The sequence below is a fragment of the Achromobacter sp. DH1f genome (assembly GCF_000633435.1).
In the GTDB taxonomy this organism is placed as follows: Bacteria; Pseudomonadota; Gammaproteobacteria; order Burkholderiales; family Burkholderiaceae_B; genus Achromobacter; species Achromobacter deleyi.
The window spans coordinates 280592-321800 of record NZ_AYMF01000024.1 but is presented as its reverse complement, the minus strand read 5'-3'; the positions used below and the strand labels follow the sequence as shown (position 1 = coordinate 321800).

Annotated in this window: 35 protein-coding genes (1 of these 35 only partly in view); 21 read left to right on the top strand and 14 right to left on the bottom strand. The window is 69.6% G+C overall.

Annotation, left to right across the window (positions count from 1 at the left end):
• Positions 1-215: 215 nt before the first annotated feature.
• The gene (locus U858_RS0120800; RefSeq protein WP_025139090.1) at positions 216-3878 is read right to left on the bottom strand and encodes an ABC transporter ATP-binding protein; all 3663 of its coding nucleotides are present in this window, start codon (positions 3876-3878) and stop codon (positions 216-218) included.
• 94 nt (positions 3879-3972) lie between these two features.
• Between U858_RS0120800 and U858_RS0120795 the strand changes: the two genes are divergently transcribed.
• Positions 3973-4941 (top strand): LysR substrate-binding domain-containing protein, encoded by a 969-nt coding sequence (locus U858_RS0120795; protein ID WP_025139089.1) that lies wholly within the window; start codon positions 3973-3975, stop codon positions 4939-4941.
• 67 nt (positions 4942-5008) lie between these two features.
• The gene (locus U858_RS0120790; protein WP_157838832.1) at positions 5009-5464 is read left to right on the top strand and encodes a DUF4952 domain-containing protein; all 456 of its coding nucleotides are present in this window, start codon (positions 5009-5011) and stop codon (positions 5462-5464) included.
• A gap of 42 nt (positions 5465-5506) precedes the next feature.
• Here the strand turns inward: U858_RS0120790 and U858_RS0120785 are convergent, their stop codons facing one another.
• From U858_RS0120785 to U858_RS0120775, 3 genes are read right to left on the bottom strand one after another with little or no spacing between them, the layout of a single operon-like run.
• The gene (locus U858_RS0120785) at positions 5507-6298 is read right to left on the bottom strand and encodes an ABC transporter ATP-binding protein (protein ID WP_025139087.1); all 792 of its coding nucleotides are present in this window, start codon (positions 6296-6298) and stop codon (positions 5507-5509) included.
• Positions 6286-7056, bottom strand: a complete 771-nt coding sequence (locus U858_RS0120780) for an ABC transporter permease (RefSeq protein WP_025139086.1) — start codon at positions 7054-7056, stop codon at positions 6286-6288. Before U858_RS0120780 ends, U858_RS0120785 begins: the two co-directional genes overlap by 13 nt.
• A gap of 18 nt (positions 7057-7074) precedes the next feature.
• Entirely contained in the window at positions 7075-8073 is a 999-nt protein-coding gene (locus U858_RS0120775; protein ID WP_025139085.1) for an aliphatic sulfonate ABC transporter substrate-binding protein, read from the bottom strand.
• 203 nt (positions 8074-8276) lie between these two features.
• Between U858_RS0120775 and U858_RS0120770 the strand changes: the two genes are divergently transcribed.
• The 4 genes from U858_RS0120770 to U858_RS0120755 are packed head-to-tail and all read left to right on the top strand — an operon-like array spanning position 8277 to position 11912.
• Entirely contained in the window at positions 8277-9464 is a 1188-nt protein-coding gene (locus U858_RS0120770) for an FAD-binding oxidoreductase (RefSeq protein WP_025139084.1), read from the top strand.
• Positions 9448-10221 (top strand): HutD family protein, encoded by a 774-nt coding sequence (locus U858_RS34340; protein ID WP_025139083.1) that lies wholly within the window; start codon positions 9448-9450, stop codon positions 10219-10221. Before U858_RS0120770 ends, U858_RS34340 begins: the two co-directional genes overlap by 17 nt.
• A 15-nt stretch (positions 10222-10236) precedes the next feature.
• The gene (locus U858_RS0120760; protein ID WP_025139082.1) at positions 10237-10986 is read left to right on the top strand and encodes an electron transfer flavoprotein subunit beta/FixA family protein; all 750 of its coding nucleotides are present in this window, start codon (positions 10237-10239) and stop codon (positions 10984-10986) included.
• Positions 10986-11912 (top strand): electron transfer flavoprotein subunit alpha/FixB family protein, encoded by a 927-nt coding sequence (locus tag U858_RS0120755; RefSeq protein ID WP_025139081.1) that lies wholly within the window; start codon positions 10986-10988, stop codon positions 11910-11912. Before U858_RS0120760 ends, U858_RS0120755 begins: the two co-directional genes overlap by 1 nt.
• Positions 11913-12031: 119 nt before the next feature.
• Here the strand turns inward: U858_RS0120755 and U858_RS0120750 are convergent, their stop codons facing one another.
• The 4 genes from U858_RS0120750 to U858_RS0120735 all read right to left on the bottom strand — a co-directional run bounded on the left by U858_RS0120750 (position 12032) and on the right by U858_RS0120735 (position 19386).
• The gene (locus U858_RS0120750) at positions 12032-13045 is read right to left on the bottom strand and encodes a LysR family transcriptional regulator (RefSeq protein WP_025139080.1); all 1014 of its coding nucleotides are present in this window, start codon (positions 13043-13045) and stop codon (positions 12032-12034) included.
• Positions 13046-13076: 31 nt separating this feature from the next.
• Complete coding sequence (gene hutG / locus U858_RS0120745; protein WP_025139079.1) at positions 13077-13877, bottom strand: N-formylglutamate deformylase; 801 nt, start codon at positions 13875-13877, stop codon at positions 13077-13079.
• 141 nt (positions 13878-14018) lie between these two features.
• Positions 14019-18338 carry an autotransporter outer membrane beta-barrel domain-containing protein gene (locus U858_RS36400; protein ID WP_025139078.1) on the bottom strand — a complete coding sequence of 1440 codons (4320 nt, stop codon included), beginning with the start codon at positions 18336-18338 and terminating at the stop codon, positions 14019-14021.
• Positions 18339-18459: 121 nt separating this feature from the next.
• On the bottom strand, positions 18460-19386 hold the full coding sequence (locus U858_RS0120735; protein WP_025139077.1) for a LysR family transcriptional regulator: 927 nt from the start codon (positions 19384-19386) through the stop codon (positions 18460-18462).
• 124 nt (positions 19387-19510) lie between these two features.
• Here U858_RS0120735 and U858_RS0120730 point away from each other — a divergent pair, with 124 nt between their 5' ends.
• Positions 19511-20743: an MFS transporter gene (locus U858_RS0120730; RefSeq protein WP_025139076.1), complete on the top strand. Its 1233-nt coding sequence runs from the start codon at positions 19511-19513 to the stop codon at positions 20741-20743.
• Positions 20744-20797: 54 nt separating this feature from the next.
• Here U858_RS0120730 and U858_RS0120725 read toward each other — a convergent pair whose 3' ends face one another.
• Positions 20798-22015 (bottom strand): MFS transporter, encoded by a 1218-nt coding sequence (locus U858_RS0120725; RefSeq protein ID WP_025139075.1) that lies wholly within the window; start codon positions 22013-22015, stop codon positions 20798-20800.
• 103 nt (positions 22016-22118) lie between these two features.
• Positions 22119-22700, bottom strand: coding sequence for a TetR/AcrR family transcriptional regulator (locus U858_RS0120720; RefSeq protein WP_025139074.1), 582 nt, complete (start codon positions 22698-22700; stop codon positions 22119-22121).
• A 336-nt stretch (positions 22701-23036) separates the two neighbouring features.
• Between U858_RS0120720 and U858_RS0120715 the strand changes: the two genes are divergently transcribed.
• On the top strand, positions 23037-24602 hold the full coding sequence (locus U858_RS0120715) for an ABC transporter substrate-binding protein (RefSeq protein WP_025139073.1): 1566 nt from the start codon (positions 23037-23039) through the stop codon (positions 24600-24602).
• 57 nt (positions 24603-24659) lie between these two features.
• Here the strand turns inward: U858_RS0120715 and U858_RS0120710 are convergent, their stop codons facing one another.
• Positions 24660-25577: a LysR family transcriptional regulator gene (locus U858_RS0120710; protein ID WP_025139072.1), complete on the bottom strand. Its 918-nt coding sequence runs from the start codon at positions 25575-25577 to the stop codon at positions 24660-24662.
• A 115-nt stretch (positions 25578-25692) separates the two neighbouring features.
• Between U858_RS0120710 and U858_RS0120705 the strand changes: the two genes are divergently transcribed.
• The 8 genes from U858_RS0120705 to U858_RS0120670 are packed head-to-tail and all read left to right on the top strand — an operon-like array spanning position 25693 to position 33409.
• Complete coding sequence (locus tag U858_RS0120705) at positions 25693-26820, top strand: FAD-binding oxidoreductase (RefSeq protein WP_025139071.1); 1128 nt, start codon at positions 25693-25695, stop codon at positions 26818-26820.
• Positions 26801-27097, top strand: coding sequence for a (2Fe-2S)-binding protein (locus U858_RS0120700; protein WP_025139070.1), 297 nt, complete (start codon positions 26801-26803; stop codon positions 27095-27097). Before U858_RS0120705 ends, U858_RS0120700 begins: the two co-directional genes overlap by 20 nt.
• On the top strand, positions 27094-28494 hold the full coding sequence (locus U858_RS0120695) for an NAD(P)/FAD-dependent oxidoreductase (RefSeq protein WP_025139069.1): 1401 nt from the start codon (positions 27094-27096) through the stop codon (positions 28492-28494). Before U858_RS0120700 ends, U858_RS0120695 begins: the two co-directional genes overlap by 4 nt.
• Positions 28491-29630 carry an FAD-binding oxidoreductase gene (locus tag U858_RS0120690; protein ID WP_025139068.1) on the top strand — a complete coding sequence of 380 codons (1140 nt, stop codon included), beginning with the start codon at positions 28491-28493 and terminating at the stop codon, positions 29628-29630. The genes U858_RS0120695 and U858_RS0120690 overlap by 4 nt, the downstream gene beginning before the upstream one ends.
• The gene (locus U858_RS0120685) at positions 29627-30568 is read left to right on the top strand and encodes an ABC transporter permease (RefSeq protein WP_025139067.1); all 942 of its coding nucleotides are present in this window, start codon (positions 29627-29629) and stop codon (positions 30566-30568) included. The genes U858_RS0120690 and U858_RS0120685 overlap by 4 nt, the downstream gene beginning before the upstream one ends.
• Complete coding sequence (locus U858_RS0120680) at positions 30565-31437, top strand: ABC transporter permease (RefSeq protein WP_025139066.1); 873 nt, start codon at positions 30565-30567, stop codon at positions 31435-31437. The genes U858_RS0120685 and U858_RS0120680 overlap by 4 nt, the downstream gene beginning before the upstream one ends.
• On the top strand, positions 31434-32429 hold the full coding sequence (locus U858_RS0120675) for an ABC transporter ATP-binding protein (RefSeq protein ID WP_025139065.1): 996 nt from the start codon (positions 31434-31436) through the stop codon (positions 32427-32429). Before U858_RS0120680 ends, U858_RS0120675 begins: the two co-directional genes overlap by 4 nt.
• A complete protein-coding gene (locus U858_RS0120670; protein WP_025139064.1) occupies positions 32426-33409 on the top strand; it encodes an ABC transporter ATP-binding protein in 984 nt (327 codons plus the stop codon). Before U858_RS0120675 ends, U858_RS0120670 begins: the two co-directional genes overlap by 4 nt.
• Positions 33410-33463: 54 nt before the next feature.
• Here the strand turns inward: U858_RS0120670 and U858_RS0120665 are convergent, their stop codons facing one another.
• Complete coding sequence (locus U858_RS0120665) at positions 33464-33853, bottom strand: DUF4180 domain-containing protein (RefSeq protein ID WP_029954140.1); 390 nt, start codon at positions 33851-33853, stop codon at positions 33464-33466.
• Between the two features lie 120 nt (positions 33854-33973).
• Between U858_RS0120665 and U858_RS0120660 the strand changes: the two genes are divergently transcribed.
• Positions 33974-34786: a class I SAM-dependent methyltransferase gene (locus tag U858_RS0120660; protein WP_025139062.1), complete on the top strand. Its 813-nt coding sequence runs from the start codon at positions 33974-33976 to the stop codon at positions 34784-34786.
• A 73-nt stretch (positions 34787-34859) separates the two neighbouring features.
• Here U858_RS0120660 and U858_RS0120655 read toward each other — a convergent pair whose 3' ends face one another.
• Positions 34860-35900: a LacI family DNA-binding transcriptional regulator gene (locus tag U858_RS0120655; RefSeq protein ID WP_025139061.1), complete on the bottom strand. Its 1041-nt coding sequence runs from the start codon at positions 35898-35900 to the stop codon at positions 34860-34862.
• A gap of 141 nt (positions 35901-36041) precedes the next feature.
• On the opposite strand from U858_RS0120655, the gene U858_RS0120650 reads away from it, so the two are divergent.
• Positions 36042-37382, top strand: a complete 1341-nt coding sequence (locus U858_RS0120650) for an MFS transporter (protein ID WP_025139060.1) — start codon at positions 36042-36044, stop codon at positions 37380-37382.
• The gene (locus U858_RS0120645; protein ID WP_025139059.1) at positions 37379-38779 is read left to right on the top strand and encodes an amidase; all 1401 of its coding nucleotides are present in this window, start codon (positions 37379-37381) and stop codon (positions 38777-38779) included. Before U858_RS0120650 ends, U858_RS0120645 begins: the two co-directional genes overlap by 4 nt.
• 20 nt (positions 38780-38799) lie before the next feature.
• Here the strand turns inward: U858_RS0120645 and U858_RS0120640 are convergent, their stop codons facing one another.
• Positions 38800-40191 carry a lysozyme inhibitor LprI family protein gene (locus U858_RS0120640; protein WP_029954139.1) on the bottom strand — a complete coding sequence of 464 codons (1392 nt, stop codon included), beginning with the start codon at positions 40189-40191 and terminating at the stop codon, positions 38800-38802.
• A 214-nt stretch (positions 40192-40405) separates the two neighbouring features.
• Here U858_RS0120640 and U858_RS0120635 point away from each other — a divergent pair, with 214 nt between their 5' ends.
• Positions 40406-41098, top strand: a complete 693-nt coding sequence (locus U858_RS0120635; protein WP_029954138.1) for a MarC family NAAT transporter — start codon at positions 40406-40408, stop codon at positions 41096-41098.
• A protein-coding gene (locus tag U858_RS0120630; protein ID WP_025139056.1) for a DUF4105 domain-containing protein crosses the window boundary here: on the top strand, positions 41082-41209 show its beginning. It continues 931 nt past the right edge of the window; the window shows 128 of its 1059 coding nt (coding positions 1-128); its start codon is at positions 41082-41084; the stop codon falls past the right edge of the window. The genes U858_RS0120635 and U858_RS0120630 overlap by 17 nt, the downstream gene beginning before the upstream one ends.

The following is a 41209-nucleotide window of genomic DNA, read 5'->3' as shown; positions in this document are numbered from 1 at the left end:
CCCCGTCGTCATCGTCGTCCGCCTTCGGCTCCCTTCCGATTCCCTCGGGCGCATCTACACGCCCCGCGCTCCCCCTTCCCCGCCACGACGGGCTCGCGTTGTGCCTGGTTGGAAGAGGGTGTGCGGGGGTGTTTCTTTACGGAGTTGCTTCCCCCGGAGGGGGGCTTGGCGGTGCCCAAGTGGGCCGCTGCGCGGCCTGCTTGGGCGTGGGGGAGCTACGTGGGTATGGCGGCGGTGCCGGTGTTGCGGTCTTGGGTGTACGCGCCCTGGTGGCTGGCGAGTTTGGCGTAGGCGCCTTGTTTGCGCAGCAGTTGGTCGTGGGTGCCGGATTCGGCGAGGGTGCCGTTTTCCAGGACCAGGATCAGGTCGGCGTCGCGGATGGTGGAGAGGCGGTGGGCGATGACCAGGGTGGTGCGGTGGCGCATCAGGATGTCCAGGGCGCCGCGCACCTGCAGTTCGGACAGGGTGTCCAGGTGCGAGGTGGCTTCGTCCAGGATCAGGACGGGGGCGTTTTTCAGGAAGGCGCGGGCGATGGAGATGCGTTGGCGTTGGCCGCCGGAGAGTTGCATGCCGCGTTCGCCGACGCGGGTGGCCAGGCCGTCGGGCAGGGTCTGGACGAAGGACGTGAGGGCGGCCTGGTCCAGGGCGCGGGCCAGGTCTTCGCGGCTGGCGTCGGGGCGGGCCAGGCGGATGTTGCCTTCGAGGGTGTCGTTGAAGAGGTAGGTGTCTTGCGTGACGAGGGCGACGCGTTCGCGCAGGCCGTCGAGGTTGAGCTGGCGGACGTCGACGCCGTCGAGTTTGACGGCGCCCTGGCGCGGGTCCCAGAAGCGCAGGAGCAGGCTGGCGACGGTGCTCTTGCCGGCGCCGGAGGCGCCGACGATGGCGACGGTGGCGCCAGCGGGGGCGGTGAAGGTCAGGTCGCGCAGGGTGTCCTGTTGCTTGCCGGGGTAGGCGAAGTGGACGTGGTCGAAGGCCAGGGACAGGCCGTGCGCGGCGACGGGTGGGGGCAGGGGGCCGTCGGTGACGGGTTCGGGTTCGTTGTTGACGACGTGCAGGCGGCGGGTGGCGGCGATGGTGTCGGCCAATTGGCGGCTGACCTGCGAGATTTCGGAGACGGGCAGGAAGGTGGCCAGGGCGATGAGCACGAGCAGGGGCAGCATGCTGGCGGACAGGGCGCCGGCGGACACTTGCAGGGCGCCGACGACGGCCACGGCCAGGCCGCCCAGGCCCATGGCGACTTCGAACCAGGCGGTCTGGCGCGAGAGGTCGCGCAGGATGTCCAGGCGGCGGCCGCGGTATTGGTGGGCGACCTTGAGGAATTCGTCGCGGCGGCGGCCGGTGGCCTGGAAGGCGGTGAGGTCGGCCAGGCCCTGGATGGTGTCGGTGGTGTGGGCGCTCATTTCGCCCAGGGCGTGGCGGGCGCGATCGCCCAGGGCGTCGACCTTGCGGCGGCCGCTGATGGGTGAGACCAGGGCATAGGCCAGGAAGGGCAGCAGGGCCAGGGCGACGGGCCAGCTGTAGACGGCCAGGAAGCCCAGCACCGACAGGGGCACCAGCACCGAGACGATGGCGGGCGCGATGGTGTGGGCGTAGAAGTATTCGACCATTTCGACGTCTTGCGTGGCCAGGGCGACCAGGTCGCCGGAGCGCCGTTGCAGCAGGTAGGCGGGGGCCAGCCGTTCAAGCTTGTCGTAGAGCTTGACGCGCATGTCGGCCAGCAACTGGTAGGCCATGGCGTGGGCCAGCCAGGATTCCAGCCAGTGGAACAGGGCGGCGAGCGGCGCGGCGATGAGCAGGCCGGTGATGAGAGCGCCGGTGTCGCGGCCGTCGCGGATGGCGGCGACGACCAGGGCGCTCAGTACGCCCACGCCGATGAAGGCGGCGACGCGCGCTACGCCCAGCAGGATGGTGGCGACGAGGGTGCCGCGCCACGGGCGCACGACGGACAGCAGGGTGCCGAGCGTGGCGCGCCAGCCGACTTGTTCGGCGTCGGCGTCCAGCGGGCGCAGGGCGGGGCCCTGGCCGCCGCCGCTGTCGCTGCCGCTGTCGCTGCCGGTGTTGTTGCTGCGGCTGTCGCCGGCATCGGCGGGCGATTGGGCGGTGTCGGTGGCCGTGCGCACGGCGTCGCTGGCGGCGGCCGGCGGGGCGGCCAGGGCCACGGCCTGTTCGTGCATCAGGCGGTAGTACAGGCCGTGCTGCTGCATCAGTTCGGTATGGGGGCCTTGTTCGACGACCCGGCCCTGGTCGAGCACCAGGCAGCGGTCGGCGCCGATGACGCTGGCCAGGCGGTGGGCCAGGATGAGGGTGGTGCGGCCGGCCATCAGGCGGTCCAGCGCCTGCTGGATCAGGGCTTCGTTTTCGGTGTCGACGGACGACAGCGCTTCGTCCAGGATCAGGATGGGTGCGTCGCGCAGGAGGGCGCGGGCGATGGCCACGCGCTGGCGCTGGCCGCCCGACAGTTGCAGGCCGCGTTCGCCGATGCGGGTGGCGTAGCCTTGCGGCAGCGCCATGATGAAGTCGTCGATGTTGGCGGCGCGGGCAGCGGCGCGCACCTGTTCGTGGGTGGCGTCGGGCCGGCCCAGGCGCAGGTTGTCGTCGATGGTGCCGTGAAACAGCGTGATGTCCTGGCTGACCAGGGCCATGTGGCTGAGCAGCGTCTGGGTATCGATCTGGTTGACGTCGTGGCCGCCGATGCGGATGGCGCCGGCCTGGGGCACGCATTCGCGCAGCAACAGGCGCACGATGGTGGACTTGCCGGCGCCGCTGGGGCCGACGATGCCGACGCGTTCTCCGGCCGCAATGCGGAAGGACAGGCCCTGGTGGGCGTGGCGTTCCGGGGTGTACGAGAAGGCGACGTTGTCGAATTCGATGGTGGGGTCCAGCCGCGCGGGGGCGGTGGCCGCGTGAACCTCGGGCGCGGCGGTCTGGGGGCGGGCGTCCATCAATGCATGGATGCTGAGCGCGGCGGACTGGCCGAGCATGCCGCGGTGCAGGACCGAACGCAGGTCGCGCAGCGGGCGGAAGATCTCGGTGCCGGCCATCAGCACGATCAGCAGGGCTTCGACGCTCATGTCGCCGGCGGCCACGCGCCAGGCGCCGACGGTCAGCGCCAGCGCGGCGCCCAGGGCCACGCCCAGGTCGCTGATGCCGCGGGTGAGCAGGCTGACGGACAGCACCCAGAAGGTGTTGTCCGACAGTTTGCGGGCGCGGGCGGCCAGGCGTTCGCCCCAGGCCTTGCCCTGGCCGTAGGATTTCAGCGTGGGCAGGCCTTGCACGGCGTCCAGGAATTCTTCGCCGAATTCATTGAGCGAACGGGTGCGCGCCAGGCTGGCGCGGCGGTCCAGCATGTGCACGGCCATCGGGCCGAACAGCGCGAACAGCGCGGCCACCAGGAACACCAGCGCGGTGGGCACGTCCCAGAAGGCGATGACGGCGAAGATGGCGAACGGCGCGGCCGCGGCGATGGCGACCTGCGGCAGGTATTGGCCGAAGAAGGTCTGCAACTGCTCGACGCCGTCCACGACGGTGAGCATGACGCCGCCGGTGCGCTGGTTGGCGAACCAGGCCGGGCCCAGCGCCACGATGCGGTCGTACAGCCGCGCGCGCAGCGCCTGCTGCACGTCGGCCGAGCAGCGATTGGCCTGCACGGTGCGCAGGTGGTCGAAGAGGGCGCGCAGCAGCACCATGGCGCCGGCGCAGATTGCGGGCGTGAGCCACTGCTGCCATGGGGCGCCGTCGAATACACGCGCCAGCAACTGGCCCAGGAAGACGTAGCGGGCGATGCCTGCGGCCAGCGCCAAGAGGCCCAGGAAAATGCCGCCTGCCATGGCGGCGCGCAAACCCTCGGTCAAGCGCCAAAGCCTGGAATCGAAATACATATCAATGCTCCCTCTGAAGCCTGAATGGTCACGCATCCGGCAGCGGCGCGAAAGCGATAGTTATTCAATCATGGGTTGAGATAAACTCAACCCTATGTCCGATCTGCCCACCCATACGCCGCCCTTGGCGGCCCTGCGCGCCTTTGAAGCCGTTGCCCGCCTGGGCAGCCTGAGCCGCGCCGCGGTTGAACTGCACGTGACCAAAAGCGCCGTCAGCCACCAGCTGCGGGCGCTGGAAGCCGACCTGGGCGTGAGCCTGCTGCGGCGCGGGGGCACGGTGCGGCGCGCGGAAACCACCGAGGCGGGCGCCGCGCTGCTGGCGTCGGTACAACAGGCCTTGACCCTGCTGGAGACCGCCTGCCGCAACGCGCGGGCCAGCGCCCGGGGCAAGCGCCGCTATAACCTGAACGTGTCGGCCAACCCGTCGCTGGCGGCGCTGTGGCTGGCCCCGCGCATCGGCCGGTTCATCGAATTGCACCCGGACATCGACATCCAGGTGTTCCTGCACGCCAGCCAGGACCCGGCCTGGAAAGCGCAGGACATCGACCTGGCGTTCCTGCACGTGCGCGCCCTGGGGCCGCACCTGGCCGCGCCGGGCGACATTCCGCTGATGACCGAGACCGTGGTGCCGGTATGCAGCCCGGCGCTGGTGGCGCCGCAGGATCGCGACGACCCCAACGTCTTCGCGCGCCATCGCTGGCTGGAAGAAAAGCACATCGACAGCCCGGAAACCGACTGGCGCACCTGGCGCCCGCGCCTGGGCCTGGCGGAAAGCGCCGGCCAGGACCCGCTGGTGCTGTCGGGCCTGAGCACGGTGGTGGCCGCCGCCGCGGCCGGTGTGGGCATCGCGCTGGGCCGCGCGCCGCTGATCGATGAAGAACTGGCCAGCGGCCGGCTGGTGGCGCTGACGCCTGGCCTGCGCATGCCGGGCTCGTGGGGCTACGTGATGCGCATCCATGCCAACCGGCCGATGGACGCGTCGTTGCCGGCGCTGGTGGAATTCCTGGCCGAAGAGGGCCGCGCCGCCGCGGCATGGCAGAATCCGGTTGCGGCGCGCAGGTAGCGCGCCGGCCCGCGTCGCCATCTGGCGAACGGGCAAGTGTCCGCGGTCCCTTCCTGTCGAGGCGTCCTTGAATACCTTGGTTCAATTGCTGTTGCGCCCGCTGCGCGCCTGGCTGTTGCTGCCGGTCTTGCTGTTGCCGCTGTCCGCCCAGGCGCAGGCCGCGCCCACGCCGGGTTGCGACGATTTTCTGGCGGCCCTGACGAACAAGCCCGATTTCATCGAATACCAGGGTTGCCGCCTGGAAATGCGCACGCACGGCAAGCCGCTGGTGGCGCGCTACCGGGTGGATGGCGCAGCCGCTGCGCTGGCCGAAAGCTATCTGCGGCGTCAATTTGGTATCGCGCCGCTGCAATACCAGTGCTGCGGTTGGCAGACGCCGCCGCAGTTCTGGCGCGATCCCCGCGCGGGGGAGGGCTACACGATCGGCTTCGGTTCCGAAGAAACCCTGCTGTCGTCCCGTTCGCAGTGGGACAAGATTCCCAGCTTTCACCTCCGCATCGAGCGGTACACCGAAGAGCCCTGACGGGCGGGCGCGGCCCGGGCCACGCCTGCTGGCGTGGCCGTCCTAGCCGTCGGCCAGCTCCATGCTGCGCGTCACTTCTTCCTGCACCCGTTCCCAGATGGCGCGCTTCAGTTCGACGAAGCGCGGCGACAGCTGCACGTCCGCGCTGCGCGGGTGGGGCAGGTCGTTCTGGATGTCCTGCACGATGCGACCGGGCTTGGACCCCATGACCGCCATGCGGGTGGACAGCGTCAGCGCCTCGTCGATGGAATGGGTGATGAAGACAATGGTCTTGCCGCTCTGCTCGTAGATCGACAGCAGCTGTTCCTGCAGCACCTGCCGCGTCATGGCGTCCAGCGCGGCAAACGGCTCGTCGAACAGCATCACGTCCGGGTCGTTGGCCAGCACCCGCGCGATCGACACGCGCTGCTTCATGCCGCCGGACAGCGCGTGCGGGTACTTGTCGGCCGCCTGCTTCAGGCCCACCATCTCGATGTATTTGCGGGCGATGGGCGCGCGTTCCGCGCGCGACAGGCCGCGCATCTTCAGGCCGAATTCCACGTTTTCCTGCACCGTGCGCCAGGGAAACAGCGCGTATTGCTGGAACACCATGCCGCAGGCGGCGGTGACGTCGGTGACCGGCTTGCCGTTCACCGTCACCGTGCCCGTGTTGGGGGTGATGAAGCCGGCCATCAGGTTCAGCAAGGTGGACTTGCCGCAGCCCGAGGCGCCCAGCAGCACCAGGAATTCGCCGCGCTTGACCGACAGGTCCACCTTGTCCAGCACGGTGATGTCGCCATACGCCTTGGACACGTCCTGCAGGCGGATCATCGTGTCGTTGCTTATCGTTGCCATGCCAGTACCCATCGTTCAAGTAGACGCAGACAGAGGTCGGTGACCAGCACGGTGAAGCTGATCAGCACCATGCCCAGCACCACGGTGTCGGTCTGGAAGAATTCCTTGCCGTTCATGATCATGAAGCCCAGGCCTTCCTTGGACGCGACCAGTTCGGCCGAGATGACGCAGGTCCAGGACAGGCCCAGGATGATCTTCATGCCCGACAGGATTTGCGGCAGGCAGCCGGGAAACAGCACTTCGCGCATCACCTGCCAGCGGTTGGCGCCCAGGTTGCGCGCGGCCCGCACCAGCACGGGGTCGATGCTGCGCGAGGCCTCCATCACGTAGAGCAGGGCGGGCACGAACGAGCCCATGAAGACGATGCTGTACTTCTGCGTCTCGGTGATGCCGAACCACAGCAGCGACAGCGGAATCCAGCTCATGGACGGCAGCGGGCGCAGGAATGAGATGATGGGGTCGAACACGGCGCGCGCCACTTTGGACGTGCCCAGCAGGATGCCCAGCGGAATGGCCACCGCCACGGCCGCCAGAAAGCCCACCATCACGCGCCGGGTCGAGGCCAGCACGTTGTAGAGCAAGGTGCCCTGGTCGGACATCGACAGGGCGCGGGCCAGCACCTGCGACGGCGCGGGCAGGAAGATCGGGTCGACCGCGCCGGCGCGGCACAGGCCTTCCCACAACAGCAGGAAACACAGCAGGGACACCACGCTGACCCAGATCAGCGTGGTATCGCGGGGAGCGGTACGCGTGGACATGAGGCGACGGCTCCGGGCTTACAGGTACGAGGCCTGGACCCAGTCCTTGACCGTCGGGGCGCGGTCGATCTGCTTCAGGGACACCAGCATCTCGGCCAGCTTCTGCATGCCGCTGACGAAATTGCCCGGGTCGACCATCAGCGCCTTCTGGTCGGCTGCGCTGTACCACTGGGTCTGCTTGATGACGCCCAGCTGGTCGTCGCGCGACAGGCCGGTCAGTTCCAGCAGCACGCCGGCCGCTTCCTGCGGCTGCTCGGTCAGCATCGTGTTGGCCTGGAACACGGCCGCCAGGAACTTGCGCACGGCCTCGGGGTTGTCCTGGCCCAGCTTGGCGCGGGTCAGCAGCACGTCCGGGCCGGGCGTGATGGCGTATTGCTTGTAGAGCGAGAAGGCGGTGTCGTCCAGCAGCACACGGGTGCCGGGCACGGCCTTGATGCGGTCGAAGGCCGGCGTCCAGGCCACGGCGGCATCGATCTGCTTGCCCTGGTAGGCCGACAGGATGTTGGTGGCGGGCAGGTTGATGATGGACACGTCGCGGTCCGGGTCCAGCCCGGCCTGGCGCAAGACGTCCAGCAGCAGCACGTGGGCGCTGGACGCGTAGGTCACGCCGATCTTCTTGCCCTTCAGGTCGGCGACCGACTTGACGTCGTCGCGCACCAGCACGCCTTCGGCGCGGCCGAAGTTGTTGGGCGTGGCGATCACCTGGAACTGGCGGGCGCCCGCCGCCATCAGGGCCAGCGAAGAGACCACGCCGGTGCCGGCCAGGTCGATGTTGCCGGCCATCACGGCGCTCATCCGGTCGGACGAGGTGGCAAAGCTCTGCCACTTGATATCCAGGCCCTGCTTGGCGAACAGGCCCGTCTTCAGGGCGATGTAGGCCGAGTAATGGCCCAGCCAGGCCGAGCCGCCGTAGGTGTAGGACGCCCCGGCGGCGCGGCCGATCATCGGAAAGCCCAAGGCGCTGGCCCCGGCCAGCGCGGCGGTGCGGACCAGCATGGCGCGGCGATTCATGTTCATGCGATTTCCCCTGCTTGAATGGTGATGGACTGAACGACTGATGTCGCCGGCACTCTGCGGTGCGGCTGCCCAGACTTTCGCCCGCCGCCGGGGCGCCGGCCTGTATATAAGCAATGCCGATGCTCTACATCCAACACGCTTATATTTCGATGGCCCGGGAAACGCGGGTTCACACTCCGGCCACTTGTTCTTGGAGCCAAGTCGTGAAAAGTTATGACGTGATCGTGATCGGGGCGGGCGTGATCGGCAGTTCGGTGGCCTTCCACCTGGCCGCGTTGGGGGCGAAGAATGTGCTGGTGCTGGATCGCGCGACGATCGGCGCGGGCACCACCTCGCAATCGTCCGGTATTCTGCGCACCCACTATTCGGTGCGCGAGAACGTGGAACTGGCCCAGCGCTCATGGGGCGTGTTCAACGATTTCGCCAACTACCTGGGCGACGACGAAGCCTCGTGCGGCCTGGTCAAGTGCGGCTACCTGATCAGCGCGGCCGACAACGACAAGCTGGAACCGCTGCGCAGCGCGCTGGCGCAGCAGCAGGCCCAGGGCATCGCGCTGGAATTGCTCAATGCCGCACAGGCCCGTGAACTGCTGCCGATCGCCACCTTCGATGACGCCGCATTGATCGGCTTCGAACCTGACGCCGGCTTTGCCGATGCCTACCTGGTGGCCACCAGTTTTGCGCGCGGCGCCCGCCGCCGCGGCGTCACCATCCGCGAAAACGTCGACGTGCAGCGCCTGCGGGTCGAGAACGGTCGGGTCATCGGCGTGTCCACGTCCGAAGGCGATTTCGCCAGCCCGCTCGTCATCAGCACGCAGAACATCTGGACGTCGGAACTGGCCGCGTGGACGGGCGTGGCCATGCCCGTCCTGCCCGAACGCCACGCGGTGCTGGCGTTGGAATGCGAGGCCGCGCCCTATACCTATTCGATGCCGGTCTACAAGGACCTGGCCTCGCCCGGCATGCTGTATTGCCGCAGCTACGGCGGCAACCAGATGCTGGTGAGCGAGGGCGTGGTGGGCGAAACCCTGCAGCACAGCGATGCCGAGCAAGGCGATATTCCGCTGGATTACGTGGCCGAGGTCGGCGCGCAGGTGGCCGAACGCTTTCCGGCCTATGAAACCGCCGGCCTGGCGTCGTCGTGGACGGGCGTGTACGACGTGACGCCGGACTGGAACCCGGTGCTGGGCCGGGTGCCTGGCGTCCAGGGGTTGGTGGTGGGGTTCGGCTTTTCGGGCCATGGCTTCAAGCTGTCGCCCACCGTGGGCCGGGTGCTGGCGCAGGAAGCGCTGGGCCTGGCGACCGATGTGTCGCTGGCGCCGTACGCGCTGAGCCGCTTTCAGCGCGGCGCGTTGCTGACCGGGAAGTACGGCCTTGGCGCAGTCTCCTGAAACCGGCGGCGCGCGGCGCGGCTTTTGGCAAGTGCTGCCGCCCGAGCCGTGGAAGAACGGCGGTGGCGTGACGCGCACGCTGGCCGCGGACAAGGATGCGGCCGAGAGCGCGGCGGCGCGGTGGCGCGTCAGCGTCGCGGACATCACGCGGGACGGTCCATATTCCCGTTTCGCGGGCGATGACCGCGTGTCGGTGGTGCTGTCCGGTGCGGGGGTGGTCTTGCGTGATACCCGTGCGGGGTTGCGCAATGAATGTCTCCCGCGGGGCAATGCAGGAGTGCCACTGCGAGACGCAGGAGCGCAGGTTTGGCTGGCGCCCGGCCAGCCCGTCGCCTTCGTGGGCGACGCGGCCTGGCACGGCACGCTGGTCGACGGCCCGGTGCAGGTGCTGAACCTGTTCGTGCGGCGCGGGTCGGCGCGGGCGCGGGTGCGCGGCGTGAACCTGGCGTCGCCAGCCGGGCCGGCAGATGCGCCGGCTGGCGTGTCAGCCGGCGCGCTGGCCTTGGCAGACGGCGCCGCACGGCATCTGCAGCTGTGCGTGGCGCTCGTCGCGGGCCGCTGGCAGACGCCGGATGGCGCGACGGAGCTGGCCGCGGGCGAATTCCTGCTGCGGCGGGCGGCCTGTCCCGGCAGCCCGGCGAATCCCGGCGATCCCGGCGCGGCCGCAGGCCAGGCCGTAGACGCCTTCACGCCCAGCCCCGGCGTGTCACGGAAAGCCCCCAGCCTGGCCGCCGTATTGCTGGACATTTTCTACTGACCCAGGAGTCTTTTCATGAAGGTAATTGCCGCGGTCAAGCGCGTGGTGGACTACAACGTCAACGTACGCGTCAAGGCCGACCAGACGGGTGTCGACATCGGCAACGTCAAGATGTCGATGAACCCGTTCGACGAGATCGCCGTCGAGGCCGCCGTGCGCCTGAAAGAGCAGGGCGTCGCGACCGAGGTGGTGGCCGTGACCTGCGGCGTCGCGGCCGCGCAGGAAACGCTGCGCACCGCGCTGGCCATCGGTGCGGACCGGGGCGTGCTGGTGCAGACCGACGTCGCCTTGCAGCCCCTGGCGGTGGCCAGGCTGCTGCGCGCCGTGGTGGCGGCCGAGCAGCCGGCGCTGGTGATCCTGGGCAAGCAGGCCATCGACGACGATGCCTGCCAGACGGGCCAGATGCTGGCCGCGCTGCTGGGCTGGCCGCAGGCCACGCAGGCCAGCGCCATCCAGATCGAAGACGGCCGCGCCCGCATCACCCGCGAGGTCGACGGAGGCCTGGAAGTGGTGGACCTGGCGCTGCCGGCCGTCTTCACAGCCGACCTGCGCCTGAACGAACCGCGCTACGTCACGCTGCCCAACATCATGAAGGCCAAGAAAAAGCCGGTGGACGTGACCTCGCCCGATGCCCTGGGGGTGGACCCGGCTTCGCGCCTGGAAACCCTGCGGGTGGAATCGCCCGCCGCGCGCGCACCCGGCATCAAGGTGGCCGACGTGGCCGCGCTGGTCGACAAACTCAAGCATGAAGCAAAGGTGATCTGATGACCGTCCTGGTAATTGCCGAACACGATGGGCGCACGCTGCACGGCGCCACCCTCAATGCCATCGCCGCCGCCGCCCGGCTGGCGCGGCCCATCCACGTGCTGGTGGCCGGCGACGGCGTGCAGGCGGTAGCCGACGCCGCCGCGCACGTGGCGGGCGTGGATCAGGTGCTGCTGGCGCAGGCCCCACACTTGGCCGATGGCCTGCCCGAGAACCTGGCCGCGCAGGCGGTGGCGCTGGCCGGCGGATACACGCACGTCTTGCTGGCCGCCACCGCGCAGGGCAAGAGCGTGGCGCCGCGCATCGCCGCGCTGCTGGACGTGGCGCAAGTCTCGGATGTGATTGACGTGCTGGCCGCCGACACCTTCAAGCGCCCCATCTACGCGGGCAACGCCATCGCCACGGTGCGCAGCGCCTATCCGGTGGTGGTGGCCACCATCCGCCCCACGGCGTTCGATGCCGCCGCGGGCGGCGGCAATGCCTCTGTGCAAGACGTGGCCGCCGTGGCCGATACGGGGCTGGCCCGCGTCGTCAGCCGCGAAATCGTCACGTCCGAACGCCCCGAACTGGGCGGCGCACGCACCGTCGTGTCGGGCGGACGGGGCCTGGGCAGCGCGCAGCACTTCAAGCTGCTCGATCCGTTGGCGGAAAAGCTGGGGGCGGCGCTGGGCGCTTCCCGTGCGGCAGTGGACGCGGGCTATGCGCCCAATGACTGGCAGGTGGGGCAGACGGGCAAGATCGTCGCGCCTGAACTGTACGTGGCGGTGGGCATCTCGGGCGCTATCCAGCACTTGGCCGGCATGAAGGATTCCAAGACCATCGTCGCCATCAACAAGGACGGCGATGCGCCGATCTTCGGCGTGGCCGATTACGGCCTGGTGGCGGATCTGTTCGAGGCCGTGCCGGCACTGACCGCGGCGCTGTGAGGGGCGCGCGCCCGTCGCCGAGGGTGGGGCCGGTTCGTCAGCGGCTCAGGCCAGCGGATCGGCGCGCCGCCGGGCCGGCTGGTGCGCAGAGGGGCCGGCCTGCACAGGGCCTGGCGGGATCAACGCCGCAGGCTGCGCCACAGCGTGGCCGGCGGCAGGCCGAGCGCGGGGGCGATGTCTTTGTGCACCAGCCGTTCCATCGCCACCAGGATGACGTCGCGCGCCTCGGTCGGCAGCTTGCCGACCTCTTGCGGGCGGGCCGCCAGGTAGAAGCTGCGTGACAGGCTGGCGTCGTCGCTGCGCGCCATGCCCAGAAAGGGCGCCAGCGGCAGCACGCGCAACTGGTCGACGAAATGGCGCGACTGCCAGACGCACAGCGGCGTGCTGATGCCGAACCCCAGTCCGGCCGTGACCAGGCTGAGCAGGGGATCGGTGTTGTCGAATTCAAAGGTGCGCTCGATCATCACGTCGTGCGCCTCGACCAGGCGGTCGATCTCGGCGCCGATGAACGAGCGGGCGCTGTAGCGGATGAACTGGGCGCGCTTGCCCAGTTCTTTCAGTGTGGTGATGCGGTCCATGTCCATGGTGCGCGGCACCACCAGCACGTAGGGCTCGCTGAACAGGCTGGTCTTGCGGATGCCGGGCTTGCCGGTGGCGGCGCTGGTGGTCACCACCAGGTCCAGTTGCCGATCTTCCAGTTGCTTGTCCAGCACGGGCGTGATGCCCGACCACAGGCGGATCTGGCGTGACGCGCCCGACAGCCCGTGGATCAGCGTCGGCCCCAAGGTGCCGGCAAACGAGTCCACGCAGCCAAAGCGCACGATGTTGCGCTTGGCGCGGCTGAGATTGCGCACGCTTTCCGCCATGTCGCCCGCCTGCGCCAGCAGCCGGGCGGCGTGCTCGAACAGCAGTTCACCCGCCGGCGTGGGGCGCGCCGGCCGCGTGCTGCGGTCCAGCAGTTCGGTGGACATGGCCGCTTCCAGCTGCTTGATGCGCTGCGATACGGCCGCCTGCGATAGCCCCAGCAAGCGCGCCGCGCCCGAGACGGACGCCGCTTCCACCACCGCCACCCAGGTCAGCAGCAGGCTCCACTCGGGGTAGTGCTCGGTGGCGCTGACCGAAAAGCGGTTCATGGGCGGCGGGATTCCGGGGCGCGGGGCCGGCTCAGCGCTTGCGGGCCAGCGTCTGCGCCAGCGCGGCGCGCACCAGGCCTTCCACCACGGGAATGACCTTGTTCGCGGCCTGCGCCTGGTAGCCGTAGGGGTAGGCCTCGTCCATGTAGGTGGACTGGCACATCTCGAGCTGCACGGCGTGGATGTCTTCGGCCGGCGAGCCATAGTGGCGCGTGATGTAGCCGCCCTTGAAGCGGCCGTTCAGGGCCGAGCTGTAGCCGCAGCCGGGCAGCCGTTCGCCGATGGCGGCCAGGATGTCGGGGGCGCAGCTGGCGCCGTCGGCGGTGCCCAGGTTCAGGTCGGGCAGCTTGCCCTCGAACAGGCGCGGCAGCACGCTGGCGATGGAATGGGCTTCCCACAGCAGCACCGTGCCGTGCTCGGCGCGGATGCGGTCGAGTTCTTCGCGCAGCTTGGCGTGGTAGGGCTGCCAGTAGTTCTGCACGCGGTGCGCGCGTTCGTCGTCGGTCAGGGCGGCGTCGCTCAGGTACAGCGGTTCGCCGCGGAAGGTATGGGTCGGGCACAGGCCGGTCTTGGTCTGGCCGGGGTACAGGCTTTCGTCGTCGGGCGAGCGGTTCAGGTCCACCACGTAGCGCGAATAGCGTGCGCCCAGCACCGAGGCGCCCAGTGCGTCGGCGAACTGGTACAGCGTGTCCAGGTGCCAGTCGGTGTCCCCGGACTGCTGGCCGACAGGCGTCATCCGGGCGCGCTGCGCGTCGGGAATCTGGCTGCCGAGATGGGGAATGGAGATCAGCAGCGGCGCGGAGCCGCGGCTGAAGTGATAGATGTCGCTCAAGGGAAAACTCCGGGTGGCAAAGGCAATGCACCGCGGACGGGCGCGGTGCGCCTGTATGCTAGGCAGCGCCGCCCGCCGCGGTTATTGCATCAGTTTAGTGGATATTGATGATCGACATCGCTGATGCAAAAGCGCATTGCGTTACCACTGCCAGCGCATTCCCACCTTGCCGTTCCAGGCGCTGGCCTTGGCGCCCGAGAAGGTTTCCTGGTAGCCGCCGCTGGCGTACAGCACCATGTTGTCGCTGACCGAGCCGCTGACGCCCAGCAGGATTTCGGTCCAGCTGCCGCTGACGTCGCTGCGGAACGGGATGTAGCCCGTCTCGGACGAGAACTCGGTCTTGGGGTTGCCCATCGCTTCGTGCAGCACGCTCAGGCGGCCCCACGCGGTGATGGTGCGCGGCTTGCTGCTGTTGTCCAGCGCCCAGGTGCGCGCCAGCCGCACGCCCAGCCGGCCGACCAGCGATTCCACGTTCTTGAAGCGCACGTTGGCCGCGCCGTCGTGGGCCGAGTCGATGTTGACCCATTGGTAGGTCAACTGCGCCTGCGGTTCCAGCACCCATTCCGGATTCAGGCGGAAGGGGTAGCCACCTTCGACGTTGGCGGCCAGGCCCAGGCCGTCGGTCTTCAGTTCGGGCAGGTCGCGGTAGCCGTTGGCGCGGATACGGTACCAGGTGGCCATCACGCCGGTGTCCACATACCAGTCGGTGGGACCGTAGTGGGTCCAGTAGGCGCCCAGCGAATAGCCGTTCAGGCGGCCTTCGCCGGCCTTGTTGCCGTCGTAGTTGTCGACCTTGGTCTTGGCGTAGCCGATGGCCCCGGTCAGGCCGGCCATGTCGCGATGGCCGTCATCGCGCTGGCGCCGCCAGAGGTCGGCGCCCATCTGCACGCCGTTGAACTCGTAGTCGTAGCGCGGCCCTTGGTTGCCGTAGATGCCGTCGGCCGAGCCTTCGCGCTTGCCGCTCATGCCGATGTAGCGGCCCCACACGCGGTTGTTGCTCAGCGCCAGGGGGTCGCCGTTGGCGTTGCTGCGGCGTTCCTGCTCGCCCACGCGTTCGTGCAGGCTGTCGATCAGCGTGTGCCCGTATTGCAGCGCGGTCGGCGCCAGCGAGCCGTAGATCGACACCTCGGGGCGATAGTCCGGCACGCCGGTGGGCGGCTCGGTGGTGCCGGGGGGCACCTGGCATAGCGAGGCCGGCACGCCCGGCTTGGCGCAATCCACCGTGGACCGCAGGAACCAGCTGTTGGGATCGCTGCCATCGCGGCTGCCGCGATACAGCGAATACTCATACGGACCGGCTACGGCCGGCGCGCCCAGCGAGAAATTGCCGGCCGAGGTGGTGCCGCCCGCGCCGGCCTGCACCACCTGGATGCCGTTGCCCGGCGTCACCGAGCCCAGCCCGCCCACATTGGTGATGCGCAGGCCCGTGGCGCCGCTGGTCGCGCCGTTCTGGATGATCAGCTTGTCGGACGGCGCGCCATCGCCGGCCAGGCGGGTGTTCAGCGCCATGGTGGCGTTGTTGCCCTGGTAGTTGCCCGACACCGTCAGCGTGTTGCCGATGCCCGCGCCGGCCACTTGCAGCAGCGCATTGTTAGTGACGTTGCCGGTCAGCGTGAAGTTGCCCTTGGCGCCGTCGGCCAGCCCCGGCGTGGCGTCCGCCACGGCAAGGGTGCCGTTGTTGGTGACGTTGCCGGTCACGCTGCCGTAGCCGCCCAGCGTCGCACCCGATGCCACGGTGACCGCGCCGCCGCCGGATAGGGCGCCCGCGCTGGCGGCGCTGCTGCCCACCACCAGTGTGCCGGCGTTGACGTTGGTGCCGCCGCTGTAGGTGTTGTTGCCGTTGAAGGTCAGGATGCCCGCGCCGGCCTTGGTCATGCTGCCGGTGCCGGTGATGCCTTGCGACACCGTGCTGTTGAAGCCGTTGGTGTCGATGGTGCCGCCGCCCGCGTCCGCGACGATGGCGCGGCTGGCCGCCAGGTCGAAGGCCGAGCCCAGCTGCAGCGTGCCGCCATTGAAGGTCAGGCTGCCGCTGGTGGCGCCGAAGTTGCTGTCCTGGCTGGCCGACAGCGTGCCGCCGTACAGCGTCCATGGCGTGACGGCCGTGGTGGCGTTGGTCAGTGTCCAGGTGCTGGTGCCCGTCTTGTGAAAGGCGATGAAGCCCTGGTACTGCTGGCCGGGGCCCACGTCCGACACGCTGAAGCTGCCCGACGCGGTGCCGCCCAGGATCAGCGTGTTGTTGCCGGTATTGGCATCGACGATGCCCGAGATGCTGGAACCCGCATGGATCTCCAGCGAATTGGTGCCGGCCGTGAACTGGATGGCGCGCGCCTGGGTGCCGGTGCCGGACAGGCCGCCCGTGATGACGCCTTCGTTGACGATGGCGATGTTCTGGCCCTGGATGCCGACGCCGCCCGCGCCTGCCGCACCCGCGGCGCCGCCGGCGCCCGCCGTGCCGCCTTCGCCGCCGACCCCGCCGGTGATGGTGCCGCGGTTGAGCACGCTGCCGCCATTGTTGGTGACCAGCACGCCGTTGCCGCCTGCGCCGCCGGCAGCGCCGCCGCCACCACCGCCGCGGTTGCCGTTGCCGCCCAGGATATCGCCGGTGTTGACCATGGAGCCGCCGTTGGCGATTTCAACGCCCGCGCCGCCGGCCCCGCCGGTGCCGCCCAGGGCGCCCGCACCGGTGCCGGTGCCGCCGCCGCCCGTGCCGCCGTTGCCGCCCGTGATCTTGCCGCCGGCCACGTTGGTGACCCGGCCCGCACCCACGATCTGCACGCCCGCGCCGCCGCTGTTGCCCGCGCCGCCCGAGCCGTTGACCCCGTTGGCGCCGTTGCCGCCGCCACCGCCCGTGATCTGGCCGCTGTTGGTGACCGTGCCGCTGCCGGAGATCGATACGCCATCGCCGCCGATGCCGCCGCTGCCGCCGCCGCCCGCGCTGTCGTCGCCGCCTTCGCCGCCGATGATGACGCCGCCGGCCAGGTTGGTCACCCCGGCGTCGCCGATCACCGACACGCCATGGCCGCCGCGCGCGGCTTCGCCGCCGACGCCGACGCCGGTGACCTGGCCCGCGCCGCCGCCGCGGTTGCCGTTGCCGCCGCGGATGGTACCCAGGTTCAGGACCGAGCCGCCCAGGTTCAAGAGGACGCCGTTGCCGCCCGTGCCGCCGTCGGCCCCGGCGCCACCGTTGATGGTGCCGCCCGCGCTCTGGGCGTTGCCACCGCCGCCGGTGCCGCCATTGCCGCCCGCGATGGTGGCGTTGGCGTTGTTGATGACGGTGCCGCTGCCATTGACCAGCACGCCGTTGCCGCCATTGCCGCCCACGCCGCCGCTGCCGGCGGTGACGGTGGTGCCGGGCAGGGCGCCCAGAAAGTTGGCTTGCGCGCCGTTTTCCCCATTGCCGCCGGTACCGCCCAGGATGGTGCCGGCGTTGAGCACCGTGCTGCCGCCTGTCAGGAAGACGCCGCTGCCGCCCGCCGCGGCCGCGCCGCCGTTGCCGGCCACGGCCGTCACGGCAGTGGTGGTGGTGCTGGAACTGCCCGAGCCGCCGCCGTTGCCGCCATTGCCGCCGGTGATGGTGCCGACGGTGGCGTTGACGATGGTGCCGCCCGAGGTGGCCAGGATGCCGTCGCCGCCCGTGCCGCCGCCACCGCCAGAGCCGGCGACCGCGGCGGTGCCGTTGCCGATGCCGTTGTTGACTGCGCCGCCGCCGCCGCCAAAGCCGCCCGCGCCACCGGTGATCGAGCCCGAGTTGTTGATGGTGCCGGGTGCGGTCAGCAGAATGCCGCCTGCGCCCGCGCCGCCGCCGCCGCCGTTGCCGCCGCCGCCATTGCCGCCGGCGCCGTTGCCCGCGCCGCCCGCACCGCCACCGGCGCCGCCTGCGCCGCCGACCAGCGTGCCTGAATTGTTGTAGTCGCCCGACAGCAGCGCACCCACGCCGCCGCCGCCGCCACCGCCGCCGCCCGCGCCGTTGATGGCCGTGCTGCCGCCATTGCCGGCGCCGCCGATGCCACCGGCCCCGCCCGCGATGCCGCCGGCCCCGGCCTGGCCCGTGCCGCCGGGGGCGCCACCGCCACCGGTGCCGCCGGCTCCGCCCGCGCCGCCGCTGCCACCCACGCCCGTGGTCAGGCTGACGTCGCCGCCGCCGCCACCCGTGCCGCCGATGCTGTTGGCTTCATCGGCGAGGGTGCCGTCCGAGCCGTTGGGGTTGGTCGCTGTGCCTCCCGTGCCGCCGACGCAGGTGCCGGTCGCCACCGAGCAGGCGCCATTGCCGCCTGCGGCGCGCGCGGGGCCTGCGGGCCAGGCAAACAGCACCGATGCGCCCAGGGCCATGGCCAGGGCGGTGCGCAGGAAGGGGGGAGAGGAAATGATCGCGGCGCTGCCGCGGTCAGGGGCGTCTGCCGGTTGCCGGGCCGGGGCCGACAAAGAAGAAAAGGGGGCGTGCGCGCTGCGGTTTTTATTCATTCTGCTACTTCTCCAGGATGGACTTGATCGCTATCTTTCGCTTGCGGGAAAAATCCTACCCGCAGGTAGGGCGTCTGTCCAACAGCTGGATGTCAGCTAGGGGGCGATTGTGGTTATGTGGTCAATCGCCCCAGGGCGCGCCGTCCCGCCATGCCGCCGCGATGTCGTCGATCAGGCGCCGTACCTTCGGCGCCAGGTGCCGCCGATGCGGATACACGGCGCAGACCGGGGCGCCCGGCGGGGCCCAGGTTTCCAGCAGCGGTGCGAGGCGGCCCAGGCGCAGGTCATCGCCGATCAGGAAGGCGCCCAGTTGGACGATGCCTGCGCCCGCCAGCGCGGCATCGCGCAAGGCTTCGGTGTTGCCCAGCCGCACGCGGCCGGCGATCTGCACGAGGCGGTCCTGGCCGGCTTGGGCAAAGCGCCACGGCACCTGCACGCCCATGTGGGTGTAGGCCAGCGTCTGGTGGCGCGGCAGGTCGTCGGGGTGGGCCGGCGCACCGTGGCGGTCCAGGTAGGCGGGCGCGGCGCAGGTGATCAGGCGATGCGGCGCCAGCACGCGGCGCACCAGGCGGCTGTCGACTTCGCCGCCGATGCGGATGGCCACGTCGATGCCATCGCGTACCAGGTCGGTGTAGTCGTCAGAGAAGCTCACGTCGGCGTCAACGTCTGGCCATTGCCGCAGGAAGTCATGCAGCAGCGGCATCAGGTGCAGGCGGCCCAGGGCCACCGGCAGGTCGATGCGCAGGCGGCCGCGCGGCGCCTCCTGGCGGCTGGCCATGGCGTCGGCGGCGTTGTCGACTTCGGCCAGGATGCGCTGGGCATGTTCGTAGAACACCCGGCCTTCGTCGCTGAGGCTGACGCTGCGGGTACTGCGATGCAGCAGCCGTGCGCCCAGGTCCTGCTCGAGCCGTGCGATGCACTTGCCGATGGCCGAGCGCGACAGGCCCAGTTTTTCCGCTGCCAGCGTGAAGCTCTGCGCATCGGCCACGCGCACGAAGGCGAGCACGTCGCCGAAATGGTCGATGCCGAAGGGCGTGATGGCAGTCATGGTGGTGAAACCCCTGGTCGATTGATTGGCTACATATTGTCCCTTGTGTGGGTCAATTCTGCCTATTTATCTGGAAATTGGAATCAGTAGACTGCGGGGGATTGTTCAACGAGACCTTCCGCGCATGACCCGCTGCCTGCCTGTGAATCCTGCATCGCCCACCCGTTCGTCTGCACAGGGCGATGACGCTGCCCTGCATTCAGAACGTCACGGCCCACCGGCCGCCTGGACCGGCGTGGCCGCGGCCGGCCTCGCGACGTTCTGCGTCGTCACGACAGAGATGCTGCCCGTGGGCCTCTTGCTGCCCATCGCCGACACCCTGGGCGTGTCCGTCGGCAGCGGCGGCTTGCTGATGTTCGTGCCCGGCATCCTGGCCGCCCTGTGTGCGCCGCTGGTGGTGGTGGGTGCGCGCGGCATCGACCGCCGCCGCATCCTGTGCGGCCTGTTGCTGCTGCTGGCGGGCGCCAATCTGGCCAGCGCACTGGCGCCGTCGATGCCCTGGTTGCTGGCCGCGCGGGTGCTGGTGGGCGGGTGCATCGGCGGCGTCTGGGCGGTGGCCGGCGGCCTGGCCGGCCGGCTGGTGCCGCCCGCCTCGGTGGGCCTGGCGACGGCGGTGATCTTCGGCGGCGTGGCCGTGGCGTCCGTGCTGGGGGTGCCGCTGGGCGCGCTGATCGGTGAACTGGCCGGATGGCGCAGCGCGTTCGGCGCAATGGCGGCGTTGAGCGCAGCGGTGCTGCTGTTTGCCGCGTGGGCGCTGCCGCCGTTGCCGGTGGCCCAATCGGTCTCTTCCCGTCAATTGCTGGGCCAACTGCGCAATCCGGCGCTGCGGCGCGGGCTGTTCATCACGCTGTTTCTGGTGGCAGGGCACTTCATGGCCTACACCTTCGTTCGGCCCGTGCTGCAATCCCTGGCGGGGTTTGACCAGGCATGGATCGGGCCGCTGCTGTTTGCCTACGGCGTGGCCGGTATCGCAGGCAATTTCCTCGCTGGCGGCGCGGCGGCACGGCGTTTGCGGGCGACCTTGATGGCGATCGTGCTGGGGTTGCTGGCCACGCTGTCGCTGCTGCCGTGGCTGGGGGTGTTGCGGCCTGGCGCCGCGGGGCTGTTGCTGTTGTGGGGGCTGTCTTATGGCGGCGTGTCGGTGGCCTTGCAGACATGGGTGATGCAGGCCGCGCGCGATGCGGTCGAAGCGGCCACGTCGCTGTTCGTCGGCGTGTTCAACCTGGCGATCGCGCTGGGCGCGCTGGCAGGCGGCGCCAGCGTGGACGCCTGGGGGTTGCCCGCCGCCTTGCTGATCGCCGCGGCGTGCATGCTGGCGCCGCTGGCGGCAGTCGGACTGCGCGGCGACCGGCCTTAGCCGCGCGCCGTCACGTCGTGAGGGCGTGGCGTGCGAGGCGCGTGTCGCCCTGCATCAAGCCCGATGGCCCGCCCGAAAGCCATGCGTGCGCGCCTGCCACGCGGCCAGCAGCGCCAGGGCGGCCACCGCGGCGACTGTCCAGGCGAATGAGCCCGCGCCCGCCGTATCCAGCAATATCCCGCCCAGCACGCCGCCGCAGGCAATCGCCAGGTTGAAGATGGTGACCAGCATCGATTGGGCCACATCCGCGTGCTCGCCGGCAGTATCGGCGATGGCGGTCTGCAGCAGGGTGGGCGCGCCGCCGAAGCTCAGGCCCCACAAGGCCACGCCGATCAGCACCGCCACGGGTTGATGGCCGGCCAATCCCAGCAGGCACGCGGTCAGGGCGAACAGCGCCAGGGATGCCAACGCCATGATGCGCAGCCGGCGATCCACCTGCAGGCCGATCAGCCACAGGCCCGCGACGGCGCTGGCGCCGAACACCAGCAGCACCGCATCCACCTGCACTGGCTGGCCGTGGTGGGACAGGTAGGGCGCGATATACGTATAGAGCACGTTGTGCGCCAGGATCCAGGTGAACAGCACGAACAGGATGGGGCGAATGCCGGGCATGAGAAAGGTGCGCGCGATGGACTGGCGCCGGCGCGCGGCCTGGCCGGCGAAATCGGGCACGGCCGCGCGCACCCACACCACCAGCGTCAGCGACACGCCGGCCATGATCCAGAACACGCCGCGCCAGTCCATCAGGCTGCCCAGCCAGGCGCCCGCGGGCACGCCCAGGCAAAGCGCCAGGGGCTGGCCGGCGCCCACCACCGCCAGCGCCCGGCCCTGTTGGCGGGGCGGCACCAGGCGGCGGGCATAGCCGGCCAACAGGCCCCACAGCAGGCCCGCGGCCATGCCGCCGATGAAGCGGGCGGCCAGCGTCAACACGTAGTGGCTGGACAGCGCGGTGACGACGTTGAAGAGGCACAGACAGGCCAGGGCCAGCAGCAGCAAAGGCCGGCGGTTCCAGCTGCGGGTGGCGGCAATGATGGGAATGGCCGTCAGCACCGAGCCGGCGGCAAACAGGGTGACCAGTTGCCCGGCAAGGGATTCCGAGACGCCCAGGCCCTGGCCGATCTGCGGCAGCAGGCCGGCGGGCACGGTCTCGGTCATGATGGTGATGAAGCCGGCCAGCGCCATGGCCAGCAATTTGCCCAGCGGCAGGCTTTCAGGGGTGTCTGGCAGGCTGGCGCTGGCGGGCAGCGCGGAGGAAGAAGAGGGGGGTGTCATGGTTCGCGGGGATTGAAACACAGGTTAAATTGGAACGATCATTCCAATAAGAGGTAAAAAAATGCGGGCGCCACAGGGCGACCGCGGGGGGTGAAAACGGGCGCTACAGCGCGCCCAGCGCCACCGCCACCACGTCCGCCAGCCACTGGCGGCGTTCGCGGGCGTTGTTGCCCTTGCTGACCACGCGCAGGCCCTGGATGGTGGTGACGATGAAGCGGGCCAGCGCGCGCGGCGACTTGCCGGCGTCGATCTCGCCGGTGGCTTGCGCGTCGGCCAGGATTTTCTCCAGCGCTTTTTCCAGGCGCTGGAAATTGCGTCGCACCAGTTCGGCCACGGCTTCGTCCTGGCCCGCCATTTCCAGCGAGGCGTTGGCCACCAGGCAGCCGCGCCGGGTGGCTTCGCACAGTTCGTCGTCGGCGATGAAATCGAGCAGGCGGCCGATGCGTTCGCGCGCGGTGCCGGGCCGGGCCAGCAGTTCCAGGTTGGCGATCGTCAGGTCGTGATAGCGGCGCAAGGCGGCCTCGTACAGGCCTTGCTTGCTGCCGAAGGCGTTGTACAGGCTGCCGCGTCCCAGGCCGGTGCCGTCGACCAGGTCCTGCACCGACGTGGCGGCATAGCCGCGTTGCCAGAACACATGCATGGCGGCGTCGGCGACGTCATCGGGTTCGAAATCCTTGGTGCGCATGGCGGCCTTTGTGGAATGTTCGTTCAAATAAGAATACGGGCAGCAATACACCAGGTCAAGCGAGACCCTGTGCCGGGCAGGGGCTTGCAGGTGCGGCCATGGGCTCGGTGTTTTCCCTGAATTTGCCGCTTTTCTGCGTATCAGTACTAACCACTAGGTGCGCCCGCCGCCCCTGGGAAGCGTACGCAGGCAAGCGCCACCGTATAACCCTTGGGAATAGGATATGCAGATATAGGACTTTGACGCCATGGGCTTGCCGCTTCTAGTCTGCCAGCACGCTGTACCTCTGACTGCAGACCACGACAAGCCGCCACCGTGCGGCGCACAAGGGAAGTCATGAAACGTCCTGCCTCTTTCGTCTTCGCCGCCGCGATGTTCGCGGCCTGTAGCGCCGGCCTGAGCGCGCCCGCCCAGGCCCAGGATCGCCCGATGCTGCGCATCAGTTCGGGCGCCGCCGACAACGCCTCGCTGGACCCGCACCGCGCCACGTCCACGGCCGACAAGGGCGTTGCCGCGCAGATGTTCGACGCGCTGGTGCGCTTTCCGGCCGGCAGCGCCGACCCCAAGGCGTTGGAGCCCGACCTGGCCGAACGCTGGGAAGCCTCGCCGGACAGCAAGACCTGGACCTTCCACCTGCGCCACGGCGTGCAGTTTCACGCCGGCTATGGCGAACTGAAGGCCGACGACGTGGTGTATTCGATCCAGCGCGCCGCCGACCCCAACCGCTCCAGCTTCGCCGCCACGTTCGCGCTGATCGACAAAGTCGAGGCGCTGGACGACTACACCGTGCGCTTCACGCTGAAGTATCCGGACGCCGCGTTCCTGGGCCGCGTGTCGAACTATCACGGCGGCAATATCGTCAGCAAGAAAGCCGCCGAAAAGCTGGGCGACAAGTTCGGCGCCTCGCCCGTGGGCACCGGGCCGTTCGCCTTTGGCGAACACGTCACGCAGCAATACGTGAAGCTGGTCGCCAACGATGCGTACTTTCGCGGCAAGCCCAAACTGGGCGGCATCATGTACCGCATGATCCCGTCGGACAGCGCCCGCGAACTGGCGTTCACGTCCAACGAAATCGACATCATGCAGGGCAAGCGCGAACAGCGCTGGGTCGAACGCTCGGCCAAGCGCGGCATGCAGGTCGACATCTTCGAGCCCGCGGAATTTCGCACGCTGCACATCAACCGCAACATCAAGCCGCTGGACAACCTGAAGGTGCGCCAGGCCATTGCCGCCGCCATCAACGTCGACGAGATCGTGCGCTACGCCGGCAAGGACGTGGCCGAAAAGGGCTGCTCGGTGGTGCCCAACGGCTACCTGGGCCAGGACTGCGGCGCGGGCGGCTATGCCTACGACCCGGACCGCGCCCGCAAGCTGCTGGCCGAGGCGGGCTTTCCAAACGGCATCGAGATCAAGTCGATCGTGTCGAACATCTCGGCACAGCAGCCCATCATGGAAATCGTGCAGGCGCAGCTGGCCAAGGCCGGCATCAAGCTCAACATGGAAGTGGTGGATCACGCCACCTACCAGGCCAAGAGCCGCCAGGACCTGAGCGGCCTGGTGTTCTACGGCGCGGCGCGCTTTCCCAACGCCGACACCTACCTGACCGAGTTCTACGACTCGGCCGCCGCCATCGGCGCGCCGGCCGCGATGTCGAATTTCTCGCACTGCTCGGTGGCCGATGACGCCATCCGCCAGGCCCGCGTCGAACCCGACGCCGCGCGCCAGCTGGCGCTGTGGAAAGAGGCCCAGGCCAAGATCCACGACGATGTCTGCGCGGTGCCGTTGTTCGGGCTCAAGCAGGTCTGGGTGCACAGCGACCGGGTGAACTACGGCTATGCGCTCAAGGGCGCGCTGAACCTGCAGCCGCCCATCACCGAGCTGACCACGGTGAAGGCGCCCTGATTGACGGCGCCCGGTGATGCGGCCCGGCCGCGCCACCGGGTGCAATCGCTGCCCCGATCACTGGCCCTTCAACACTTCCCGGGAAACCTGCGCGGCCACGTCGCGGGCCGCCTGGACAAAGGTCTCGACCAACGCCGCGTTGCGCGATGCCTGCGCGCGGCACAGCTGGAAATGGAAATTCAATTCCGGATCGAACCGCCGCAGCACCAGGCGGCTTTGAAACCCTTCGGCGAACAGCGGATGAATCAACGACACTCCCAGGCCCGCGGCAACGAACTCGCACACCGTCGGCGCCGTGCTGGTATCGAGCACCACGTTCAGTCGGGCGTCCGACGCGGAAAAGGCCTGCAGGACCAGCGCTTGCGTCTGGCTGTCGGCGCCGAACGAGACGAACGGCAGGCCGTCCAGGTCGCGCGGCCGGATCACGCGCTTGCGCGTCAGCTCGTGGTTGACGGGCAGGGCGCACACCAGCGGAAAGCGGAACAGCGCCTCCCGTTCGATGTACGGGTTGTCGACCCGGCTGCCCACCAGCGCCACGTCGATGTGGCGAGTCGCCAGCCAGTCGGCCAGGAACAGCGACCCGCGGATCTGGATCGACACCCGCACGTCGGGATGGCTTTCCAGGAACCGCATGGTGGCGCGGCGGATGAACGAGCCCGCCAGGGCCGGCAGCACGCCCACGGTCAACGTGCGCTGCTCGTCGCGGCGGATCGAATCCACCGCTTGCTCCACCTGCCGCAGGCCGCTGAAGACGCGGTCGATCTCCTGGTACAGGCGCATGCCTTGGGCAGTCAGCGCCAGCTTGCCGCGCACGCGATCGAACAGCGCCAGCCCGGTGTCGGTTTCCAGGTGCGACAGCAGCTTGCTCACCGCGGGCTGCGACACGCCCAGCACGACGGCGGCCTGGCTGACGGTGCCGTGTTCCACCACCGCCTTGAAGGCTTCGATCTGCCGCAGGTTCAGGGTTTCTTTCATGCCATAACCTCACAGGGCTGTGGCCCGGTTTCCAGTCGCGAAGGTTATAGCGTGGCTGGCGGCCGTGCAAGGATGGCCCGCGCAGACGTCACGCCCTTCACAAGGACCCCGCACCATGGCGCATGACTACGACGTGATCGTGGCCGGCGCCGGCATGGTCGGCGCGGCGGTGGCCTACGGCCTGGCCTGCGAGGGGCAGCGCGTGCTGCTGCTGGATGGCGCCGATACCGACTACCGCGCCGCCAAGGCCAACTTCGGCCTGGTCTGGCTGCAAGGCAAGGGCCACGGCTACCCCGCCTACCAGCGGCTGTCGCGCCAGGCCGTACACGCCTGGCCGGAATTCGCCCGCCAACTGCAAGACGACAGCGGCATCACGCTGGACTACGAGCAGCGCGGTGGCCTGCATTTTTGCATGAGCGACGATGACCTGGCTCACCGCGCCGCCCGCCTGGACGCCTGGCGCGGGCAGGCGCCGGATCTGCCGCCCTGTACCCGCATACTGGACCGCGCCGAGTTGCGGCGCCGCTTTCCCACGCTGCAACTGGGCGACGCGGTGGCCGGCGCCAGCCTGGGCGAGCAGGACGGCCACGTCAATCCGCTACGCCTGCTGGCCGCGCTGCAAGCCGCGTTCCTGCGACGCGGCGGCCAATTGCGCAACCGCCATGCGGTCACCGCCATCGCCCATGCTGCCGGCGGCGGCGTGCAGGTCAGCGCCGGCGCCTTGCAGGCCCGCGCGCCGCGCCTGGTCATTGCCGCCGGCCTCGGTTCCGCCGCGCTGGGCGCGATGGTCGGGCTGGACGTGCCGCTGCGGCCGCAACGTGGCCAGATCCTGGTCACCGAACGCCTGGCGCCCTTGCTGCCGGTGCCCGCCAGCGGCATGCGCCAGACCGGCGAAGGGACCGTCATGGTGGGCCTGACGCAGGAAGAGGTCGGCTACGACCTGGGCACGACGTCGGCGGCCGCCGCGCGCATGAGCCGCAACGCCCTGCGCATCTTGCCGGGCCTGGCCGCCGCGCGGCTGGTGCGGCACTGGTCGTGCCTGCGGATCATGACGCCCGACGGCGGCCCGGTCTACGCGCAGTCTCCCACCCACGATGGCGTGTCCATCGCGCTTTGCCATTCCGGCGTGACGCTGGCCTCGTTCCACGCCGGGCCGTATGCCCGCGCGCTGGCCGGCGGCGCGCCCTTTGAAACCCTGGATGCCTTTCACCATGAGCGCTTCAATGTTCAGAAAGTTGCCTGAGTCCGGCGCGCCCGCGCTGACGCTCACCATCGACGGCGAACCGGTCGCCGCTTCCCCTGGCGAGACCGTGGCCGCAGTGCTGCTGCGCCAGGAATCTCCCGCCAGCCGCACCACCCCCGTGCACGAAAGCCCGCGCGCCCCGTTCTGCATGATGGGCGTGTGCTTTGACTGCCTGGCCGTCGTCGACGGCGTGGCCTCGACCCAGACCTGCCTGGTCACCGTGCGTGAAGGCATGCAGGTGCAGCGCCAGTTCGGCAAGCGGAGCGTGCTGCCATGAAACGCGAATTCGATGTAGTGGTGATCGGCGCCGGCCCCGCCGGCATGAGCGCGGCCATCGGCCTGCGCGGCCAGGGCCTGTCGGTGTTGGTGGTGGACGAACAGCCCGCGCCGGGCGGCCAGATCTGGCGCGCGGTGGAAGCGGTGGCGGCCACGCCCACCGGCCGGCTGCTGGGCGATGAATACCGGGCCGGCGCAAGCCTGGCCGAGCGCTTTCGCCGTTGCGGCGCGTTCTACGAACCCGATACCCAGGTCTGGCAGATCGAACCCGACTGGCACGTCTACATGACCTGCAAGGGCCGCGCCGAAGTGGTTCGAGCGGCCCGCGTGGTGCTGGCGCTGGGCGCCCAGGAACGGCCCGCGCCGTTCCCCGGCTGGACCTTGCCCGGCGTGCTGACCGTGGGCGCCGCGCAGATCCTGCTCAAGACCTCGCGCCAGGTGCCGGCCGGCCCCGTCTGGGTGGCGGGCAGCGGCCCCTTGCCGCTCTTGTACATGGCGCAGCTGCTGCGTGCCGGCGGCCAGATCGCCGGCTGGCTGGACACTTCGCCGCCCGGCGGCTGGCGCCGCGCGTTGCCGTGGGCGGGCGACGCGCTGGCGGCGTGGGGCGACGTGCGCAAGGGCCTGGCCTGGCTGCGCGAGATCCGCGCGGCCGGCGTCAAGCGCGTGCGCGGGGTGACCACGCTGCGCGCGCTGGGCGAGGGGCAATTGCGCGAAATCGAATACGCCACGGCCGACGGCCGCACGGTGCGGGCGCCGGCCAGCGTGCTGCTGTCCCATGAAGGCGTGGTGCCGTCCATCCATATGACCCGCGCGCTGGAATGCGCGCACAGCTGGAACGCCCAGCAGGCCTGCCTGGCGCCGGACCTGGACGAATGGGGTCAGGCCAGCCGGCCCGGCATCTTTGTGGCCGGTGACGGCGCGGGCATCGGCGGAGCACAGGCCGCCTGCGTGCGGGGCGAGTTGGCGGCGCTGGGCATCGCGCTGCACGCCGGCAAGCTGACGCCGCAGGCCGCGGCCGCTGCGGCGGCACCCCTGCGCAGCAAGCTGGCCGGGCTGCTGCGGCTGCGTCCCATGCTGGACGCGCTGTATCCGCCACGCGCCGGCATCTTCGCGCCGCCCGACGACACCATCGTCTGCCGCTGCGAGGAACTGACGGCGGGCGACATCCGTCGCGCCGCCGCCATCGGCCAGCCGGGTCCCAACCAGATCAAGTCCTACACCCGTGCCGGCATGGGGCCGTGCCAGGGCCGCCAGTGCGGCTACACCATCGCCCATATCGTGGCGGCCGAACAGAAGCGGCCGGTGGCCGAGGTGGGCTTTTACCGCATCCGCCCGCCGCTCAAGCCCCTGACGCTGGGCGAGTTGGCGTCGCTGGATATCGAGGAAGAACAGGCATGAGCGCACGGCATTGCGATGTGATCGTGATCGGCGGCGGCCTGCATGGCCTGTCGGCCGCGCTGCACGTGGCGCGCGAAGGCAAGCGCGTCATCGTCATCGAAAAGCACTGGGTCGGCCGCCATGCGTCCGGCGCCACGGCCGCCGGGGTGCGCACGCTGAACCGCGACCTGGGCGAACTGGACCTGTCGCTGGAAGCCATGGACATGTGGCACGCCATGGCCTCGCTGGTGGGCGATGACTGCGGCTTTCATGCCAACGGCCAGATCTGCGTGGCCGAAACGCCTGCGGCGCTGGCCAAGCTGGAAGCGCGCGTGGCCGGCCTGCGCGCTGCCGGCTATACCCACGAAGAAATCATCGGCCCCGACGAGCTGCGGCGCCTGTTGCCTGAGCTGAGCCCGCACTGCCTGGGCGCGTCGATCGCGCGGCGTGACGGCGCGGCGGACCCGCACCGGGCGCTGCGCGCGTTCCGGCGCAGCGCCGAAGCGGCCGGGGTGACCATCATCGAACACTGCGGCGTGAGCGGCCTGGAACAGAAGGGCCAGGACTGGCAGGTGCAGACCGAGGCCGGTGTCTACACCGCGCCCTGCGTCATCAACGCCGCGGGCGCCTGGTCGGCGCGCATCGCCGCGATGGCCGGCGACCAGATTCCGCTGTCGGCCAAGTCGTCGATGATGATGGTCAGCGAGCGGTTGCGGCCCTTCATCAAGCCGGTCGTGGCCATCATGGGCCGCTCGCTGTCGTTCAAGCAGTCCGACCAGGGCACCCTGGTCATCGGCGGCGGCCTGCAGGGCATTCCCGACCTGGACCGCGAGACGTCCACCGCGCGCATGCGCGTGCTGGCCAAGGGCGCGCACGCCGCCACCGACCTGTTCCCGGCGGTGCGCGACATCCGCATCGTGCGGGTCTGGGCGGGCCTGGAAGCCAAGACGGAAGACATGCTGCCGGTGGTGGGCCCGTCGCCCAACGCGCCCGGCGTGCTGCACGCCTTCGGCTTTTCGGGCCACGGTTTCGAACTGGTGCCGGTGGTGGGCGCCGCTCTGGCCGACCTGGCGCTGCGCGGGCAGACCGCCCGCGCCATCGGCAACCTGCAGGCGGCGCGCTTGATGCAGCCGCCCGCGAAGGAGCAAGCATCATGATGCGTTACGCCATCAAGCGGCTGCTGCTGGCCATCCCTACGCTGCTGGCGATGCTGACCGCGGTCTTCATCCTGGTGCGGCTGGTGCCGGGCGACCCGGCCGCCGTCATGCTGGGCGACCAGGCCAGCGCCGAGGCCCTGGCCGCGCTGCGCCTGCGGCTGGGCCTGGACCTGCCCACCTATGTGCAGTACGGCCGCTTCCTGGGCGACATGCTGACGGGCAACTTCGGCGTGTCCATGGCCAGCGGCCGCACCGTGCTGCAAGAGGTGGCGCTGGTACTGCCCTGGACTTTGCAGCTGACCGCCGCCGCCATCCTGATCGGCGTGGTCTTCGGCCTGCCGCTGGGCATCTGGGCCGCGCTGCGCCGCAACGCCTGGCCTGACTACCTGGGCCGGCTGCTGTCCCTGACGGGCCTGTCGTTTCCCGCCTTCGTCTCGGCCATCCTGATGCTGCTGGTGTTCGCCATCCAGCTGCGCTGGTTTCCGGTGATCGGCAGCGGCGGCTCGGGCGACTGGGCTTCGCAATTGCGCAACCTGGTGCTGCCGGCCTTCAACCTGGGGTTGATCATGATGGCGTATGTCATGCGCGTGACGCGCTCGTCGATGCTGGGCGTGATGGGCGAAGACTACGTCCGCACCGCTCGCGCCAAGGGCGTGCGGCCGGCGCGCCTGATCGTGCGCCACGGCCTGCGCAACGCGCTGATTCCCATCGTCACCGTGGTGGGCCTGTACTTCGGCACGCTGATCGGCAACTCGGTGCTGACCGAGATCGTGTTCAACCGCCCCGGCCTGGGCAAGCTGATCCTGGGCGCCCTGAACAGCCGCGACTACACGCTGCTGCAAGGGCTGATGGTGGTGTTCGCGTCCTGCGTGATTGTCGTCAACCTCTTGACCGACCTGGTGTACGGGCTGGTCGATCCCCGGGTGAAATACCAATGAGCGCCGTCGCCGCCGCATCCCCCGCCCGCCCCAACGCCTTGTGGCAGGCCTTGTCCCGCAACCGCCTGTCCTGGGTGGGCATCGGCCTGTTGCTGATCATTGTGCTGGCCGCCGTGCTGGCGCCCTGGCTGGCGCCGCACGATCCGCTGCAGCAGAACATCGCCTACCGCCTTGAACCGCCGTCGGCCGAATTCTGGCTGGGCACCGACAGCTATGGCCGCGACGTGCTGTCGCGCCTGATCTACGGCGCCCGCGTGTCGCTGCTGGTGGGTTTCGTGGCCATCCTGATCGCCATGTGCATCGGCTCGGCGCTGGGCATCCTGGCCGGCTACGTCGGCGGGCTGGTGGACCAGCTCATCATGGGCCTGGTCGACGTGCTGCTGTCTTTTCCCACGCTGCTGCTGGGCCTGATGGTGGCCGCCATGCTGGGCGCCAGCCTGGAAAACCTGATCATCGCCATCGCCATCACCGAGATCGCGCCGTTCGTGCGGGTGGCGCGGGCGCCCACCATCGCGCTCAAGCAGCGCGATTTCGTCGAGGCGGGCAGGGCGCTGGGCTACGGCCCGCTGCGCCTGATGGGTGTGCACATCCTGCCCAACATGGTGTCCGACGTAGTGGTGCTGGGTTCGCTGTGGATGGCGTCGGCCATCCGCACCGAAGCCTCGCTCAGCTTCATCGGCCTGGGCGTGCCGCCACCGGCGGCCACCTGGGGCAGCATGATCCGCGAAGGCTTCGAGAACATCCTGGACGCCTGGTGGCTGACCGTGTTTCCCAGCGTCGCCATTCTCTTGACCGTGCTGGCGCTCAATCTGCTGGGCGACGCCCTGCGCGACGCCATTGACCCCAAGCTGCGTTCGGAGCGCTCATGACTGCAGAAGCCCCCGTTTTGGAACTGCGCGCGCTGCGCACGGAATTCCGTGCCGGCGGCGCCTGGCACGCGGCGGTGCGCGACGTGTCGCTGCACGTGGGCCGCAACGAAACGCTGGCCGTGGTCGGCGAATCCGGCAGCGGCAAGAGCGTGACCGCGCTGTCGGTGCTGCGCCTGTTGCCCGGGGCCGGCGCCCGCCATGGCGGCGGCCAGGTGCTGCTGGACGGCCAGGACCTGACGGCCCTGTCCGAAAAGCAGATGAGCCGGCTGCGCGGCGAGGCCATCGCCATGATCTTCCAGGAACCGATGACGTCCCTGAACCCCACCATGACGGTGGGTGACCAGATCGCCGAGGCCATCCGGCTACACCGAAAACTGTCGTGGAAAGAGGCGCGGCGGCTGGCGCTGGAGGTGCTGGAAGAGGTCAAGATTCCCGCCGCCGCGCGGCGCTTTGACGACTATCCGCACCAGTTCTCGGGCGGCATGCGCCAGCGCGTCATGATCGCGATGGCGCTGGCCTGCAAGCCGCGGGTGCTGCTGGCCGACGAGCCCACCACCGCGCTGGACGTCACCATCCAGGCGCAGATCCTGAACCTGCTGTCCGAACTGAAGGCGGCGCACGGCATGGCCGTGCTGTTCATCACCCACAACCTGGGCGTGGTGGCGCAGATCGCCGACCGCGTTGCCGTCATGTACGCGGGCGAAGTGGTCGAGACGGCCGACGTGCAGACGCTGTTTGCGCGGCCCACTCATCCCTATACCGAAGCGCTGTTGCGCGCCATGCCGCGCGTGGACGCGGACAGCCAGGTGCTGGAATCGATTCCGGGTGGCGTACCGGCCATCACGGCGATGCCGGCCGGCTGTGCCTTCGCGCCACGCTGCCGCCTCAAGGAGGCGCGCTGCGAGGCCCGCCGGCCGGATCTGACCGGCATCGGCCCGGGCCATCAGGTGCGCTGCGTGGTGCGCGCCGAACCGTACAAGGACAAGGCATGAGCGAGCTGTTGCAGGTGCGCAATCTGGTCAAGCGTTTCGAAAGCGGCGGCGGCTGGCTGGGCGGTCCGCGCCAGACCGTCCGGGCGGTCAACGACGTGTCGTTCAGCGTCGCGCGCGGCCAGTCGCTGGGGCTGGTGGGCGAATCGGGCTGCGGCAAGTCCACCGTGGCGCGCACGCTCTTGCGCCTGATCGAACCCGACGAAGGCAGCATCGTGTTTGACGGCCACGACATCCGCCAGGCCAGCGCATCGGCGCTGCGGGCGCTGCGCCAGCGCATCCAGATCGTGTTCCAGGACCCGTATGCGTCGCTCAACCCGCGCCGCACGGTGCGCCAGGCGCTGTCCGAACCCCTGCGCGTGCATCGCCGCGGCACGGCCGCGCAGATCGACGCCAAGGTCGAACAGACAATCCAGGAAGTGGGGCTGCCGCTGTCCGCGCTGGACCGCTATCCGCACGAATTTTCCGGCGGCCAGCGCCAGCGCATCGGCATCGCCCGCGCGCTGGTGCTGGACCCGGAGCTGATCGTGGCCGATGAACCCGTGTCGGCGCTGGACGTGTCCGTGCAGGCGCAGATCCTGCAATTGCTGGAACGCCTGAAGCGCGACCGCGGCCTGTCGTTCGTGTTCGTCTCGCACGACCTGGGCGTGGTGCGGCACTTTTGCGATACGGTCTGCGTCATGTACCTGGGCCGCATCATCGAACGCGGACCCACCGCGCAGGTGCTGGACCAGCCGCGGCATCCGTACAGCCGGGTGTTGCGCGATTCGTCGCCCGTGCCCGATCCGCAGGCGCGCATCCGGCTGGCCAAGATCGAAGGCGAGATTCCCGCGCCCACCCATCTGCCGCCGGGCTGCACCTTTCATCCGCGCTGCGCGCGGGCCCAGGCGGACTGCAAGCAGCAGGTGCCGGCGCTGGCGCAGGACGGCGATCGCGCCGCCGCCTGTTTCCATCCCTTGGCGCCGGGCGATACCGTGGTGTAGGGCAGGGCGCATGCCGGCGCCCGCGTCACGGGCGGCCGGCCAATGCAAGGGCAATCAGGCCGCGGCCGGCGCCAGCCGCGCTTCAAACGCCGCTGCGTCGTCCAGCAACCAGAACACGCGGCCCCGGTTGGTCTCGTAGGCAAAATCACGCAGCGACTTGCTGGCGGCCAGGTGCGCCGAGATATCGCCCACCACCGCGCAATGCAGGCGGTAGTTGACGAATTTCTGGATCAGTTCGCCCGCGATGCGGGTGTCGAGGCGGAAGAAATCGGGATGCACGCGGGCGGCCGGCAGCACCAGCCACTCGGCCTCGTGTTCCCACGCGGCGCTGATCAGGTCGTGGGTGTCCTGGCCCGTGGCCAGGGCGGGGCCGGTGTCGCTGAAGACCAGGGTGCGCAGGCCGCCGATGTGGCGCACGGTGGGGGATGACGTAGGGGCGTTCATGTCCGCTAGAATAACGCCCGTCCACTGGAGTCTGCCAACATGATCCTCGCTGCCTGAACACATCGCCCGCTGCCGCGCCTGGCCGCCGGCAGCTGCCCGCATCACGTTCATGGAGGCCTCATGCCTGCTCATACTTCGTTCGACCTCATCGCCCACAACCAGGCCGCCTGGGACCAGCTCGCCGCGCAAGACTGCGAATGGTCGCGGCCGGTCACCGCCGACCTCATTGCCGCCGCCCGTCGCGGTGACTGGTCCGTGCATCTCACGCCCGGCCCCTTGCCGGCCGGCTGGCTGGACCACGTCGCCGGCCTGTCCATCCTGTGCCTGGCGTCTGCCGGCGGCCAGCAGGCGCCGGTGCTGGCCGCGGCCGGCGCCCAGGTCACGGTGTTCGACCTGTCCGAACGCCAGCTGGAACAGGATCGCGCCGTGGCCCGCCGCGACGGCCTGGCGCTGACCGCCGTGCAAGGCGACATGCGCGATCTGTCGGCCTTTGCCGACCAGTCCTTCGATGTGGTGTTCCACCCGATTTCCAACCTGTACGTGCCCGACGTGCGGCCCGTGTGGCGCGAGTGCTTCCGCGTCTTGCGGCCGGGCGGCAGCCTCTTGTCCAGCTTCTACAACCCGGTGGTTTTCGTCGGCGACCGCGATCCGGCGCTGGCCGAGCAGGGCCTGATCCGGCCGTTGCACGCGCTGCCGTACGCCGATGTCGACGCCCTGGACCTGGCCGCGCTCACCGCCAAGCGCGCCCGCGGCGAAGCGCTGGTGTTCGGCCATACGCTGCAGGACCAGATCGGCGGCCAGCTCGATGCCGGCTTCGTGCTAGCCGGCTTTCACGAAGACCGCCAGCCGCGGCCGCGCTTTTTGATCGACCGCTACCTGCCGACGTTCCTGGCGACGCGTGCGGTGAGGCCGGTGGCGTCCATCAGGGGCTGATGCGGGCCGGCTCGGGAAGATCGCGCGCCGCGTGACCAAACCGCCGACACCGGCGGGCTGAGCGGCCGAACGCTCAGCCCGGGATCGGCCGGTCGCTGCTGCCGCGCACCACCAGCGCGGGCGCCAGCCGCACGCTGTCCGGCTTGCTGCCCGCGATCTTCTGCAACAGCAGTTCCAGGCCCAGCCGGCCCATCTGGTGCATGGGCGAATGAATGGTGGTCAGGCCGATGGGCAGGGCGCCCGCCAACGGCGTGTCGTTGTAGCCCACGATGGCCACGTCGCGGCCGGCTTCCAGGCCCTGTTCGCGCGCCGCGCCCATCACGCCCACCGCCAGGAAGTCGTTGACCGCGAAGATCGCGGTCGGGCGGTCGGGGCCGGCCAACAGGCGCGCGCCGACGTGACGGCCCGCGTCGGTATCGAACGGGCTTTCGATGCGCCAGTGGGCCGGCACTTCCACCCCTTGCCGCGCACAGGCCGCGAAGAATCCCGCCGAGCGGTCGCGCCCGGTGCTGGCGAACGGCTCGCCCACCATCACCGCGATGCGGCGGTGGCCCATGGCCAGCAGGTGTTCGGCGGCCAGGCGGCCGCCTTCGATGTCGTCGCAGGTGACGGCGCAATGGTCGTCGGCATGGCGGCTGACCAGCACGAACGGCACCTCGCGCTGCGCCAGCTCGGCCAGCAGGGGATTGACCCCGGCGCCATCGTGGCTGTGCGCATCGCCCAGGATCAGGCCGTCCACGCGGCGCGCCAAGGCCATCTCGATCAGCTTGCGCTGCTTGTCGGGCACGTCCTGGGTGTTCGATACGAAGGTCAGGTAGCCGTGTTCGGCCGCGGCCTCGTCCACGCCTTCGTAGATGGTGGCCAGCACCATGTCCGACAGCCGCGGCACCAGCACGCCAATGGTGCGGCTGCGACGCGTCTTCAGGCTGGCCGCATGAGGGTTGGTCTGATATTGCAGTTCGGCGGCCAGCGTACGGATGCGTTTGACGGTGTCGGGCGCGGCGGCGGCGCGTGCGTCGTCCTCGGAACCGTTGAGGACGCGGGACACGGTCGAAACGTTCAAACCGAGCTGCCGCGCCAGGCTTTGCAGCGTGACAGGGCGCGATTTATTCATGGGGCTGGAGGATACACGCTCGAATACCGCCTTAGGGCCTTCCTGGGCAACCTAGGGTTTACACGGTGTCGATTTTTCGCTTTCGACCCCTTAGTATTCCGCAACCCAAACGTTTGGGTAAAACGACTGGATCGATTCGCAATGACACCTGACACCCAGAATTCCCGGTTCCGCTACCGGATCTTCACCATGGTCGTGCTGCTGGCACTGATCAATTACATCGACCGCGGCGCCATGTCCTACGCCGCCGCCCACATCACCGGCGAATACGGCCTGGACCGCGGCGACTGGGGCTCGGTCCTGGGCTACTTCGGCTACGGCTACATGGTCGGCGCGCTGTTCGGCGGCATGCTGGCCGACCACTTCGGCCCGCGCAAGGTCTGGATCGTGGCCGGCGTCACCTGGTCCATCTTCGAGATCGCCACCGCCTGGGCGGGGGATTTCGGCCTGGCCTTCCTGGGCGGCTCGGCGCTGGCCGGCTTTGCCACCATCCGCATCCTGTTCGGCGCGGCCGAAGGCCCGGCGTATTCCATCATCAACAAGACCATCGCCAACTGGGCCACCACCCGCGAACGCGGCTTCGTGGTCGGCTTCGGCCTGCTCAGCACGCCGCTGGGCGCCTTGCTGACCGCTCCGGTGGCCGTGGGCCTGCTCAGCCTGACCGGCAGCTGGCGCGCCATGTTCTACATCCTGGGCGCCGCCGGCCTGATCGTGCTGGTGTTCTTCATGCGCATCTTCACCGACCGCCCGGAAACCAATCCGCGCGTGTCCCCGGCAGAGCTGCAGGAAATCCAGGCGTCCCGCGCCCAGGCCGCGGCCGGGCAGGGCGACGACGCTCCGCCGCTGCCGTGGTGGAGCTTCTTTCGCAGCAAGACCCTGGTGCTGAACACCCTGGGCTACTTCTCGTTCATGTACGTGAACTTCCTGCTGCTGACCTGGACCCCCAAGTACCTGCAGGACAACTTCGGCTACAGCCTGTCGTCGCTTTGGTACATGGGCATGATTCCCTGGACCGGCGCCTGCGTCACCGTGCTGCTGGGCGGCCGTATTTCCGACCTGCTGTTCAAGCGCACCGGCAGCCTGAAGATCGCCCGCAGCTGGTTCGCCGCCGGTTGCCTCTTGGCCACCACGCTGTGCTTCCTGCTCGTGTCGCAGGCGCAATCGGTGTTCGCCGTGATCGCCCTGATGACGCTGGCCAACGCCCTGAACGCGCTGCCCAACTCGGTCTACTGGGCCGTCGTCATCGACACCGCGCCGGCCAACCGCGTCGGCACCTTCAGCGGCCTGATGCACTTTTTCGCCAACATCGCGTCCATCCTGGCGCCTACGCTGACCGGCTACCTGGCCGCGCGCCACGGCTATTCGGTCATGTTCGTGGCCGCTTCGGTCGCCACCGCGGTCGGCATGTGTGCGATGCTGCAGGTTCGCCCCGGGGTCGGCCCGCGCCTGCCGTCCGCCCCACGCCAAGGAGCCGCACGATGAACCCGCAACACCCCCCACGCCCGACCCTGGCCGTCGAGCCCGGCTTTTTCGCCGGCCGCACGCTGGCCGACCTGCAGGACGCCATGCGCCAGGGCGCGCTCAGCGCCGAAGCCCTGGTGCGCCATGCCGGCGCTGCGATCGAACGCCTGAACCCGCAGCTCAACGCCTTCGTGCACGTCGACATCGACGCGGCCCTGGCCACGGCGCGGGCCTTGGACGACGAGCGCGCGCAGGGCCGGGTGCGCGGACCGCTGCATGGCATTCCCGTCGCCATCAAAGACAACGTCGACACCGCCGACATGCCCACCACCATGGGCGCTGCGCATTTCCTGGGCCACCGCCCCGCGGCCGACGCCGACTGCGTGGCGTTGCTGCGCGCGGCCGGCGCCATCGTCATCGGCAAGACCTTGACCCACGAATTCGCCTACGGTCCCACCGGCGACCGCAGCGTGCAGGGCGCCTCGCGCAACCCGTGGCGCACCACCCAGATCACCGGCGGTTCCAGCGCCGGCAGCGCGGCGGCGGTTGCTTCCGGCATGGTGCCGGTGGCGCTGGGCACCGACACCGGCGGCTCGGTACGCGTGCCGTCGGCGCTGTGCGGCCTGGTGGGCTTCAAGCCCACGCACGGCCGCGTGTCGGCGCAAGGCCTGTTCCCGCTGTCGCCCAGCATCGAAGATGCCGGCGTGCTGGCCAATACCGTGCAGGATGCCCAGGCCTTCATGCAGGCCTTGTCCGGCGGCGCCATCGGCGCCTTTGCCGACGCCGCCGATCCGGGCCTGGCCGCGCCGCGCATGATGTGGGTGCCCAACGCGCCATTCGCCATCGACGAGGCAGCGGTCACCGCCTGCGTGCGCGCGGCGGCGCTGCGTTTTCTGGGGGCATCGGACGACGCCGGCCTGCAGGACGGCGCCGAGGTCACCCGCCATGCCCGCGCGCTGCAAGGCGCGCTGGGGGCCATCCAGCGTTCGGAAGCCTACGCCGTGCATGCCGAACGGGTCGAGGACGAACCCGAAAAGTTCGACCCCGAAGTCCTGGAACGCCTGCGCGCCTCGCGCCCGGTGCAAGGCTGGGAATACGTGCGCGCCCTCAACACCCGGACCCGGCTGCGCGCCGTGTTCGCGGAAATCTTCGAGCGGGTCGACGTACTGGCGCTGCCGACGGTGGCCATCACCGCGCCGGCCTTGCAGCAGCGCAGCGTGGCCGGCCCGGGCAGCGCGGGCGTGCGCGAAACCCTGCTGGGCCTGACCAATCCGTGGAACCTGCTGGGTTTGCCGGCCATCGCCTTGCCGGCGGGCTTCGTCGACGGCATGCCGGTGAGCCTGCAGCTGGTGGCGGCCGAAGGCTCGGACGCGCGCCTGCTGGCCTTGGCGGCGCAGCGCTGGCAACCGCCGGCCTGACCCGCGGGGGGCGACCGGCCTTAGCCGTTGTCGCCCACCACCGGGCCGATCGACGTGTCGGTCTTGATCACGTTGCGCTTGCCGGTCAGGTCGAACGTCTGTTCCTTGCCGTCCGGACCCGGGTCGCGGATCCAGAGCTGTGCGGCCAGGCCGTCCTTGTTGTAGCTGCCGAACCAGTCCACCACCCGGCCGATATGGCAACGCTGGCCGACGTACACGGCCATGTCGCCCACGATTTCGTAGCTGTAGTGCCCGGCGCCGAAACTGTAGTAGCTGTCGCTGTCGTCCTGGGACACGCCGGGCGGCATCGGGCACAGCGGCTCTTCGCCGCTGTAGGCCTCGCGCACCTGGCTGGTGTCGATGCCCTTCAATGAACGGGTCAACTCCGCGTGCAAGGTGTCGTCCAGCGTCCGGGTCGCGCCGTTGTCAAGCTTCTGCTGCTTGGGCACCGACATCCCGTAGCGGTAGCGCACCGTCAGCGTCGGCACATCGCCGATGCGGTGCAGCGGCCGCATCAGGTACACGCGGTCTTGTCCGTAGGCGCCCACGCGGTAGGCCACGTAGACCCGATCGCGCAGGCGGATCCAGGTGCCTTCCTGGTTGGCGCCGCGGCCATTGATGGTGTACAGCGACGAACCGGCATCGCCGTCGGCATTGCCGACGTCGGCCGGCACGAAGCGCGCGCCGTCGCGGCGCCAGGCGCTGACATCCGAAAACAGGCCCGTGCCGCCCACGTAGGCATCGATGACCAGGTCGCGCCGGCCGTCGCCGTCCAGGTCCATCAGCGTGTAGCCGACGTTGCCGCCTTCGGCCTCGACCTCCAGGCCGGACGCCTGCAGGGCACGCCATTCGTCGTCCGTCACGCCGTCAGGCCGCGCCGTGGGAAAGTGCGCCGCGTCATCGCTGTCTTTGTCGCGCACGTTGGCAAAGGTCGTCGTGCCGGCCTTGACCGACAGGGTCTCCAGTGTTTTCTCCAGCGGGAATTCCGGGTCGTTCGCCCGCGCCGCGTCCACGGCTTGGCGCAGGTCGGCCAGCGCCAGGCGGTCAATCTCATCGGGCTGATACGCCTGCACGCGGGCCAGTTGCGCTTGCAGGTCGGCCACGCGCGCCTCATAGCGCGTGCGCAGGCAGGCGGCATCGGCGCGGCACAGGTCGCGCTGCTTCAGCCAGCCGCGCTGCGTCTGCCGCAACGCATCGGCCTGTTGCGGCTGGGCCGCGCGCAGCTTGCCGTAGGTGGTGCCCAATTCGGCGTCCAGCGCATACAGGCCCGGGTCGGCGCAAATGGCGATTTCGGCAGGCGTGCGGGCGCGGCCACAGTCCATGCCCGCCGCCGCCGCGGGCGCGGCAAATGCGGCAAGTGCGGCAAGCGCCAGGGGCAGGGCGGCGAACAGGCAAGGCGAGAAACGGCGCATCAAGGGGCAAACTCCTGAAGGGCGAAAGGGGCGCGGCGGCCGTATCGATCAACCCGATGCCATCCGCGCAAGCAGGCGGCATCGTATAGGAACCGAGACTAGGGTAAATACTAGAACTTGCCTTTGCTTACATTACACTAGAGGGCCTGGTGCAAATCGGTGCGGGCGGATCATTGCGCGCCTGCTTCGATCCGCCGCTCTTTCCCCTGTCGCGATGATTGATGATCTGGTTCAACTGGGCAAGCTGGTCAGCCTGGGCCTGGCGCTGATGCTGCCGCTGGCCAACCCGCTGACCTCGATGACCCTGCTGCTGTCCCTGGGACAGCACATTCCCTACAAAGAACGCGAACGCCAGATCCGGCAGGCCGCCTGTTATGTGGTGGGCATCATGCTGGTGACCTACTACGCCGGCGCCTGGATCATGGCCACCTTCGGCATTTCCATTCCCGGCCTGCGCATCGCGGGCGGCCTGATCGTGGCCAGCATCGGCTTTTCCATGCTGTTTCCGTCCAGCACGGCCACCGACGAGCGCGAGGCCGACGTGGCCGCCGACGTCGCGGTGCACCGGCAGGTGCCCAACATCGCCTTCGTGCCGCTGGCCATGCCCGGCACCGCCGGCCCGGGCACCATCGCCATGATCATCAGCGCCGCCTCGACCGTGGGCGGCGAAACCGCCGGGCACTACCCCGCCTGGACCATCGCCGTCACGCCGATCATCGTGTTCGTGCTGCTGGGCCTGCTGTTCTGGATCTGCCTGCGCTCGGCCGGCCGCATCGTCGCCCTGATCGGCAACACCGGCGTCGAAGCCATCTCGCGCATCATGGGCTTCCTGCTCGTGTGCATGGCGGTGCAGTTCGTCATCAACGGCGTGCTTGAAATCGTGGCCCAACATGCCGCCGGCGCCTGACGCTTCCAGCCTCGCCCGGCGCTGCCTGCGTGTGCTGGGCCTGGCCGCGCTGAGCCTCGTGATCCTGTGTTCCATGGTGTGGGCCTGCCTGGCCCTGTGGTACCAGGGGCC

Coding starts and splice junctions, on each gene's coding strand:
- U858_RS0120800 (WP_025139090.1), bottom strand. CDS start 3,878: ATGTATTTCGATTCCAGGCTTTGGCGCTTGACCGAGGGTTTGCGCGCC.
- U858_RS0120795 (WP_025139089.1), top strand. CDS start 3,973: ATGTCCGATCTGCCCACCCATACGCCGCCCTTGGCGGCCCTGCGCGCC.
- U858_RS0120785 (WP_025139087.1), bottom strand. CDS start 6,298: ATGGCAACGATAAGCAACGACACGATGATCCGCCTGCAGGACGTGTCC.
- U858_RS0120780 (WP_025139086.1), bottom strand. CDS start 7,056: ATGTCCACGCGTACCGCTCCCCGCGATACCACGCTGATCTGGGTCAGC.
- U858_RS0120775 (WP_025139085.1), bottom strand. CDS start 8,073: ATGAACATGAATCGCCGCGCCATGCTGGTCCGCACCGCCGCGCTGGCC.
- U858_RS0120760 (WP_025139082.1), top strand. CDS start 10,237: ATGAAGGTAATTGCCGCGGTCAAGCGCGTGGTGGACTACAACGTCAAC.
- U858_RS0120755 (WP_025139081.1), top strand. CDS start 10,986: ATGACCGTCCTGGTAATTGCCGAACACGATGGGCGCACGCTGCACGGC.
- U858_RS0120750 (WP_025139080.1), bottom strand. CDS start 13,045: ATGAACCGCTTTTCGGTCAGCGCCACCGAGCACTACCCCGAGTGGAGC.
- U858_RS36400 (WP_025139078.1), bottom strand. CDS start 18,338: ATGAATAAAAACCGCAGCGCGCACGCCCCCTTTTCTTCTTTGTCGGCC.
- U858_RS0120735 (WP_025139077.1), bottom strand. CDS start 19,386: ATGACTGCCATCACGCCCTTCGGCATCGACCATTTCGGCGACGTGCTC.
- U858_RS0120730 (WP_025139076.1), top strand. CDS start 19,511: ATGACCCGCTGCCTGCCTGTGAATCCTGCATCGCCCACCCGTTCGTCT.
- U858_RS0120725 (WP_025139075.1), bottom strand. CDS start 22,015: ATGACACCCCCCTCTTCTTCCTCCGCGCTGCCCGCCAGCGCCAGCCTG.
- U858_RS0120720 (WP_025139074.1), bottom strand. CDS start 22,700: ATGCGCACCAAGGATTTCGAACCCGATGACGTCGCCGACGCCGCCATG.
- U858_RS0120715 (WP_025139073.1), top strand. CDS start 23,037: ATGAAACGTCCTGCCTCTTTCGTCTTCGCCGCCGCGATGTTCGCGGCC.
- U858_RS0120710 (WP_025139072.1), bottom strand. CDS start 25,577: ATGAAAGAAACCCTGAACCTGCGGCAGATCGAAGCCTTCAAGGCGGTG.
- U858_RS0120705 (WP_025139071.1), top strand. CDS start 25,693: ATGGCGCATGACTACGACGTGATCGTGGCCGGCGCCGGCATGGTCGGC.
- U858_RS0120700 (WP_025139070.1), top strand. CDS start 26,801: ATGTTCAGAAAGTTGCCTGAGTCCGGCGCGCCCGCGCTGACGCTCACC.
- U858_RS0120695 (WP_025139069.1), top strand. CDS start 27,094: ATGAAACGCGAATTCGATGTAGTGGTGATCGGCGCCGGCCCCGCCGGC.
- U858_RS0120690 (WP_025139068.1), top strand. CDS start 28,491: ATGAGCGCACGGCATTGCGATGTGATCGTGATCGGCGGCGGCCTGCAT.
- U858_RS0120685 (WP_025139067.1), top strand. CDS start 29,627: ATGATGCGTTACGCCATCAAGCGGCTGCTGCTGGCCATCCCTACGCTG.
- U858_RS0120680 (WP_025139066.1), top strand. CDS start 30,565: ATGAGCGCCGTCGCCGCCGCATCCCCCGCCCGCCCCAACGCCTTGTGG.
- U858_RS0120675 (WP_025139065.1), top strand. CDS start 31,434: ATGACTGCAGAAGCCCCCGTTTTGGAACTGCGCGCGCTGCGCACGGAA.
- U858_RS0120670 (WP_025139064.1), top strand. CDS start 32,426: ATGAGCGAGCTGTTGCAGGTGCGCAATCTGGTCAAGCGTTTCGAAAGC.
- U858_RS0120665 (WP_029954140.1), bottom strand. CDS start 33,853: ATGAACGCCCCTACGTCATCCCCCACCGTGCGCCACATCGGCGGCCTG.
- U858_RS0120660 (WP_025139062.1), top strand. CDS start 33,974: ATGCCTGCTCATACTTCGTTCGACCTCATCGCCCACAACCAGGCCGCC.
- U858_RS0120655 (WP_025139061.1), bottom strand. CDS start 35,900: ATGAATAAATCGCGCCCTGTCACGCTGCAAAGCCTGGCGCGGCAGCTC.
- U858_RS0120650 (WP_025139060.1), top strand. CDS start 36,042: ATGACACCTGACACCCAGAATTCCCGGTTCCGCTACCGGATCTTCACC.
- U858_RS0120645 (WP_025139059.1), top strand. CDS start 37,379: ATGAACCCGCAACACCCCCCACGCCCGACCCTGGCCGTCGAGCCCGGC.
- U858_RS0120640 (WP_029954139.1), bottom strand. CDS start 40,191: ATGCGCCGTTTCTCGCCTTGCCTGTTCGCCGCCCTGCCCCTGGCGCTT.
- U858_RS0120635 (WP_029954138.1), top strand. CDS start 40,406: ATGATTGATGATCTGGTTCAACTGGGCAAGCTGGTCAGCCTGGGCCTG.